Origin of the sequence: Streptomyces sp. NPDC057249 (assembly GCF_042669245.1) — a bacterium.
Classification (GTDB): domain Bacteria; phylum Actinomycetota; class Actinomycetes; order Streptomycetales; family Streptomycetaceae; genus Streptomyces.
This window is the reverse complement of the sequence record NZ_JBHUXS010000002.1, coordinates 281,958-339,628: the sequence shown is the minus strand read 5'-3', so window position 1 is coordinate 339,628 and position 57,671 is coordinate 281,958. Positions and strand designations below refer to the sequence as shown.

Here is a 57,671-nt window from a genome sequence, read left to right as displayed (position 1 = left end):
AGACCACGACGCGGGTGTCGGAGGACGGGCCGACGCCGATGCCCTTCAGCTGCTCCACCAGCCCGCCGAACTTCGCCGAGTCCGCCTCCGTCAGGTCGGCGGTCAGTTCCGCGAGCCGGCGCAGGGCGGCGAGCTCCGCCGCCGTGGCGCGGGGGTCGTCCTTCTTCTCCAGGGTCTTGATGCGGGCGTTCACGGTGGCCTTGAGCGCCGCGTGCGAGGAGAGGAAGGACTTGAGGAGCGTGTAGGGGAAGAGCGGGACCGAGCTCACGGACGGGCTGCCGTCGCGCGGCAGCCAGACGGCCGCCAGCTCCTCGAAGATCCGCTCCTCGGCCGGGGTGGCCGGGCAGTGCACGGCCTGGGACGGGCCGCGATCCGCCCACTGGCCCTTCATCTGCTCGCGGACCTCGGTGCTGACCTTCGTACGGCGGATGAAGAGGTGCTCGATGTCCTCGGCCCGGTAGTTCTCCGGGTCGCGGATCGCTGCCGGGTCCAGCAGGGCGATCAGCTCGGCGAACGACCTCGCGTCGCCGTTGTGCGGCGTGGCGGAAGCGAGGATCAGGGCGTCGGTGCGCGGCGCCAGGGTCTGGGCGAGCTGGTTGCGCAGGGAGCCGCGGTTGATCAGGTTGTGCGACTCGTCGATGACGACCGCGTCCCAGCGGATCTGCTCCAGGTGGTGGCGGTACTGGTCGGTGTTCTTCAGCGTGTCGATCGAGACGATCACGCGCTTGAAGAAGGTGAACGGGTTCCGTCCCGCGGGGATCTCGCGCTGGATCCGCTCGATGCCCACCGAGTCCAGGCGGACCAGTGGAATGGCGAACCGCGTCCACAGCTCGTGCTGGAACTGCTCCAGGACGTGCTGGGGCGTGACGACGAGGATGCGCTCGCCCCGGCCGCGCCGGATGAGCTCGGCGAGCGTCAGACCGATCTCCAGCGTCTTGCCCAGTCCCACCACGTCCGCGATCAGCAGCCGGGGGCGCAGATTGGCGCCGGAGAGCGCGAGCTCGGCAGGGCGGCGCTGGTAGGGGAGCGGGTCCAGGAGGAAGGAGTCCGCGAACGCGAGCCGCCGCTCGGACTGGGGCAGCGCCGTACGGCGCAGCACGGCCTCCAGGAACAGCCGGGAGCGCCGGTAGGTGGGGGAGTCGTCCGCGATCAGCCGGGTGTCGCGCGGATCGATGAGCTCGACGGTGTCCAGGCCCGTGAAGAACACGGCCTCCTGGTCCCGCACGAAGTCGGACACCCCCACCACCTCGATCCGGGTGCCGTCGTCGGCGGTCGGCACCGCGTTCCTGACCAGCCACACCTCGTCGCGTACGAGCACCTGCGCGCCTGCCGGGAACTGCTCCTGCCCCGCCGCGTCCGACGCGTCGCCGTGCTGCTCGGGGCTGGTCTGGACGGCGGTCACCCGTGTCCTCCTGTGGTGTTTCGTGACGGTGGTGGCAGGCCCCTCAGTATCGCGGGTCCGCCGGCATCGGGAGCCCGCCGGTGTCAGAACGGCGCCTGGGCCGCGTACACCTCGCGGAGCCGCTGTGCGGTGATCCGGGCCTGGGCGGAAGGGAGGCGCTGCCCGGAGCGGCCGCGGGGAGTGGCCGGCGGCGTGGACGACGGGCTGTCCGTGTCCGTGGAGGGCCGCGGAGCGGCGGGCGCGGACGAGGGCGCGGCGGTTCCGGACCGCGGTGTGGGACGGTCGACGAGCGTGGGGGTCGGCTCGGGGACGACCTGCTCGTCGGTGTCAGGCGCGGGGACGGCCGGCGGGGTGGCGTCCGAGTGGAGCATGACGGTGTCCGGGTGGAGCACCACGGTGGGCGCTGCCGTCGGCGACGTGCTTGGCCCGGGAGCCGCCGGGACGGTGGGCGGCAGCGGGAGGGCGACCGTCGGCGGCAGGTTGTCCAGCGGATGCGAGGGAGCCGCCGCCGTGTGCGTCGTGAGCCGGCGCCGTGCCTGGGCGACCTTGAAGCCCTGCGCCTCGATGACCGCCCGGCACTGCTGGACGACGTCGCTCAGCGCCGGCCGGTCCTCGGCCCGGTGCGCGAGCATCGCCGTCAGCAGGGGCACCAGCTCGTCGGGGACCCCCGACAGGTCGGGAGCCGTCTCCGGGTCCGTGACCTGGTGGAAGAGGACGTGGATATTCGCGGCCTGGTACGGGAGGTGGCCGGAGACGGCGAACAGCATCACGGCGCCGAGCGCGTGCACGTCGACCGCGGGCGTCAGCGGCCGGTCGCCTCGCGCCTGCTCGGGCGCCATGCAGGCCGGGGTGCCGACCACGGCGTTGGGCGCGGTCAGGGACACGCTCGACTCGGCGAACACCGCGAGACCGAAGTCGATGACCTTCGGCCCGTTGGGGCCGAGCAGCACGTTCGCGGGCTTGAGGTCACGGTGCAGCAGACCCTGCTTGTGCACGGTGGCGAGCGCTTCGGCGAGCGTCGCCCCGAGGGAGGCGGCGAGCAGCGAGGGCAGCGGGCCGTGCAGGGCCACGTGCCGGCTCAGGTCGGGGCCCTCGATGTACTCGGTGGCCAGCCACGGCGGATCGGCCTCCGCGTCGGCGTCGAGCAGCGCCGCGATCCGCGCACCCCAGATCGTCTTGAGGATCTCCACTTCCTGGGCGAAGCGCTGCCGGGTCTCGGAGTCCACGACCGACGGCTTGATCACCTTGACGGCCGCGGGCTCCCCGCCGGGTGACTCGCCCAGGTACACCTGCCCCATGCCACCGTGCCCGATGCGGCCGAGCAGCTCGTAGCCGCCCAGCTCGACGGGGTCATGCGGGCTGAGGGGAGCGATGTGCACGAGGGGCCTTTCTGCTCGTGAGCGTGAGGACGGAGCTGACGTGTCCGGTCGCACCGCACACGGTATCCGGCCGGAGACCGATGCCGTACGGGCGCGGAGACGGCCCGCTATCCGAAGTCGCGCCTGCGCTCCGCGAGGCACCGGACCCAGAGTGCGTGGGCCCGGCGGGCCTCGTGCGCCGATTCCCGGGGGAAGGCCTCGTCGGTGAACCCCACGACCGCGACCTGCTCCACCACGTGGACGAGGTGCGCGGCCACCTCGCGGAGGCGTTCGGCATGCGCATCACGCAGCCGTGGCGCCAGCTCCTCCTCGCGGGCGGCCAAGGCCATTAGGTCGTCGAAACCCGCGTCGTCCGCGTACGCGGAAGGGAGAGCGGGCAGGTCCGCCCCGGTGAGACGGCGCACCGCCGGCAGGGCGCGCTCGGTCGCCTCCTCCCGCCCGAGGACGCGGTGCAGCAGCTCTCGGGCGCGGTCCGTGCCGCGGGCGCGAGCGGAGACCGCGTCCAGGGCGTCCAGCTCCCGACCGACGCCCGGCTCGTCCTCCGCCGCGAGCAGGGCGCTCAGCCGGGCGGCGATCGCCCGGCTCGTGACCGAGGCGTCGTCGATGACCTCGTAGCAGGCGTCGAGCTCCTCGAAGGCGCGCCCGGCTGTGCGGATGGCGGCCGTCACCATGGCCGTTGTGTCGCCGTCGAACCGGCCGATCGCTTGGGCGAGCTGCGCGGGCGTCATGGACAGCGCCGCCGGCAGGTCCTCGGTGTGCCGCTGCCTGGTTGGTCCGCTCGTCATTCCGGTGCCCACCGTTCCCCCTCGCCGTGCCGGTGCTCCGCTCCCGATCATGGGCGTCGGCCGCCCTGCACGGCAACGCGCGGCCGGATCTGTGTCGGCCGAGGCGTCGGAGTTGGCCGGAAATACACGAAGCGACACCGAAGTGGATCACGAGCACTCCACAATGCACCCGGCCCTACCCTCCGATCCAAGGACACCGATGCCCGATTCGTACCCGGAGTTCCAGCTGCGCCTGCCGTATGGCGGGCCCACGGCCAGAGGCCGGCTGCTGACCGAGAGCGGGACCAACGGCAGCCAGAAGATGGTGGTGCTCGCGGGCTCCCCGGCGCGACCCGACGTCGTCCCGTCGTTCCCGGCGAAGACGCCTTCCTCGTACCGCCTGCGCGAACGGCTCATCGCGGACGGGGTGATACGCGAAACGTCCACGTGGCCGGGCTGGCTCGAAGTGGTCGAGGATGTGGAGTGCAACTCGCCCTCCGCTGCGGGGGAGATCCTCCTGGGCCGCAGCAGCAACGGGTGGATGGAGTGGAAGACCGAGGACGGCCGGCCGCTCGCCGACTTCCTCGGCCAGGTGTGGTCGGGTCCGAGCCGCGCCTGGCTGGTGCGGGGGCCGCATTCGGCCGGCCCTGACCTGTTCCGGCGTGCGTGGCTCCCCGAAGGCAGGGTGTCCCTGACCGCCGCCCACCTGCGTCCCGCCGCCACCCAGGGCATCAGCAAGGAACAGCTGCGCACTTTCGTCGACGAGGACTACGGGTCGACGGCGACGTACACCGAGAAGCCGCAGCTCGTCGACGAGCTGCACACCTTCCTCTCCAGGATGCGCCCAGGCGACACGGTGTGCGCACTCGCCGACGGCCGGCTCCACACCGGGAAGATCACCGGCAACGTCGAGCACCTCGTCGCCGACGATGGAAGCCGCGTCCTGTGGCGCCCCGTGGAGTGGGGAGGCGAGAGCTTCCCACTGGACGAACTGCCTCAGGAACTGCGTCAGAAGCTCTCGTCGCGCCACGACGTGGTCGACCTCACCACCGTCAAGGCCGTCGTTGACGGCCTCGGGGTCAGCGACGAGGAACTCGTGAAGGAGGCCCTGGCCGACGGCACTGGGATCAGCGCCGAGCCCCTGGCCGTCGCCGCTCGCCGCGACGTGGAGCTGCCCGAGCCCACCGAGGAACTGCGGAAGAAGCTCCACGTGCACCACCTCGAATGGCTGCAGGAGATCAGACAACTGCTCCACGACGAGAAGCAGCTGATCTTCTACGGCCCTCCCGGGACGGGCAAGACCTTCCTCGCGCAGAAGCTCGCCGTGTTCTTCGGCGGCGGACCGGAACAAGTCGAACTGGTCCAGTTCCACCCGTCGTACTCCTACGAGGACTTCTTTGAGGGCTTCCGCCCCCGAGAGGATTCCAGCACGCACGAGGTCGCCTTCCGGCTCACGGCCGGCCCGCTGCGCGAGTTCGCCGAACTGGCCCGCAAGGAGGGCAACCGGCACATCCCGCACTTCCTGGTCATCGACGAGATCAACCGGGCCAACCTCGCTAAGGTCTTCGGCGAGCTGTACTTCCTCCTCGAATACCGCGACCTGTCGGTGCGGCTGACCTACTCGGACGAGGACTTCTTCCTGCCCCCCAACCTCTTCGTCATCGGCACCATGAACACGGCCGACCGCTCGATCGCCCTCGTCGACGCGGCGATGCGCCGGCGCTTCGCGTTCGTCGAGCTGTCCCCGCGCATCGATCCGACCCGAGGACTGCTGCGTTCCTGGCTGGAGTCCGAGGAGAAGGACCCCGAACCCGCGGACCTGCTCGATGCCCTCAACGCCCGCATCGACGAACCTGACTTCAAGATCGGACCGTCGTACCTGATGAAGCCCGGCGTCTACCGCGAGGGCGGACTGGAACGGACCTGGCGGACGAAGATCCTCCCGCTCCTGGAGGAGCACCATTACGGCGAAGGTGTGGACATCGAGGGCCGCTACGGCCTGCCGGCACTCCGCAGGACGCTCGCGTCACGCACCACCTCGCCCGAACCGAGCGACGGGACCAGCGCGCAGTGACCTTCGACGTCCCGCTCGTCGAACACGGACCCGCGCGCTCAGTCCGGCTCCCCGGCGCCGTGGGCCGCGCACTGGCCGCCTCCAGGATCCTGGAAGAGGCCGGTCCGGATCCCTACGACCCGGGCGCCTGGCGACTGCGCGCCGGCAGCAGGGTAGGCGCCGTCACGCTCGCTGTCCCCGGCGGCGAAGGCGTCACGGTGCGGATCACCCCCAAGGTGCCGATCGCCCGCCTGCTCTTCCTGCTCGGCTACAGTAGCGACCCCCGGGGCTGGCGGGACGGCGCCGTGGACCTGGCCGCGCACGACGACCTCCTCCCGGCGTTCGCGCACGCCGTCGAGCGCCAGATCGACCGCGCACTGCGGCAGGGCCTGCTCCAGGGCTACCGGACGGCCGAGGAGTCGTCCCCCGTCGTACGCGGCCGGCTCCGCGAGTCCGAACAGATCCGCCGCCGGTTCGGCATGCCCGTGCCCGCGGAGGTGACGTACGACGAATTCACCACGGACATCGCCGAGAACCGCATCCTCCGCACGTCCGTCGACCGCCTCCTGCGCCTCCCCGGTATCCCCCGAACCGTACGCACGCGTCTGATGCACCAGCGGTCCCGGCTGGTGGACATCACACCGCTCACCCGGGGGCAGACACCACCCGCTTGGCATCCGACGCGGCTCAACACCCGATATTACCCGGCACTCCACCTATCCGAGGCAGTGCTGAGAGGAGGGTCGGCCGAGCACCTGCCCGGGCAGCTGCGCATGAACGGATTCCTGTTCGACATGAACGGCATCTACGAGGACTTCGTCTGTACGGCGCTGCGGGAGGCCATGCGCCCCTGCGGTGGCAGAAGTGTCCTCCAGGCGCGGAACATCCACATGGACGAAGGGGATGCGATCCGCCTGCGACCCGATTTCGTCTGGTACGGAGAGTCCGGTACCCCACTGATCGTCGCGGACGCCAAGTACAAGGCTCGCAGAAAACGCGGCTTTCCGAATGAGGACCTGTACCAAATGCTGGCCTACTGCACTGCCCTGGGGCTGCCGGAGGGGCACCTGGTGTACGCGAAGGGCAACGCCCCAAACATCAGCCACCGTGTGCGACATGCCGGTACAGTGCTCCACCAGCACGCCATTGACTTGGAACAGCAGCCCGCGGGGTTGCTTGCCGAGATCGACGCGCTGGCTCGGCGCATGCTTCACGGCTCAGCAATGTCGCGTCAGGACAATGTGCCTTCTGGGAGTTTTTCGGATACCTGAGCCGGTGCATGGGGCGCACGGCCGCGCATCCCGAGTTGGAGACAGCTCGTTGTACCGGGTCTTCTCCGATTGGGTGGCTGCTCCGCATGATTCGTATGACGCACCACATGGAGCACCGACCAAGCGTCCCCCAGCCTCCAGGGGCCGGTAGTCTCCCGGTCCCGACCCAAAAGTCCCAGACAAGTCCCACAGGCACCGGCTAATCCCCTCCTGGCTCGCATACATGCAGGTCAGGAGGGGATTAGCGACGTTGCATCTGAGGCTACTCAGATGTCCCGGAAGATCTCGATCTGCGCCCCCACCGAGTTCAGCCGCTCCGCCAGTTCCTCGTAGCCGCGATTGATCACGTACACGTTGCGCAGGACCGACGTGCCCTCTGCCGCCATCATCGCGAGGAGGACGACCACCGCCGGGCGCAGGGCCGGGGGGCACATCATTTCGGCGGCGCGCCAGCGGGTGGGGCCCTCGACCAGGACGCGGTGCGGGTCCAGGAGCTGGAGGCGGCCGCCGAGGCGGTTGAGGTCGGTGAGGTAGATCGCGCGGTTGTCGTAGACCCAGTCGTGGATCAGGGTCTGGCCGTGGGCCGAGGCCGCGATGGCGGCGAAGAACGGGACGTTGTCGATGTTGAGGCCGGGGAACGGCATCGGGTGGATCTTGTCGATCGGCGCCTCCAGTTTGGAGGGGCGGACCGTCAGGTCGACCAGGCGGGTGCGGCCGTTGTCCGCCGCGTACTCCGCGGTGCGGTCGCAGTCGACGCCCATCTCCTCCAGGACCGCCAACTCGATCTCCAGGAACTCGATGGGGACCCGGCGGATCGTCAGCTCGGACTCCGTGACGACGGCGGCGGCGAGCAGGCTCATCGCCTCGACCGGGTCCTCGGAGGGCGAGTAGTCCACGTCCACGTCGATGTCGGGCACACCGTGCACCGTGAGGGTCGTCGTGCCGATGCCGTCCACGCGTACGCCCAGCGCCTCCAGGAAGAAGCAGAGGTCCTGGACCATGTAGTTGGAGGAGGCGTTCCGGATCACCGTGGTGCCGTCGTGGCGGGCGGCGGCCAGAAGGGCGTTCTCGGTCACGGTGTCGCCGCGCTCGGTCAGGACGATGGGGCGGCCGGGGGTGACGGAGTGGTCCACCCGGGCGTGGTAGATCCCCTCGGTGGCGGCGATGTCCAGGCCGAAGCGGCGCAGGGCGATCATGTGCGGCTCGATCGTGCGCGTACCGAGGTCGCAGCCGCCCGCGTACGGCAGCTTGAAGGCGTCCATGCGGTGCAGCAGCGGGCCGAGGAACATGATGATGGAGCGCGTGCGGCGGGCGGCGTCCGCGTCGATGGCGTCCATGTCGAGCCGGGCCGGCGGCACGATCTCCAGGTCGGTGCCGTCGTTGATCCAGCGGGCGCGCACACCGATGGAGTTGAGCACCTCCAGGAGGCGGTAGACCTCCTCGATGCGGGCCACGCGGCGCAGCACCGTACGGCCCTTGTTGAGCAGCGACGCGCACAGCAGCGCCACGCAGGCGTTCTTGCTGGTCTTGACGTCGATGGCGCCGGACAGGCGGCGCCCGCCCACCACGCGCAGATGCATGGGGCCGGCGTAGCCGAGCGAGACGATTTCGCTGTCGAGTGCTTCACCGATGCGGGCGATCATCTCAAGGCTGATGTTTTGATTGCCGCGCTCGATGCGGTTCACCGCGCTCTGGCTGGTGCCGAGCGCCTCGGCGAGCTGGCTCTGCGTCCAGCCCCGGTGCTGACGGGCGTCACGGATGAGCTTGCCGATACGTACGAGGTAGTCATCTGACATGCCGAAAGGCTATCTCAGATATGAGATTGCACTCGCGTGGGGGTGTGCCGTTCGGGTGAGAGTGGTGTGCCGGTGGGGGCGGGGGAGTGAAGGGCGGACCGAAACTCCCTCGCGGCCGCGGCCCGTCGCTCGTAGGGTCCCGCCCCATGGACTCTTCCCGGACGTGCGTGCTCTCCGTCAACATAGGCCGCCCCCGCCCCAATCCCTGGAAGGGGATCAGCGCGACCGGCATCGACAAGCGCCCCGTCGACGGGCCGGTCGCGGTGACCGCCCCCGGGCCCAAGGGCACCGGCGCCGTGGGCCTGGCGGGTGACCGCGTCTACGACGTGAAGCACCACGGCGGCGCCGACCAGGCCGTCTACGCCTACGCGCGCGAGGACCTGGACGGCTGGGAGGCCGAACTGGGCCGGCCGCTCGCCCACGGGGTGTTCGGCGAGAACCTGACGACCCTCGGCGTGGACGTCAACGGGGCCCTGATCGGGGAGCGGTGGCGGATCGGGCCCGACGTCGTCCTGGAGGTGTCGTGTGCCCGCATCCCCTGCGCGACGTTCCAGGGCTGGCTGGAGCGGGACGGCTGGATCAAGCGGTTCACCCGGGCGGCCCTGCCCGGGGCGTACCTCCGGGTGGTCGAGCCCGGCGAGATCCGTTCCGGGGACCGGCTGGAGATCGTGCACCGGCCCGCCCACGAGGTGACCGTCGCGCTGGAGTTCCGGGCCATGACCCTGGAGCCGGAACTGCTGCCGCTCCTCGCGGTGGCGGACGCGCTGCCCGAGGAGGGCAAGGAGCTGATCCGTCGCCGTACGCACGCCACGCCGCCCGCGGGGGGCGCCCGGACATGACCCTTCCACGGTCATGTACTAGAGTTATCTCGACATCGAGATATATGCCGAAGGCGCACAGCGGGCCGCCTCGGGTAAGGGTTACCTAACTAAGCCTTACCTTAGCGGATGGTCCGGTGGTCCGAGGCGGCACCACGCGGCGCCCGCCGTGGTGAGGCGCGGCGCGGAGTTACGCGCACATTGATGAAGGAGACTGTCGTGTCGGCGAACAGCTTCGACGCCCGCAGCACGCTGCGCGTGGGCGACGAGTCGTACGAGATCTTCAAGCTGGACAAGGTCGAGGGCTCCGCGCGCCTCCCCTACAGCCTGAAGGTCCTGCTGGAGAACCTGCTCCGCACGGAGGACGGCGCGAACATCACCGCCGACCACATCCGCGCGCTCGGCGGCTGGGACTCCCAGGCGCAGCCCAGCCAGGAGATCCAGTTCACGCCGGCCCGCGTGATCATGCAGGACTTCACCGGTGTGCCCTGCGTCGTGGACCTCGCGACCATGCGTGAGGCCGTCAAGGAGCTCGGCGGCGACCCGGAGCGGATCAACCCGCTCGCCCCGGCCGAGCTGGTCATCGACCACTCCGTCATCGCCGACAAGTTCGGCACGAAGGACGCCTTCGGCCAGAACGTCGAGCTGGAGTACGGCCGCAACAAGGAGCGCTACCAGTTCCTTCGCTGGGGCCAGACCGCGTTCAGCGAGTTCAAGGTCGTCCCGCCGGGCACCGGCATCGTCCACCAGGTCAACATCGAGCACCTGGCCCGTACGGTCATGGTCCGCAACGGGCAGGCCTACCCCGACACCCTCGTCGGCACCGACTCGCACACCACCATGGTCAACGGCCTCGGCGTGCTGGGCTGGGGCGTCGGCGGCATCGAGGCCGAGGCCGCGATGCTCGGCCAGCCGGTCTCCATGCTCATCCCGCGCGTCGTCGGCTTCAAGCTGACCGGCGAGCTCCCGGCCGGCACCACCGCCACCGACCTCGTGCTGACCATCACCGAGATGCTCCGCAAGCACGGCGTCGTCGGCAAGTTCGTGGAGTTCTACGGTGAGGGCGTCGCCGCCACCTCGCTGGCCAACCGCGCCACCATCGGCAACATGTCGCCGGAGTTCGGCTCCACCGCCGCGATCTTCCCGATCGACGACGAGACCCTCAACTACCTGCGCCTGACCGGCCGCGACGCCCAGCAGGTCGCCCTGGTCGAGGCGTACGCCAAGGAGCAGGGCCTCTGGCTGGACCCGGCCGCCGAGCCCGACTTCTCCGAGAAGCTGGAGCTCGACCTCTCCACGGTCGTCCCGTCCATCGCCGGCCCGAAGCGCCCGCAGGACCGCATCGTCCTCGCGAACGCCAAGGCCCAGTTCGCCCAGGACGTCCGCAACTACGTGGACTGCGTGGACGAGGCGGGCAAGGAGTCCTTCCCGGCCTCCGACTCCCCGGCCATCGGCGCCACCGGCCCGACGAACCCGGTCACGGTCACCGCCCCCGACGGCTCCACGTACGAGCTGGACCACGGCGCCGTCACCGTCGCCGCGATCACCTCCTGCACCAACACCTCGAACCCGTACGTCATGGTCGCCGCGGCGCTCGTGGCGAAGAAGGCGGTCGAGAAGGGCCTGACCCGCAAGCCGTGGGTCAAGACCACCCTCGCCCCGGGCTCGAAGGTCGTCACCGACTACTTCGACAAGGCGGGCCTGACCCCGTACCTCGACAAGGTCGGCTTCAACCTCGTCGGCTACGGCTGCACCACCTGCATCGGCAACTCCGGCCCGCTGCCGGAGGAGGTCTCCAAGGCGGTCAACGAGCACGACCTGGCCGTGACCTCGGTGCTCTCCGGCAACCGCAACTTCGAGGGCCGGATCAACCCGGACGTCAAGATGAACTACCTGGCGTCCCCGCCGCTGGTCGTCGCGTACGCCATCGCCGGTTCGATGAAGGTGGACATCACCAAGGACGCGCTCGGCGTCGACCAGGACGGCAAGCCCGTCCACCTGGCCGACATCTGGCCCTCCGAGGCCGAGGTCAACGACGTCGTGGCGAACGCCATCGGCGAGGACATGTTCAACAAGTCCTACCAGGACGTCTTCGCGGGCGACGCCCAGTGGCAGGCGCTGTCCATCCCGACCGGCAACACCTTCGAGTGGGACTCCGAGTCCACCTATGTGCGCAAGCCTCCGTACTTCGAGGGCATGACCATGGAGACCTCGCCGGTCGAGGACATCACCGGCGCCCGGGTCCTGGCCAAGCTGGGCGACTCGGTCACCACCGACCACATCTCCCCGGCCGGTGCGATCAAGGCCGACACTCCGGCCGGTCAGTACCTCACGGAGCACGGCATCGAGCGCCGTGACTTCAACTCCTACGGCTCGCGCCGTGGCAACCACGAGGTCATGATCCGCGGCACGTTCGCCAACATCCGCCTGCGCAACCAGATCGCGCCGGGCACCGAGGGCGGCTTCACCCGCGACTTCACCCAGGACGGCGGGCCGGTCTCGTACATCTACGACGCCTCGCAGAACTACCAGGCCGCCGGCACCCCGCTGGTCATCCTGGCCGGCAAGGAGTACGGCTCCGGCTCGTCCCGTGACTGGGCGGCCAAGGGCACCGCGCTCCTCGGCGTCAAGGCCGTCATCGCCGAGTCGTACGAGCGCATCCACCGCTCGAACCTCATCGGCATGGGCGTCCTGCCGCTCCAGTTCCCGGAGGGCCAGACCGCCGAGAGCCTCGGCCTCACCGGCGAGGAGACCTTCTCCGTCACCGGCGTCACCGAGCTGAACGACGGCACCACCCCGCGCACGGTCAAGGTCACCACCGACACCGGCGTCGAGTTCGACGGCGTCGTCCGCATCGACACCCCCGGTGAGGCGGACTACTACCGCAACGGCGGCATCCTGCAGTACGTGCTCCGCAGCCTGATCCGCAAGTAGGGACCGGCAGCAGTACGGCGAGAGGGCCGCACCCCCGGCGACGGGGGTGCGGCCCTCTCGCATGTTCCGAGAAGAACTGCCGAGTGCGTCAGAACAGGAACTTGTAGCTGTTCCAGCCGCTCGTGCCGACCAGCTTCTTGGCCTTGTACGGGGCCGCGGCGTTGCCGGTGCCGCTGTACAGGTACAGCTCGCCGCCCTTGCGGGCGATGAGGTCGGTCCTGCCGTCCTCGTTGATGTCGCCCGTGGAGACCAGGCGGTCGTACTGGTTCCAGCCGCTGCCGATCTTGGTGCGCTTGGCGAACGGCGCCTTCTGGTTGCCGGTGCCCTTGTACAGCCACAGGACGCCGGACTTGTCGCGGGCGACGACGTCGTTCTTGCCGTCGCCGTTCAGGTCGCCGTTGCCGGCGATCGCGCTGTAGATGTTCCAGCCGTAACCGGCCTTGATGCGCTTGGTGACCGTTCCGTCGCCGTACCCGAGGTAGACGTACAGGTCGCCCTTGGTGTCGACGGCGAGCATGTCACCGCCGGCGGCCCCGCCGATCTGGCCGGGGGAGACGATCTTGCTGTAGATGTTCCACCCGTAGCCGATCTTCACCGCCGACCCGTCGAACTTTAGGTAGCCCATGTTCCCGTTGTCCTCACGGAACCAGAGGCCGTCGCTGTTGCCGTCGTTCTGGTGGTCGACCTGCATCATCGCGGAGACGCCGGTCCAGCCCTGGCCCTGCCACTCGCGAGCGGTGAGGCCGCCCTTGCCGTTCGGGCCGTACGCGTACGCGGTGCCCGCGGAGTTGACGGCGTAGAGCCAGAAGTGCGGGTTGGCGACGGCAGCGGCGGTGGCCGCCGCCGGCTGGTCGGCCGAGGCGCCGAGCGAAGGCTGCGGGGCGTCGGCGGCCACGGCGGAGGTGCCGGTGGCGACGAGGGCGGCGGTGAGCGCCGCGGCTGCCGCGCGAGCGGCTATACGCATGTGGTGCCGGCCAGTGGTTTTGGCCACAAGTACTCCATGGATCGTGAAGTGGGAGTGGCCCGCCGCACGTTGGCGACGGGCCACCGATTCACGGAAATCGTGTCACGGTTTCGTACGTGAAATCTTCACGTTTCGTCATGACTGTGTAACCACTGTGACCGGGACCGGCTCAGAAGAAGAGGCGGTACGTGTTCCAGCCCGAAGTGCCGATGAGGGCCTTCGGCTTGTACGGGGCGGCGGCGTCGCCGGTGCCCTCGTACAGGTACAGCTCGCCCTCGGCATTGCGGGCGACCAGGTCGGTACGGCCGTCCATGGTCAGGTCACCGGCGGCGAAGAGGGTGTTGTACTGGTTCCAGCCGCTGCCGATCTTGGTGCGCTTCTGGTACGGGGCGTGCTGGTCGCCGGTGCCCTTGTACAGCCACAGGACGCCGGACTTGTCGCGCGCGACGAGGTCGCCCTTGCCGTCGCCGTCCAGGTCGCCGTTGCCCGCGATCTGAGTGTAGATGTCCCAGCCGTAACCGACCTTCAGGCGCTTGGTGACCTTGCCGTCGCCGTAGCCCAGGTAGAGGTAGAGGTCGCCCTTCTTGTCACGGGCGAGCAGGTCGCCGCCCTCGGCGCCGCCGAACTGACCGACAGACACCACGGTGTTGTAGGTGTCCCAGCCGTAACCGACCTTCACGGCGGGGGAGTTGCCCTCGTAGTACCAGATGTTGCCGGAGGTGCCGAGCTGCCAGCGGCCGTCCGCGAGGTTGTCCGCGTCGTGGTCCACCAGGCCGACGAACGCGAGGTCCGTCATACCGGTCTCGAACTGGACGCGCGACGAGATGGTGCCGTCACCCTGCGGCACATAGGTGTACGCGGTGCCGGAGCTGGTGAGGCCGTAGAGGCCGAACATGGGTGCGTCGCCGACTTCGGCGGCGGAGGCGGAGGCGGCGGACGCGCCGGTGACGACCAGGGCCGCGGTTATCGCGGCGGCGGCGAGACGGGCGGCAGCCCGTCCGGGCCGACGGCCAGAGATCTTGGCCACGTGTGTTCTCCATGGATGGTGGGACGAGGCGTGACGCGCCGCGGGATACGGGGACACGCCACGGAATTGAGGGTGATCCTTTCACGACTCCCTCACGTCTCCAAGGGTTTGTCGAAATGAGGCCAACGCATCGCCTTCGCCCCGGTATGCGGACACCGCGAGGGGCCCGGTCGCCCTTCGTCCGCAGCGGTATGCGTACTCCGGGGCGTGCCGGGCAGGCGGAAGTCAGCTTCCCGAAACCAGTCGGACAGCGGTAGAAGAGGAGTTGTCGTGTCATTTCTGTGGGCCATCATCGCGGGACTCATCATCGGTCTGCTGGCCAAGCTGGTCGTGCCCGGCCGTCAGCCCATTCCCCTCTGGCTGACCGTCCTGCTCGGTATCGTCGGCGCCATCGCCGGCAACGCCCTCGCCACCGCCTTCGGTGTGCGTGACACCGGGGGCATCGACTGGATCCGCCACATCTTCCAGATCGGTGTCGCCGCCGTGCTCATCGCCTTCATCAGCCCGATGTGGGCCCGACGACGCGCCTGACCGGCCACCCGTACGGCGAACGCCCTGCCCACCGCGACGTGCGGTGGGCAGGGCGTTCGCCGTGCCGCTCAGGCCCGGTGGGCCCTCAGGCCCGGTGGGCCGCGATCAGCGCCTGATACCAGCGGTAGCTGTCCTTGGGGGTGCGCTCCAGGGTGTCGTAGTCGACCCGGACGATGCCGAACCGCTTCGCGTATCCCAGCGCCCACTCGAAGTTGTCCAGCAGCGACCACACGTAGTAGCCCCGCACATCGACGCCCGCGTCCATCGCGGACCGCAGCGCCGCCAGGTGCGTACGCAGGTACTCCACCCGGTCCGCGTCCCGCACCGCACCGTCCGGCTCCACCGTGTCGAACTCCGCCGAGCCGTTCTCCGTGATGTGCACCGGCGGCAGCGCGTCCCCGTAGGTGTCCTTCAGCGCGGTCAGCAGATCGGTGAAGGACTCCGGGACGACCGGCCAGCCCATCGCCGTCCGCCGCACGTCCGGGTACTGGGCCTCGGCGTACCGGTTGTCCGTGGCGACCCGCAGCGCCGGGTCCGGCTCCCGGTGGGGGGCGTCGGCCACCACGATCGGGCGGTAGTAGTTGATGCCCAGGAAGTCCAGGGGCTGGGAGATCAGCTCCAGGTCGCCGTCGCGCCGGAAGTCCTGCCCGGTGATCAGCTCGCCCCAGGTGTCCTCCTCGGTGGCCGGGTAGCGGCCCGCGAGGATCGGCTCCGTCCACACCAGGTTGTGCTGGGTGTCCGCGCGGACCACCGCGGCCCGGTCGGCGTCCGTCGGAGCGGCCGGGACGTTGCGGTCCAGGTTCAGCGTGATGCCCGCCTCGCGGACCCCCGCCGCCCGCAGCGCCTTCATCGCCAGTCCGTGGCCGACGAGCAGGTGGTGCGCGGCGGCCAGGGCACCGCGCCCCTCCTTCGCACCGGGCGCGTGCCGCCCCACGGAGTAGCCGAGGAAGGCGCTGCACCACGGCTCGTTGAGGGTGATCCAGCGCGGCACCCGGTCGGCCAGGTGCCCGGCCACGATCTCCGTGTACTCGCCGAACCGCTCGGCCGTCTCCCGTACCCGCCAGCCGCCCCGGTCCTCCAGGGCCTGCGGCAGGTCCCAGTGGTAGAGGGTAGCGGCCGGTTCGATGCCCGCCTCCAGGAGCTCGTCCACCAGCCGGGAGTAGAAGTCCAGGCCCTTCGGGTTCACCGCGCCGGAGCCCTCCGGCAGGATGCGCGACCAGGCGATCGAGAAGCGGTACGAACCGACGCCCAGCTCCCGCAGCAGCGCCACGTCCTCGCGGTAGCGGTGGTAGTGGTCGCAGGCCACGTCACCGGTGTCGCCGCCGTCCGTCTTCCCGGGCGTGTGGCTGTACGTGTCCCAGATGGACGGGCCGCGTCCGTCCTCCCGCGCGGCCCCTTCGATCTGGTACGAGGCCGTGGCCGCGCCGAAGACGAAGCCGGGCGGGAAGACCGGGAAGTCACTCATGGATACCCCTACTTGACCGAGCCACCGGTGATCCCGGCGGCGATGTACTTCTGCGACAGGACGAGCAGCACCGCCGCCGGGACCGCGGACAGCACGGAAGCGGCCATCACCGAGCCCCAGTCGCCGACGTGGGCGCCGATGTACTGGTAGATGCCCAGCGTGATGGGCTTCACGTCGTCCGTGGTGTTCAGCGTCAGCGCGAACATGAAGTCGCTCCAGGCGTACAGGAACGAGAACAGCCCGGCCGTGATCAGCGAGTTGCGGCTCATCGGCAGCACGACCTGCACGAACGTCCGGAACCGGCCGGCCCCGTCGACCTCGGCGGCCTCGATGACCTCGCGCGGGATCGCCACCATGAACGACCGCATCAGCACGATCGCGAACGGGATGCCCAGCGAGGCGTCGGCCAGCATCAGACCGGCGTACGAGTTGACCAGGCCGAGATCCACGTACGCGCTGTACAGGGCGTTGGCGATGACGATGCCCGGCACCATCTGGGTGATCAGCGTGCCGAAGACGATCGTCCGGGTGCCGCGCAGCTTGAACTGCGCCAGCCCGTACGCGGCGGGCGCGGAGATCGCCAGGCAGATCACGACCGCGCCCAGCGCCACCGCGAGCGAGGTCAGCAGATTGCCGCCCTGGTCGGTCAGCGCCGAGCGGAAGCCCGAAAGGTCCAGGCCGTGCGGGACGGGGTCGACCTCCAGCAGCCCGGACTCGGGCTGGAGCGCGGTGTTCACCATCCAGTACAGCGGGAACAGCATCACGCACAGCACCAGGACGCCGAAGACCATGGCGCCCCAGCGCCGCTTCGGCCGGCCGCCGGTCCGCGTGGGCGCGGCGGGGGTACGCACGGTGCTCGCCATGCCGGTCACTTCCCCTCGTTGCGGTTGGCCCGCAGATAGAACACCGCGAAGACGGCGGAGATCAGGATCAGGATGTTGCCGACCACGGCACCGGCCCCGAAGTCCAGCTGGACGAAGGAGTTCTGGTACGTGAGGGTGCCGAGGGTCTGCGTGGAGTCGGCGGGTCCGCCGTCGGTGAGCGCCAGGATCAGGTCGAGGATCTTGACCGTCGACATGAAGCCGAGCACCAGGACCACGGTGATCACCGGCCGCAGCATCGGCAGCGTGATCGAGCGGAACGTCCGCCAGGCGGAGGCGCCGTCCAGCGAGGCGGCCTCGTACAGCTCCTTGGGGACCTCCTGCAGGCCGCCGTACAGGATCACCATGTTGAACGGGATGCCGATCCAGATGTTCACCAGGATCACCGAGATCAGCGCCATGCTCGTGCTGGTCAGCCACGGGGTGTCGCCGCCGAGGCCGATCGTGCCGAGGAAGGAGTTGAGGACACCGGTGTCCTGGTCGAGGATGCGCCGCCAGACGACACCCGACACGACCATCGGCACCAGCCACGGCAGCAGGATGAGCGACCGCAGCACACCGTTCAGCGGGAAGCGGCGGTTGAAGAAGACCGCGAGGCCGAGGCCGATGCAGAACTGCCCGATCAGCGAGCCGATCGTGAACAGGATGGTGTGCCACAGGGCCTTGCCGAAGAGCTCGTCGTTGAAGACCTTGCTCCAGTTGTCCGTTCCGTTGAACGGGGACTTCCCCGTGAAGAACGTGGACGGCGAGTAGTCCTGGAAGCTCATCACGATGTTGCGGACGAGCGGGTAGCCGAAGAACAGCGCCATGAAGATCACGGCGGGGGCGATGAAGCCCCACTGGGCGAGGCGCCTGCGGCGCCGGACGCGGGCGGGGTTCGGCGGCTTCGCGGTCTTCTCGGTCGAGAGCGCCGGGGCGGCGGTGGTGGTCGACATGGTTCGGATACCTCAGTTCCCGCTCGTCGCGCGCTTCTGGGCGCGGGTGAGGGCGGCCTCGCTCGACTCGCCGGTCAGGGCGGACTGGAACGCGCTCTGGAGCGCGAGGGAGACGGACGACCACCGCGCGCCGAGCTTGGCGGTGCGCGACCGGGCCGTGGCGACCTGGTCGGCCAGGGCGTCCAGCTCGGGCACCTTCTTGCGCCACTCGGCGGCGGCCTTCTCGTTGGCCGGGACCATCCAGCTGTTCAGCGCGTAGGTGATCTGCTCCTGCTCGCCGGACATGCAGCCGATGATCTTCGCGGACATCTTCTCGCGCTTCTCGTCACCGGTGTTGGGCACGGTCAGCACGCCGCCGCCCAGCGGGCCCACCGAGTCGTCGCCGGCCTTCGGGACCGGGATCTCGGCGATGCCCCAGTGCAGCCCCTTCTTGGAGTTCAGGGTCTCCACCTGCCAGGGGCCGTTGATCATCATGGCCGCGTTGCCCGCCATGAACTGGTCGTTCACGTCGGCCTGGGTCCAGTTGACCGTCGACTTGGACAGCGAGCCGTCCTTGAGGAGGCTCTTCCAGTAGTCCAGCGCCCCGGCCACCTCGGGGCTGTCGAGCTTCGTCTCGTCGCCGCCGTTGGACCACATGAAGGGCGTGAACTGGAAGACGCCGTCCTCCGCGCCGCCCGCGCTGAGCGCCAGTCCGTACCGCTTGCCCTGGGTGAGCTTCTTCGCGGTCTCGCGCATCTCGGCCCAGGTGGTGGGGACCGCCAGGCCGGCCTTGTCGAGGGTGTCCTTGTTGTAGAAGAGCGCCAGCGTGTTCACCGTGCGCGCGGCCCCGTAGTACGTCCCCTCGTACGAGCCGAAGTTCACGATGCCCTCGGGGATGTCCTTCGTGGTCAGCCCGAGGTCCTTCAGCGGGATCAGCCCGCCCGCCTCGGCGAACGTCGGCATCTCGGAGGCGTCCAGCTGGAGCACGTCGGGCAGCGACTTCGAGGACGCCATCCGCAGCGCCTTGGTCATCACCTGTGAGGCCGGGACGCTCTGCTGCTCGATGGTCACCCCCAGCTGCTTGCTGCACCGGGCCAGCGTCTGGGCGTCCCAGCGGTGGTACGACTCGTCGGTCGAGGAGTTCAGAACGGTGTACACGTCCGGGTCCCGCTGCTGGCCGCAGCCCGACAGGACCGCACCGCCGATCAGCGCGGAAACGACGGTGAGCGGGACGGCGACCCGTGGGGTGAAGCGGTTCGACATTCAGCTGCCTCTTGTCGGCAAGGGCCCGGGCGGCTGCGCTGCCGTCCGACCGATTTGTTTGCTGTCAGTACTAATACGGCATGTGGCCGTCCGTTTCTAGACCGTCCTGGTGACGTGCAGGTCACACAGGGGCAACGTGGCAGCTCGCAGGCGGTCTCGCAGCCCTTGTTCCTGCGGGCACTCGGGCGTCGGCGGAGGAATCGAAGCGCTTCGAAAAATATTTGTTTTGTGTACGATCAAAATCAGGAACCACAGGAACGGACCCCCCATGAAGTTCACCGACGGCTTCTGGCAGATGCGAGACGGTGTCCACGCCTCGTACGCCACCGAACTCCGCGACCTCCGCCTCACCCCCGACCGCCTCACCGCCTATGCGGCGGTCCAGCGCGTGACCCGGCGCGGGGACACCCTGAACGCCCCGCTGATCACCGTGGAGGCGTACGCCCCCGCCGAAGGCGTCATCGGGGTCCGCGTCACCCATCTGGCGGGCAGGCGCCACCCGGGCCCCGACTTCGCCCTGCCCGGCGCCACCGGTGACCCTGCCGCCGCCACCCGCGAGGACGGCGGCGCCGCCGAGCTGACCAGCGGGCCGCTCACCCTCCGGCTCCCCGCCGGGGACGGCTTCGCCCTGGAGTTCCGGGACGCGGACGGGCGCCTCCTGACCGCCGCCGGACGCAAGGGGACCGCCTTCGCCACGACCGGCGACGGCGCCCACCACATGTTCGCCCAGCTCGCGCTCGGCGTCGGCGAGAACGTCTACGGGCTCGGCGAGCGGTTCACCCCGTACGTCAAGAACGGCCAGGTGGTCGACATGTGGCAGGCGGACGGCGGCACCAGCAGCGAGCAGGCGTACAAGAACGTCCCGTTCTACCTCTCCTCGCGCGGCTACGGCGTCTTCGTCAACCACCCCGGGAAGGTCTCCTTCGAGGTCGGCTCCGAGGCGGTCGGCCAGGTGCAGTTCAGCGTCGAGGACCAGACGCTGGAGTACTTCGTCGTCGCCGGACCCACCCCCAAGGAGGTGCTGACCCGCTACACCGCGCTGACCGGCCGCCCGGCCCTGCCCCCGGCCTGGTCCTTCGGCCTCTGGCTGACCACCTCGTTCACCACCGCCTACGACGAGGCGACCGTCACCTCGTTCGTGGACGGCATGGCCGAGCGGGGCATCCCGCTCTCCGTGTTCCACTTCGACTGCTTCTGGATGCGCGAGTACCAGTGGTGCGACTTCGAGTGGGACCCGGACGTCTTCCCCGACCCGGAGGGCATGCTCGCCCGGCTCAAGGACAAGGGCCTGAAGATCTGCCTCTGGATCAACCCCTACATCGCGCAGAAGAGCCCCCTCTACGCGGAGGGCGCCGCCAAGGGCTACTTCGTGCGCACCCCCGGGGGCGACGTCTGGCAGTGGGACAAGTGGCAGGCCGGGATGGCCCTGGTCGACTTCACCAACCCCGAGGCCACCGCCTGGTTCCAGGCCAAGCTGCGCACCCTCCTCGGCCAGGGCGTCGACGGCTTCAAGACGGACTTCGGCGAGCGCATCCCCACCGACGTCGTCTGGCACGACGGCTCCGACCCGGAGCGCATGCACAACTACTACACGCACCTGTACAACAAGGCCGTCTTCGAGCTCCTGGAGAAGGAGCGCGGCCCGGGCGAGGCGGTCCTCTTCGCCCGCTCCGCCACGGCCGGCGGCCAGCAGTTCCCCGTGCACTGGGGCGGCGACTGCTGGTCCTCCTTCGAGGCGATGGCCGAGTCCCTGCGCGGCGGCCTCTCGCTGAGCCTGTCCGGCTTCGGCTTCTGGAGCCATGACATCGGCGGCTTCGAGGGCACCCCGGACCCGGCGGTCTTCAAGCGCTGGCTCGCCTTCGGCCTGCTCTCCTCGCACAGCCGGCTGCACGGCTCCTCGTCGTACCGCGTGCCGTGGGAGTTCGGCGACGAGGCGGTCGAGGTCGCCCGGAAGTTCACCGAGCTCAAGCACCGCCTGATGCCCTACCTGTACGGCGCCGCCGTCGAGGCCCACCGCACCGGCGTCCCCGTCATGCGCCCCATGCTCCTGGAGTTCCCGGACGACCCGGCCGCCCGCACGGCGGACCGGCAGTACATGCTGGGCCCGGACCTCCTGGTCGCCCCGGTCTTCAGCGAGGACGGCGAGGCGGAGTACTACGTCCCCGAGGGCACCTGGACCCATCTGCTCACCGGCGAGACCGTCACCGGCCCGGCCTGGCACCGGGACACCTACGGCTTCGACAGCCTCCCGCTGCTGGTCCGCCCCGGCGCGGTCCTCCCGCTCGGCGCGGACACCTCCCGGCCCGACGGCGACTGGACGGACCGCCTCCAGCTGCGCGTGTACGCCCCCGACGGCACCGGCGACCTCCACCGCACGGTGACCGTCCCCGGGCTCACGGGCGAGCCCGCCGCCACGTACGAGGTGACCCGCGAGGGAGGCACGCTCCGGGCCACCGCCGACACGGGCCGGCCGTACGAGGTGGTGGTGGCGGGGCCCTCCGCGTAGCCGTATCAGGTCCTCACGGGCGCGCCCGCCGCTCCCGCCCCGGCCGGAATGGGATCGTGGACCGGCGGGTTAGCGCCTGTACAGAACGTGAACACGAGCGGTGACAGCACTGAGAGCGGATGGCCTTCACATGGGCGAGCTGATCCTGATCCGGCACGGCGAGACCGAGTGGTCCCGCAACGGGCGCCACACGAGCCACACCGATCTGCCCCTGACCCCCCTCGGTGAACGCCAGGCCCGCGCCCTGGCCCCCCTGCTCGCCGACCGGTCCCTCGCACTCACCCTCGTCAGCCCGCTGGTCCGGGCCCGGCGCACCGCCGAACTCGCCGGCCTCGCCGCGCCCCGCATCACCCCGGAGCTGCGCGAGTGGGACTACGGCGGCTACGAGGGCATCACCACGGACGAGATCCGTCGTACCCGGCCCGACTGGAACCTGTGGACCGACGGTGTCGCCGCCGGTCCCGCGGCCCACCCCGGCGAGACCCCGGCGGAGGTGGGGGACCGGGCCGACCGGGTGCTGGCCGAGGTCGCGGACGCGGCCGGACGCGCCGGCGACGGGGACATCGTGCTCGTCGCCCACTCCCACTTCCTGCGCGTCCTCACCGCCCGCTACCTGGGCCTGACCCCGGCCGAGGGCACCCTCTTCCAGCTGGCCACGGGCGCGGTGTCCCGGCTGGGCCGGGAGCACGGCAACCCGGTCATCACCGCGTGGAACGTCACGCTGCCGGAGAGCCTGTTCCCGGCGGCGGTCCCGGAGGCGCCGGAACGGAGCTGAGAACGCGGACGGCCGGCAGCCCACGGGGAGCTGCCGGCCGTCCGCGTACGCGGGGTGGGGTCAGGCGATCAGCTCCACCTCCGCGAGCGACGCCTCACCGTCGAACACCAGCCGGTAGTGCGCGTACGACCCGGGGGTCTTCACGGAGAAGGCCCGCGTCTGCTTGTCCCAGGTGAAGGACTGGCCGGACCGCTTGTCGAGGTCCTTCCAGCTCTTGCCGTCCGACGAGCCCTGGAGCACCCAGCCGGTGGGCGCCGTCGCCCTGGCGGCCGAGGTCAGCGTGTACTGGGCGGCCTCGGTGGCCGACGGGACGGGCAGCTCGACCGTGGCGGCGGTGCCGGTGGTGGCCGAGGTGTCGTCGAACAGCGGGCCCTCGCCCTTCAGCACGTCCTTCCTCGGGGACGGCACCTGGTCGTCCTTGGTGATGGAGACCGGCGCGGCGTCCTTGCCGGTGCCCCAGGCGGACGGCTTCGGGCCCATGTCGAAGGCCAGCGTCCCGCCCTTGGCCAGCAGGTCGTGCGGCAGCGAGGTGGAGGTCCACTTCCTGCCGTTCACCTTCAGGCCCTGGACGTAGATGTTCTTCGCGCTGTTCTTCGGCGCCTTGACGACCAGCGTGCGGCCGTTCTCCAGGTGCACCGTCGCCTTCGTGAAGAGCGGCGAGCCGATCGCGTACTCGCCACTGCCCATCACCAGCGGGTAGAAGCCGAGCGAGGAGAAGAGGAACCAGGCCGACTGCTCGCCGTTGTCCTCGTCGCCGTGGTAACCCTGGCCGATCTCGCTGCCCGTGTACAGACGGCCCAGGACCTCGCGGACCTTCTCCTGCGTCTTGTACGGCTGCGAGGCCGCGTCGTACATGTACGTGACGTGGTGGGCGACCTGGTTGCTGTGCCCGTACTGGCCCATCCGTACGTCACGGGCCTCCGTCATCTCGTGGATGACCCCGCCGTAGCTGCCCGCGAACTCCGGGGTGCCGGTCTCCGGGGTGGCGAAGTAGGTGTCGAGCTTCTTCGCCAGACCGTCCCGGCCGCCGTAGAGGTTGGCCAGGCCCTTGCTGTCCTGCGGAGCGGTGAAGGCGTAGCCCCAGCCGTTGGTCTCCGTGTAGTCGTAGCCCCAGACGCGCGGGTCGTAGAGGCCGGACGGCAGCCGCCAGTCGCCCTTGGCGTCCTTGCCCTGGAAGAAGCCGGCCTTGTCGTCGAACAGCTCCACGTAGTCGCGGGCCCGGTTCATGAAGTACGCGGACTCGTCCTTGTAGCGCTGCTCGTGCGTCTTCTCGTAGAGCGCCTCGCCCATCTTCGCGATGCCGTAGTCGTTGACGTAACCCTCCATCGACCAGGACATGCCCTCGTGGGTCGTGGTGTCGGCGTACCCGGTGAACGGGGACGTCACCATGCCCTTGCGGCCGACGCCCGAGGACGGCGGGACGACCGTGGCGTTCTTCACGGCCGCGTCGTACGCCGCCTTCGCGTCGAACTTCACGCCCTTGACGTACGCGTCGGCGAACGCCACGTCCGAGGAGGTGCCGGTCATCAGGTCCGCGTAGCCCGGCGAGGACCAGCGGGATGTCCAGCCGCCGTCCTTGTACTGCTGCACGAAGCCGTCGACCATCTCGCCGGCCCTCGAAGGTGTCAGCAGCGAGTAGGCCGGCCACGTCGTCCGGTAGGTGTCCCAGAAGCCGTTGTTGACGTACACCTTGCCGTCCACGATCTTCGCGCCGGTGTGCGTCGGGGTGTCCGAGCCGACCTGCGGGGAGAACGGGGAGGCGTACTTGTCCTTGCCGTCGACCTTCTCGGAACCCGAGTTCGGGTAGAGGTAGAGCCGGTACAGGCTGGAGTACAGCGTGGTCAGCTGGTCGGCGGTGGCGCCCTCGACCTCCACCTTGCCCAGCAGGTCGTCCCAGGCGTCCTGCGCCTTGTCCTCGACCCGGGCGAAGGAGCGCGCGGCGGGGATCTCGGCGGCCAGGTTCTTCTTCGCCTGGTCGATGCTGATCAGCGAGGTCGCCAGGCGCAGGTTGACCGTGCGGTCCTTGCCCGCGTCGAAGCGCAGGTAGCCGGAGACATCCTCACCACCGCCGCCCGAGAGCTTGCCGCTCCCGGTGACCGGCGCGTCGAAGACGCCGTACACGAACAGGCGCGTCGCCCCGGTGGAGAGGCCGCTCTTGACGTCGGAGAAGGCGGTGAACGAGCTGGTCGCCGGGTCCAGGGTGAGCCCGCCGTCGTTGGAGACGTTGTCGAAGACGACGCTCGCGTCCTTGCCCGGGTACGTGAACCGCATCCGCGCGGCGTGGTCGGTCGGCGTCATCTCGCCCTTGAGGCCGTTCTCGAACGTCACGCCGTAGTAGTGCGGCCGCGCGGTCTCGTTCTCGTGCCTGAACGGCAGTGCGCGTGCCGTGCGCGAGGCGTCCGGGGTGCCGGAGGCCGCCGACGGCATCAGCTGGAAGGTCTGCCGGTCACCCATCCAGGGGCTCGGCTCGTGGCTCGCGGCGAACGCCTGGAGCGTGGGCAGGTTGTCCGCGTTGTTGCCCCGCGCGTAGTCGTAGAGCCAGCTGGTCGAGCCGGCGTTGGTGACCGGCGTCCAGAAGTTGAACCCGTTGGGGACCGCCGTCGCGGGGAAGTTGTTGCCGCGCGAGAAGGAGCCGCTGGAGTTGGTGCCCCGGATGGTGGAGGCGTAGTCCGAGAGGTGCGCCTTGCGCTTCTCCGGCTTCACGGGCGCGATCTTCAGGTCGTCGATCCAGCCCTGGAACTTCGCCGGCCCCTTCGGGGAGTCGTAGGCGACCAGCACGCGGTCCACCGTCTTGCCCGCGGCGACCGTGCCGATGCCGGCCTCGACCTTGTTCCACTGGTTGACGTAGAGCCGCTTGGCGTCCGCCTGGCCCTGCGGCGTCAGCAGCCCGCCGTTGGTGTCGGTGGCGTGCAGGTCGCTCAGGTAGGTGCCGTCCGTGAAGGCCAGGTCCACCGCGACGTGCGTGGCCGGGTAGGACAGGTCCGTCTCGCCCATCTGCGGGTAGACCAGGTAGGACAGCTCGGTGTCCCGGGTGACCCGGGTGTTCACGTCGAACACCTTGTTGTACGAGTACGCCCGGCCGTCCGCCTTGTGGGTGCCCGCGTACCGCAGCGCCTTCCTGCCGGTGAAGCCCGCGCCGGCCTTGGCGGTGGGGGAGCCGGAGGGGCCGTTGCTGATCTGCGTGCACATGTCGGAGGGCGCGGGGACGGAGGTGTCGCCGTCGGAGAACTGGACGTCGGCGAGCTGGGTGGCGTCGGTGGCGCCGTTGTTCCTGGTGATGTCCAGGCGGAAGTGCTGGTACGCCTTGTCCGACGCGAAGTCGTACGACTTGGTCTGGAAGCGCTCGCTGAAGGTCTGGCCGGTCCGGGTGTCCAGGTCCGTCCAGGTCTTGCCGTCGGCGGAGCCCTGGAGGGTCCAGTCCTTGGGGTCGCGCTCGTCGTGGTCGTCGGCGGAGGTGAGCGCGTACGTCACGACCTTGACCGGTTCGGTGAGGTCGAACTCCAGCCAGGCGGTGGGATCGAACGACAGCCACTTCGTCCTGGATTCGCCGTCGACGAGGTTCTCCTTCACCTCCCCGCCGCCGGTGTTCTCGTCGCTGGCGCGGACTTCGGTGACCCGGTCGGTCACATTGCCCGGTATTCCGGAGGAGAATCCGCCATCGACACCGGATGACCGCTTCTTTCCGTCAGGGCCCTCTTCTACGGAATTGCGCCAGTCCGGCTGACTTTCGTCCTCTTCGAACGACGTGCTGAACGTCCGGTCGGCCGCGTGCCGTTCGCCTCTCTGGCCTGACCCGGCCGATTGAGCGGCGGCCGCCGTGGGGGCTGTCACGACCAGGACCAGAGAGGCCGCGATCAGCGCTGCCGTGCTGCTTCGTCTCGTACGAGAACGGTGTCGGGGGTGCATGCCGAGCCATTCCTCCCGGGGAAGTGTGCGCTTGGACAACGTTGTCAGAAGATGCGCAGGAACAAGTAGGGAGTGAAGTGGCTCATGGTGTCAAGGGAGTTGGATCGCGACCCGTCGCCGAATCGACCGGAATGCGGAAATCGTTACATCCGAAGGAGGGCCCGGAGTGCCGAGGTATCCGCGAGGTCTCAACTCGGGAAAGACTGCCGTGCAACCTTGCTTTCGATCTTGCTCAGTTGGCGGCAAGTGGACTATACCTGTCGGCGTCCGCACAGCTGGTTCACCGGTTGTGCGGCTGGGGGACACGGGGGCAGGACAACGCGACGCCGCAGGTGCGTCGGCTGTTCGGTCCCCCGGCGCCCCCCACGGCAATCGGTAGCCTGAAATCTGTACCACCCAAGCGCAACTGACCGCGGTGGCGGGGCCCTTCGCTGAGGCGAATTACGACGGGGCGACCGGTACACACCGCCTGAGTCCTGGAGAAGGCGAGGACTTGAGCATGGGATCCACCTCCGCCCACAACAATGAGGGCCTTGGCCGTCGCGATGTGATCAAGCGTTCTGCCGCACTCGGTCTGATCACCGTTCCGACCATGAGCTTCCTGTCCGCCTGCGCGAGCGGCGACAGCGGCGGCGACGAGCCCGTCAAGAAGGGCAAGACCAGCGCGAAGAACCCGCTGGGTGTCAACGAGAGCGCCGCGCTCGACGTGGTCATCTTCAACGGCGGCTTCGGCGACCAGTACGCCAAGGACGCCGAGAAGAAGTACAGCGAGGCGTTCCCCAAGGCCAAGGTCAAGCACACCTCGACGCAGAAGATCCAGTCGCAGCTCCAGCCGCGCTTCAACGGCGGCACCCCGCCGGACCTGATCGACAACTCGGGCGCCGAGCAGATGGACATGGGTGTCCTGGTCGGCAAGAAGCAGCTGCTCGACCTCACCCCGCTGATGGACGCCCCGTCCTACGACGACCCGAACAAGAAGGTCCGCGACACGCTGCGTCCGGGCGTGCTGGAGATGGGCCAGTTCGAGGGCGACCCGGTCTGGATCATGTACTACGCGTACACCGTGTACGGCGTGTGGTACTCCCAGACCAACCTGGAGAAGCTGGACGCGGAGTACCCCGAGACCTGGGACGACATGCTCGCCCTCTGCAAGAAGGCGAAGAAGCAGGGCATCGCGGGCTGGACGTACCCGGGCAAGTACCCGTACTACCTGCCGTTCTCGCTCTACCCCTTCATCGCCAAGATCGGCGGCCGCGAGGTTCTCGACAAGATCGACAACCTGGAGCCGAACGCGTGGAAGGACCCCGCCGTCAAGGCGGCCTTCGAGGCGTACTACGAGCTGAAGCAGAAGGGGTACATCCTGGAGGGCACCCCGGGCCTCACCCACATCCAGTCGCAGACCGAGTGGACCAAGGGCAAGGCGCTCTTCATCCCGAACGGTTCGTGGGTGGAGAACGAGGCGGCGCCGACCACGCCCAAGGACTTCAAGATGATGGTCTCGGCCCCGTCCAGCCTGGACTCGTCCGACAAGATGCCGTTCGGCACCATCTGGGCCTCCGGCGGCGAGCCCTTCGTCGTCCCGGCCAAGGCGAACAACCCGCAGGGCGGCATGGAGCAGCTGCGCATCATGCTCTCCGAGGAGTCCTCGAAGAACTTCACCAAGCAGGTGAAGTCGCTGAGCGCCTTCAACGGCGGCACCGACGGCCTGTCCCTCTCCACGGCCATGCAGGCCGGTGTCGACGCGCTGGAGAAGGCCGGCGACAACGTGGTGAACCCGCGCCTGCAGGACTGGTATGTCAAGCTCCAGAAGGAGCAGATCGGCACCGCCGGTCTCGGTGAGATGATGGCCGGCCGCCTGACCCCGGCCGAGGCCATCAAGAAGATCCAGGCCTACGCGGACGCCGCGGCCAAGGACCAGTCCATCAAGCACTACAAGCACCAGTGAGCAACCGTCACCAGCGGCGGCACCCGCGGAAAGATCGGGGTCGGTAAACGATGCAGCACGGCAAGTACCGGTTCATTGTGGGGTTCCTGGTAGTCCCCTTGGTGTTGTATGCGGTCTTCGTCATCTGGCCGTTCATCCAGGCCATCTACTATTCCTTCACGGACTGGACCGGACTGAGCCCCGACTTCAAGATGGTCGGCTTCGGCAACTATTCCAGGATGCTGAAGGACGACATCTTCTGGAAGTCGCTCCAGCACAGCGTGGTTCTCGTGCTGGTGCTGCCGCTGGTGACGCTGGGCCTCGCGCTCTTCTTCGCCTTCATGCTCAACGTCGGAGGCCGTCGGCGCAAGAACGCCGCGGTCTCCGGCGTGCGGGGATCGGCCTTCTACAAGATCGCCTATTTCTTCCCGCAGGTCCTGTCGATCGTCATCGTCGCGCTGCTGTTCCAGTTCGCCTTCAACCCGCGTTCGGGCATGCTGAATTCGGCGCTGAAGGGGATCGGTCTCGACTCCGTGCAGCCGGAGTGGCTGGGCGATCCGGACCTGGCGCTGATCTGCGTCATGGTGGTGCTGGTCTGGTCGACGGTGGGCTTCTTCGTCGTCCTCTTCTCGGCCGGAATGGCGTCCATTCCCAAGGACTTCTACGAGGCGGCGCTGCTCGACGGGGCGAGCCGCATCACGACGTTCTTCAGGATCACCGTCCCGCTGCTCTGGGACACCATCCAGTCGGGCTGGGTCTACATGGGCATCCTGGCGCTCGGCGTCGAGGCGTTCACGGCCGTCCAGGTCATGACGGTCGGCCCCGGCGGCCCCGACTACTCGACCTCGATCCTGCCGCTGTACGTCTACCAGACCGCCTTCCGCGACGGTCAGGCCGGATACGCGACGACGATCGGTGTCGGACTGCTCATCGTCACCATGGCGTTCGCCGCCGTCGTGATGCGGCTGGGCCGGCGCGAGCGGCTGGAGTTCTGATGCCGCGCTTCCCGGGACGCGCTCCCCGGACCCCCAGCAGGCAAGACAGCCCGGCCGCGGCGGCCGGCTCGACAGTAGTACGAGGTGAGCACGCGTGAAGGCCACTGAAACCCCTCCCGCGGTCGCGGCGACGGATCCGGCCCCCGTGTCCAAGTCGCCCGCCCCGGGCGGCAAGCAGAAGAGCAGTGAGGGCCGGACCCTCAACGTCTTCTCGCACGGCGTGCTGATCATCTGGGCGATCCTGGTGGTGCTGCCGCTGCTCTGGGCGATCATGTCGTCGTTCAAGAACGACGACTCGATCCTGTCGACGCCGTGGGCGCTGCCGGACAAGCTCCACTTCGAGAACTGGTCGCGCGCCTGGAGCCAGGCGCACATGAGCGACTACTTCTTCAACACGATCGTCGTCGTGGGCGGTTCGCTCATCGGCACGCTGCTGCTCGGCTCGATGGCGGCCTACGTGCTGGCCCGGTTCGACTTCCCGGGCAACCGCTTCATCTACTACCTGTTCATCGGCGGGATGAGCTTCCCGATCATCCTGGCGCTGGTCCCGCTGTTCTTCGTGATGAACAACATGGGGATGCTGAACACGCGGCACGGACTGATCCTGGTCTACATCGCGTACTCGCTGCCCTTCACCGTCTTCTTCCTCACCTCCTTCTTCCGGACGCTACCGGGGTCGGTGGCGGAGGCGGCGATGATCGACGGGGCCTCGCACACCCGCACGTTCTTCCAGGTCATGCTGCCGATGGCCAAGCCCGGCCTGATCAGCGTCGGCATCTTCAATTTCCTCGGCCAGTGGAACCAGTACATGCTGCCGACGGTGCTGAACACCGACCCGAAGTACCGGGTGCTCTCCCAGGGGCTGGTCGAACTGGCCAGCAGCCAGGGCTACAAGGGCGACTGGTCGGGGCTCTTCGCCGGTCTGGTGATGGCGATGCTGCCGGTCCTCGCGGCCTACATCATCTTCCAGCGCCAGGTCGTGGCGGGGCTGACCGCGGGAGCGGTGAAGTAACGCCCCGGACACCACACCCTGAACGCACCTTACGAACGGAGCGAACCGCCCGCCGGCATCCCAGCCGGCGGGCGGTTCGTCTGCGTACGGGGGAGTTCGCCCCGGCCGCCGGGCCGGGGAGCGGCGCTCATCGGTGGCTCCGACTGCTCAAGGTCTTGACGGGGCCCGCCCGAAAACGGTCAGCTTAGAGTTCACATGTTGGAGAATATGGCAGGAGTGAGTGAGTCGATGGAGACTCCGGGGTCGCAGACGTCTCTGCATCGCGCCAACCTTGAGCGGGTCGTGCGCGCCGTACGCATGGCGGGTTCGCTCACCCAGGCCGAGATCGCCAGGAGCACGGGCCTCTCCGCGGCCACCGTCTCCAATATCGTTCGTGAACTGAAGGACAGCGGCACGGTCGAGGTGACCCCCACCTCGGCCGGCGGCCGCCGGGCCCGCAGCGTCTCGCTCAGCGGGGACGCGGGCATCGTGATCGGCGTCGACTTCGGCCACACCCACCTGCGCGTGGCCGTCGGCAACCTGGCCCACCAGGTGCTCGCCGAGGAGTCCGAGCCGCTGGACGTCGACGCCTCCTCCGCCGAGGGCTTCGGACGGGCGGAACAGCTGGTCAACCGGCTGATCGAGACCACCGGGATCAGCCCCGGCAAGGTCATCGGGGTGGGACTCGGTGTACCCGGCCCGATCGACGTCGAGTCCGGCACGCTGGGCTCCACGTCGATCCTGCCGGGCTGGACGGGCATCAACCCCAGCGAGGAGCTGTCCTCGCGCCTCGGCGTACCGGTGTACGTGGACAACGACGCCAACCTCGGCGCGCTCGGCGAACTGGTGTGGGGGAGCGGCCGCGGGGTCAGGGACCTCGCGTACATCAAGGTCGCCAGCGGGGTCGGCGCCGGCCTGGTCATCGACGGCCACATCTACCGGGGCCCCGGGGGCACGGCCGGCGAGATCGGCCACATCACCCTCGACGAATCGGGCCCGGTCTGCCGCTGCGGCAACCGCGGCTGCCTGGAGACCTTCACCGCCGCGCGCTACGTCCTCCCCCTGCTCCAGCCCAGCCACGGCCCCGATCTCACCATGGAGCGGGTGGTCCAGCTGGCCCGCGAGGGCGATCCGGGGTGCCGGCGGGTGATCGGCGACGTCGGGCGCCACATCGGCAGCGGGGTGGCCAACCTGTGCAACCTGCTGAACCCGAGCCGGGTGGTGCTGGGCGGCTCGCTCGCGGAGGCCGGGGAGCTGGTCCTGGGGCCCATCAGGGACTCCGTTTCGCGTTACGCCATCCCCAGTGCGGCCCGGCAGCTGTCCGTGCTTCCGGGGGCCCTGGGGGGCCGTGCGGAGGTGCTGGGCGCACTGGCGCTCGTGCTCAGCGAGATGGGGGATTCAACCCTTTTGGAGAGCACCCTCCCCGCGGCCACTCCTGCCTTCACTTAGATAACGAATGGCACCGTTGTCATCTCGTTAAGGATTTACTCCTTGACGCCGCCCTCGCGGCCGAGTTGACTTCCAGCCACCTCGGCCGCGACGTTGCGGCCTCGTCAGGGAGGCAAACCCCCAATGAACGCAATGACGCGACGCATCGTCATAGGCACGGCCGCCGTTTCGATGGCCGTCTCCCTCGCCGCATGCGGCAAGGCCGGCGACGACAAGAAGGACTCGGCGGACTCCGGCAGCAAGACCAAGATCGGTCTGCTCCTCCCGGAGAATAAGACCGCCCGCTACGAGACGCTGGACAAGCCGCTGTTCATCGACGCGGTCAAGAAGGACTGCGCCGACTGCGAGGTCGTCTACAACAACGCGGGCGGGGACGTCGGCCAGCAGAAGCAGCAGTTCGAGCAGCAGATCGCCGACGGCATCAAGGTCATCGCGATCTCCTCGGTCGACGCCGAGAAGTCCGCCGCGTGGGTCGCCGACGCCCACAAGAAGGGCGTCAAGGTCGTCGCCTACGACCGCGCCATCGCCGGTGCCGACGCCTACGTCAGCCACGACAACGAGAAGATCGGCCGGCTCCAGGGCCAGGCCGTCCTCGACGCCCTCGGCTCCAAGGCCGCGAAGGCCAACCTCGTCATGATCAACGGCGACGAGAAGGACCCGAACGCCGGTCTGTTCAAGAAGGGCGCCCACGCGTCCCTCGACGGCAAGATCAAGATCGCCTACGAGGCGTCCGGCGAGTGGGACCCGAAGATCGCCGGCGAGAAGATGACCGCCGCCATCTCCTCGGTCGGCAAGGGCAAGATCGACGCCGTCTACTCCGCCAACGACGGCATGGCGGGCGGCATCATCACCTCCCTGACCAACGCCGGCATCAAGGACATCCCGGTGGGCGGCCAGGACGCCGAGCTCCCCGGCATCCAGCGGATCATCGCCGGTACGCAGACCTTCACGATCTACAAGTCGCCGAAGCAGCTGGCCCCCGAGGCCGCCAAGTTCGCCGTCAACCTGCTCCAGGGCAAGGACATCGGCGCCCAGGGCGAGACGGACGGCGTTCCGTCCACGCTGCTGGAGCCGACCGTGGTGAACAAGGACAACATCCAGTCCACCGTGATCAAGGACGGCATCTACAAGGTCGCCGACGTCTGCGTCGAGGACATCGCCGCCAAGTGCACCGCGCTGGGCATCAAGTAGTTCCTCCGCGCGCCGGGGCCGGCCGGCCCCGGCGCGCGCGGGTCCGGTCCGCCCCGCACGGCGGATTCCGCCCGCCCCCCTGACTGTCCGGCCCCGGCCGGCTCACACCCCGCTTCCGGCCGGGTGCCGGACACTCACCCCCCAGTGCTTCCCGTATGTCGACGCTGCCCTCGCGGCGCGGCGTCTCCGCCGGTCAGGCGGCACATCCCCGCCGGTCAGGCGGCGAAGGAGATGGTTCACGTGTCACAGACGCCCGTGCTGGCGTTGCGTGGAGTCTTCAAGCGATTCGGAGCGGTCCAGGTCCTCTCCGGTGTCGATCTCGAAGTCCACGCCGGAGAAGTGGTCGCCCTCGTCGGCGACAACGGTGCCGGAAAGTCCACGCTGGTCAAGACGATCGCCGGCGTGCACCCCATCGATGAGGGCGTCATCGAGTGGGAAGGCGCGAAGGTGGACATCAGCCGTCCGCACGACGCCCAGAACCTCGGCGTCGCCACCGTCTACCAGGACCTGGCGCTCTGCGACAACCTCGACGTCGTCGCCAACCTGTTCCTCGGACGCGAGATCAAGAAGGGCGGCGTCCTCGACGAGGTCGCCATGGAGAAGCGGGCCCAGGACCTGCTGTCCACCCTCTCCATCCGCATCCCCAGCGTCCGCATCCCGGTCGCCGCGCTCTCCGGTGGCCAGCGCCAGGTCGTGGCCATCGCCCGCGCCCTGGTCGGCAACCCCAAGATCGTGATCCTGGACGAGCCCACCGCGGCCCTCGGCGTCGAGCAGACCGCACAGGTCCTCGACCTGGTGGAGCGGCTGCGCGAGCAGAACCTCGGCGTCATCCTCATCAGCCACAACATGGCCGATGTGAAGGCCGTGGCCGACAAGGTCGCCGTCCTGCGACTCGGCCACAACAACGGCGTCTTCCCCGTGGCGACGACCAGCCACGAAGAAATCATCGCCGCGATCACGGGCGCCACGGACAACGCCGTGACCCGCCGCAAGTCCCGCAGCGCGGAGGCATCCAAGTGAGCAACACCAACGAGACTTCGGCCAAGGTCCCGGCCCAGGCGGAGACCACCGAGGCTCCCGCGCCGGCGGCCGACGCGGTCCGCGTCGTCGACCCCCGGCTGCTCGTCCGCGAGCAGGGCTTCAAGGGCTACTGGACCGAGTTCAAGCGCAAGGTGCGCTCGGGCGAGATCGGCTCGCTGCCCGTCGTGGTGGGCCTGATCATCATCGGCATCGTCTTCCAGGCCGAGACCGGCAACTTCCTCACCTCGTACAACCTCGACCAGATCACGCTGTACGCGGCGGGCCCCGGCATCATGGCCGTGGGCATCGTCTTCGTCCTGCTGCTCGGCGAGATCGACCTCGCGGTCGGCTCCGTCGCCGGTCTCGCGGGCGCGGTGTGGGCCGTCCTCGGCACGGACATGCCCGACGGCCTCGCGATCCTGCTCGGCATCCTCTCCGGCACGGTCATCGGTGCCTTCCACGGCATCGTCTTCGCCAAGATCGGCGTGCCCGCGTTCGTCGTGACCCTGGCGGGCTTCCTGGGCTGGGCCGGCATGCAGACCTGGGTGATGGGCGAGAAGTCCACCATCACCACCCCGCTCGGCAGCTTCGTCCGCGATCTGACCAGCTACTACTTCGAGGACATCGCCGCCGCCTACGGGCTCGCCGTGGTCGTGATCGTCGCCTTCTACCTCACGCAGCTGCGCGACGCCAGGCGCCGCAAGGCCGCCGAGCTGCCGCACCGCCCGCAGAGCGAGATCATCCTGCGCACCGTGCTGCTCGCCGTCCTGGCCCTCCTCGCCGCGTACGCCTTCAACCAGGAGCAGGGCCTCCCGCTCTCCCTGGTGATCTTCCTCGCCATCCTGGTCATCACCGACTTCGTGCTGCGCCGCACCACGTACGGCCGTCAGGTCTTCGCGGTCGGCGGCGGCGTCGAGGCCGCGCGCCGCGCCGGTATCAACGTGTCGTGGATCCGCATCTCGGTGTTCATGATCTCCGGCACGCTCGGTGCGGTCGGCGGTCTCTTCCTGGCCTCCGCGACCGGCGGCGCCGACCGTTCGCTCGGTGGCGGCAACCAGCTCATGATGTGCATCGCCGCGGCCGTCATCGGCGGTACGTCCCTGTTCGGCGGACGCGGCAAGGTCTGGTCCGCGCTCCTTGGCATCCTGGTCATCCAGTCGATCGTCCAGGGCCTCAACCAGATGAACCTGTCGTCCAACGCGATCCAGTACATGATCACCGGCGCGGTGCTCCTCATCGCCGTGATCATCGACTCGGTCTCCCGCAAGACCCAGAAGACGGCGGGCCGCGGCTAGCCGCGACACGCGAGACCGCAGGCCGCGCGCCGCACGCACCACCCGCCGGAGCCCGGCGCCCCCACGGAGGGCGCCGGGCTCCGGCACGTACCGGCCGAGGAGGGCGGCGCACGCCCCGACTCCCGCTCCGGGGGGAGGCCGTTAGACTCATCGGATCGGCAATGCTCGACCAGCACAATCGCAAGGAGGCACGGTGACACAGCCGCGCGAAGCGCGTCACGCACGGGCGGTGGTGGGCGACGGATGGGATCTGCTGACCCGCATCGGCGGACCGCGTGACCTCGACCGGCTCACTTCCGAGCAGCTGGAGCAGCTCGCCGAAGAGATCCGGACCTTCCTGGTCGACGCGGTCTCCAAGACCGGCGGCCACCTCGGTCCCAACCTCGGCGTGGTCGAGCTCACGATCGCCCTCCACCGGGTCTTCGACTCGCCGAAGGACAAGGTCCTCTTCGACACCGGCCACCAGAGCTACGTGCACAAGCTCCTCACCGGCCGCCAGGACTTCAGCAGGCTCAAGAGCAAGGGCGGCCTCTCCGGCTACCCCTCGCGCGCCGAGTCCGAGCACGACGTCATCGAGAACTCGCACGCCTCCACCGTCCTCGGCTGGGCCGACGGCCTCGCCAAGGCCAACGAGGTCCGCGGCAAGGACGACCACGTCGTCGCGGTCATCGGCGACGGCGCGCTCACCGGCGGCATGGCCTGGGAGGCGCTGAACAACATCGCCGCCGCCAAGGACCGCCCCCTCGTCATCGTCGTCAACGACAACGAGCGCTCCTACGCACCCACCATCGGCGGCCTCGCGAACCATCTGGCCACCCTGCGCACCACCGACGGCTACGAGCGCTTCCTGGCCCGCGGCAAGGACCTCCTGGAGCGCACCCCCGTCGTCGGCAAGCCGCTCTACGAGACGCTGCACGGCGCGAAGAAGGGCCTGAAGGACTTCATCGCCCCGCAGGGCATGTTCGAGGACCTCGGCCTCAAGTACGTCGGCCCCATCGACGGCCACGACATCGAGGCCCTGGAGTCCGCCCTCCAGCGGGCCAAGCGCTTCGGCGGCCCGGTCATCGTGCACTGCCTCACCGAGAAGGGCCGCGGCTACACCCCCGCCCTCCAGGACGAGGCCGACCGCTTCCACGCCGTCGGCAAGATCCACCCCGACACGGGCCTGCCCGTCGCCACCTCCGGCCTCGACTGGACGTCGGTGTTCGGCGAGGAGATGGTCAAGCTCGGCCACGAGCGCGAGGACATCGTCGCCATCACCGCGGCCATGCTCCAGCCGGTCGGCCTGACCGGGTTCGAGAAGGAGTTCCCGGACCGGATCTACGACGTCGGCATCGCCGAGCAGCACGGCGCGGTCTCCGCGGCGGGCCTCGCCACCGGCGGTCTCCACCCGGTCTTCGCGGTGTACGCCACCTTCCTCAACCGGGCCTTCGACCAGGTCCTGATGGACGTCGCCCTGCACAAGTGCGGGGTCACCTTCGTCCTGGACCGGGCCGGCATCACCGGTACGGACGGCGCCTCGCACAACGGCATGTGGGACATGTCCATCCTCCAGGTCGTGCCCGGCCTGCGGATCGCCGCCCCGCGCGACGCCGACCAGGTCCGCGCCCAGCTGCGCGAGGCCGTCGAGGTGGACGACGCACCCACGGTCGTCCGCTTCTCCAAGGGCGCGGTCGGCCCCTCGGTCAAGGCCGTCTCCACGGTCGGCGGCATGGACGTGCTGCGCGAGCCCGGCGCCGCCCGGCCCGACGTGCTGCTGGTGTCCGTCGGCGCGCTGGCCCCGATGTGCCTGGAAATCGCCGACCTGCTCGACGCCCAGGGCATCTCCACGACCGTGGTGGACCCCCGCTGGGTGAAGCCGGTGGACGAGGCCCTGGCCCCGCTCGCCGCGCGGCACCGCGTCGTCGTCACCGTCGAGGACAACAGCAGGGCCGGCGGCGTCGGCTCCGCGGTCTCCCAGGCGCTGCGCGACGCGGACGTCGACGTACCCCTGCGCGACTTCGGCATCCCGGCGGTCTTCCTCGACCACGCCTCCCGCAAGGAGGTCATGGCCGAGATCGGGCTGACCGCCCCGGACATCGCCCGCCAGGTCACCGGCCTGGTCGCCAAGCTGGACGGGCGCTACGAGCCGGGCGCGGAGGACCGCACGGTCGCGGAGCGCGTCCGGGACTGATCCGTACCCCGCCTCGGCCGAACGGGCCGGTCGGACTGCCCGTGACGGGTGGTCCGACCGGCCCGTTCGCGTGAAATCCGGCCGTGGCAGGCGTGCCGCGAACGGGTGACGGGCCCGGGTCCGGAACATGGCGTGCACGACGAGTGCGTGGAGGTACGCCGGTGAGCACGCAGCAGGACCTGCCCCCGAGCGGGAACGGGCTGTTCAGGACCAAGACGGTCGAGCAGTCCATCCGCGACACCGAGGAGCCGGAGCACGCCCTCAAGAAGTCGCTCTCTGCGCTCGACCTGACGGTCTTCGGGGTCGGCGTCGTCATCGGCACCGGCATCTTCGTCCTCACCGGCAAGGTCGCCAAGGAGACGGCGGGACCGGCCACCGCCCTCGCCTTCGTTGTCGCGGGCGTCGTCTGCGCGCTGGCCGCGCTCTGTTACGCGGAGTTCGCGTCCACCCTGCCGGTCGCGGGGTCCGCGTACACCTTCTCGTACGCCTCGCTCGGCGAACTCGTCGCCTGGATCATCGGCTGGGACCTGGTACTGGAGTTCGCGCTGGGCACGGCGGTGGTCGCGGTCGGCTGGTCCGGCTACGTCCGCTCGCTGCTCGACAACGCGGGCTGGCACCTGCCCGACGTGCTGGCCGGGCCGGACGTGGCGGACGGCTTCGGCTTCGACATCCTCGCCTTCGCCCTGGTGCTGGTCCTGACCGTCATCCTGGTCCTGGGCATGAAGCTCTCCGCCCGGGTCACCACGGTGGTGGTCGCGATCAAGATCGCCGTCGTCCTGATCGTCATCATCGCGGGCCTGTTCTTCATCGACACCGGCAACTACTCGCCGTTCGTCCCGGACGCCGAGCCGCAGCCCTCCGGGTCCGGGTTCGACGCCCCGCTGGTCCAGCTGATCTTCGGCTACGCTCCGACGAACTTCGGCGTCATGGGCATCTTCACCGCCGCCTCCATCGTCTTCTTCGCCTTCATCGGCTTCGACGTCGTCGCCACGGCCGCGGAGGAGACGAAGCTGCCGCAGCGCGACATGCCGCGCGGCATCCTGGCCTCCCTGTTCATCTGCACCGTGCTCTACGTCGCCGTGTCGATCGTCGTCACCGGCATGCAGCACTACACCGAGCTGTCCGTCAGCGCCCCGCTCGCCGACGCCTTCAAGGCCGTCGGCCACCCCTTCTACGCGGGCGTCATCAGCTTCGGCGCCGCCGTCGGCCTCACCACGGTCTGCATGATCCTGCTGCTCGGCCAGACCCGGGTGTTCTTCGCGATGAGCCGCGACGGCCTGCTCCCCAGGTTCTTCTCCAAGACGCACCCGCGCTTCCGCACCCCGTACCGCCCGACCATCCTGCTCGGCGTGGTCATCGCCGTCGTCGCCGGGGTGACCAGCATCAACGAGCTCGCCACGCTGGTGAACATCGGCACCCTCTTCGCCTTCGTGGTCGTCGCCCTCGGCGTCATCGTGCTGCGCCGCACCCGCCCGGACCTGCACCGCGCCTTCCGCACGCCGTGGGTGCCGCTGGTCCCGATCGTGTCGGTGGCCGCCTCGGTCTGGCTGATGCTCAACCTGCCGGCCGAGACTTGGCTGCGGTTCGCGGTCTGGATGGTGATCGGCGTGGTCATCTACTTCGCGTACGGCCGCTCGCACAGCCGGGTCGACCGGGAACGGGCGTGAGCGTCAGGCCCCCGGCCGCACCGTACGCGGCCCCGTGCACCGCGCCCCGTGCGCCTCGACCCGCCGGCGCAGTTCCCGGTCCGCGGTGACCACCACGCAGGGGCGGGCCGCGGCCCCCGCCGCCAGCTCGGCGATCAGGTCGTCACCGCTGCCCGGGGCCGCCTCCACCCGCACCCCGGGCACGGACGCGACGTCCCGGGCCCGCCCCTCCACCACCAGCACCAGGTCGACGGGGCCGGGCACCCCGGGCAGGCCGTCGGAGGCGTAGGGCACCAGTGAGTCGCGCAGGCGCTCGGCCGCGCCCCGCCGGTCGCGCCACCAGCCGTCCGGGACGGACCCGACGACATTGGCGGCGTCGACGATCACCAGGGGCAGCGGATTCGGCATGGGACCAGCCTGTCATGCCGGCCCGCCCTGTCGGGCGTTCCGTCGGGCATCCTGCCCGGGTGTCCCGACGCGGTGTCCGGCGCCTCGCGCAAGCAGTGCGGACGCGCTGATTCCAAGGGTTCGAACGGTGATTCTATGATGGGTGCTCCCCGCCTTCCGGATGCCGGTCGAGACACAAAGCCGCAGATCGGGGGCGGACCATCACGGAAGGAAGACGCCACGACATGCGAGTCAGGTCGAGACGTGCCCAGGGGAGCGCCTCGGGCAAGGGCGACGACGCCCTGCGAGACGTCGAAAGCGCCCGTGGGACCGACGAGACCCCGGTCGACGGACGCTGGCTCGTGCGTGGCAAGGACGGCAGGCTCACCGCCTACGCCCGCAACGAGGACGGCCTCCTGCGCTGGACCGAGGAGCGCCCCGGCGGCCCCGGCTGGCAGGGCCCCGAGTTCTTCCCGGTCCCGGACCTGACCCATCTCGGCGCCGCCCAGGGCCCGGACGGCTACGTCCACTTCATCGGCCGCCGCACGGTGCACGGCGACGAGGAGCAGCCGCAGGTCGACCTCGTGCACGCCATCCAGTACCAGACGGGCCGCCCGGTCACCGCATGGCGGACCGTGGGCAATCCGTACAAGGACGGCGACGAGCGCGCCGCCCGCATCGGCCCGCCGGCCGTCGCCGTCGCCCCGACCGGCATGGTCCACGTCTTCGTCCGCAACGCCAACGGCGGCATGATGCTGCGCCGCGAGGCGAAGAACGGCAAGTGGGAGGGGTGGAAGGACCTCAGGGGCACCCTGGGCAAGGAGACGATGGCCGTGTCGGTCGCCGAGTCGGGCCGCATCGAGCTCCTGGTCCCCGGCACCAACAAGGCCATGCGGTGGGCCCAGGCCGAGCCCGGCGGCGCCTTCCAGAAGGGCGACAACCTCAACGTCAAGATCGCCGGCGGCGCGGTGAGCGTGCTGGAGACCGCACCCGACCGCAACACCTTCTACTGGACCGACGCCACCACCGGGACCCTGGTCGCCAACCGGCTCGACGCCCCGCCCATCACGATCGGGGACACCGCGGCCGAGGGCCGGGTCGCCGTGCTCCGCGCCGAGTTGGACGACTACGACTGCACGGTGCTCGCCCACCGCACCCGCGACGGCCGCGTGCTGCTCGCGGCCTGCGGTACGGAGAACGAGGCGGGCGGCCTCTGGTGGGCGGCGACGGGCGAACGCACCTCGGCGCCGCCGGCGTTGGCGCTCGACGGCCGGGGACGCGTGGTGCTGGCGATGATCGGCGAGCGCGGCGGGCTCTACGTGGCCCGGCAGAACGACGAGCCGGGGCTCGCGCTGGGACCGGCGCAGCGGGTCTGAGCCGGTACGGCCCCGGAAGCGTCTCCGGGGCCGTGGCGCCGGCGTCCGGGTCAGCCCTGGCCCAGCGCCGGGGACTTCTTGGCGGACTCCGGGATGGGGGTGTCCTCGCGGATCGCCTTCCACAGGGCGTCCGTCCGCGACTTCACGGCCACGACGCGGTTGCGGTCGATCTTGTCGTACTCGACGGGGAGCATGATCGTCTCCATCGTGTCCGGGTCGACGCCGTTCATGGACCGGGCGAACTTCGCCAGCGAGGTGAGCGAGGCCAGCTCCTCGTCGGTGGTCAGGGCCGCGGTGGCCGAGTTGGCGATCTTGTAGGCGCTCGTCGGGCTGCCCAGCAGGTCCTGGCTCTTGACCTCCTTGAGCAGTGCCATGAGGAACTGCTGCTGGAGGCCGATGCGGCTCAGGTCGGTGCCGTCGCTGAGGCTGTAGCGGGTGCGGACGAACTTCAGGGACTCGGTGCCGTCGAACTTGTGCGGCCCGGCGTCCACGTCCAGCCCGGTCTTCTTGTCGTGGATCGGTTCCTTGACGTCGATGTTCACGCCGCCGATGGCGTCGACGAGGCCCTTGAACCCGGCGAAGTTGATCTCCAGGTAGTGGTCGATGCGCACCCCGGACATCTTCTCGACGGTCTTGACCACGCACGCCGGACCGACCAGTGAGTACACGGAGTTGAACATCACACGGTCCTTGGCCGGCATCGTCGAACCGTCGCCCTTGGTGCACTCGGGCCGGGTCACCAGGGTGTCGCGCGGTATGGACACGGCGACGGCCTTCTTGCGGCCCTCCGGGATGTGCACGACGAGCGCCGTGTCGGACCGGGCCCCGCTGACCCCGGCCCCGCCGCCCAGCTCCTTGTTCTCCGAACCGGCCCGCGAGTCGGACCCCAGGACCAGCAGGTTCTGCCCGCTGGTGGGCAGCTTCTCGGGCCGGTCCTCACCGAGCGCCTTGTTGATGTCGACGCCCTTGATGTTGTTGTTGAGGTGGCTCCAGAACCACCACCCGGTACCGCCCGCGGCGAGCACCAGTACGAGAATGACGCTGAGGGTGATCTTGAGACCCTTGTGCTTACGGGCCTTGCGCGGCGCTTTACGCGAGCGGGTGGGCGCGGTGGTGGCCTGAGTCATGCCGTATTTGTCCTCTGATCCCGAGAATCGGCGGTTGTGAGATATTGACGACCGCACTGAGGAGGGGACTGGCGGTCAGCCGCGTGCGACAGCGCAATTGGGGGGCGTCGTTGCCGCCGGTTTCGATTGACATCAGAGCATATAGGCAAATGTGTTTGGCGAACGAGTGTACGTCTATCGTGCTCGGGAGCGCGGGGCGGGGCCGCGACTTCAGCGGTGAGAGGGGTCGAACGGATCATGGTGGCATCAACCGGACGTCGTGGCGGCGCGCCCAGGGGCGGCCGCTCCCGCGAGGCGGGGCCCGCCGACTCCGCCCGGTCACTGGTCCTGGTCGTCGCACCCTCACCCGCGGAAGCCGCCCTGCTCCTGGCCGAGGCGCGGGGCGCCGTCCACGTCACCGCCCTGTGCCTCACCGGCGGTGACGCCGAGGGGCGGTCGGCCTTCGCCCGGGCCGCGTCCGCGGTGGGGCACCGGGGCGGCCGGGCCGACGACGAGGCTCGCGTGCTCCCGTCCGGGGCCGACGCCGCCTCGGCGGTGCTGGCCGAGATGCGCGTCCTGGGCCCGGGGCGGGTCCTGACCACCGGCGCGGACCAGGGCCCCGGAGACCCGGACGGGTCGCACGAGGCCGCCGCGCTGGCCGTGTTCCACGCGGTCGAGGCGTACCACCGCGAGACGGGCCGGCCGGTCTTCGTCGACTGCCGGACCCTGGACCCGCACGCACCGGCGGGATTCGGCGCCCGGCCCCGCTACCGGCTGCCGGTGAACTGGCTGGTCCGCGGGAACGACGGCCGGCTGTCCGCCTACCTGCCGACGGCCGGGGCGGTGCTGCGCTGGACCGAGCGGGCGGACGGCGGCTGGGCGGGCCCCGAACTGCTCGACGCGCCCGGCCTGTTGCCCGGGCTCACCGTGGCCCAGGGGCCGGACGGTTATGTGCGGCTCGTCGGGCTGCGCCGCACCGAGCGGGCCGACGGCACGGTGGCCACGGAGGTCGTCTGCGCCACCCAGTACCAGACCGGGCGGCCGCTCAGCCCCTGGCACGAGCTGGGCAATCCGCACCGTGCCGAGCCCGAGCGGGGCCGATTCGTCGGCCTGCCGGTGGCGGCGTTCGACGACGACGGCACCGTGCACGTCTTCGTCCGCAACGACGAGCACACGGTGAACACCCGCCATCAGGGCGGCGACGGCGTCTGGTCGCCGTGGCGGCACCTGAGGGGCACCAAGACCGCCGACGAGATGGTGGCCATGCGGGCCCCGGACGGTACGGCGGAGCTCTTCGCCCGGCTCCGGGACACCTCCGGAGTCGCCCGCTGGAGCCGCACCGCCAAGAACGTCTGGGCGGAGGACCTGAGCCCGAACGTGCACGCCTACCCGGGAACGCTGGCCGCCGCGCCCGAGGCCGGCGCGCTGCGCTACACGTACGCGGAGACGGGTGAGCTGTGCCAGTGGCAGTGGGGTGCCTACGGCCCGACGGCCCTGCACGGCCCCGACGTCGCCGCGCGGGTCGCGGGCATCACGGGCGTGGACCTGGACGGCTGGCTCTGCACGGTGCTCGCGTCGACGGACCGGCGGGGGTGCTGCCTGGTCGGCTTCCACGTGGAGGGCCGTCACGACTCGGGCGTGTGGTGGACGGCCACGGACCAGTGGTGCCTGGTGCCGCCGGCCGTGGCCCCGGACCGGCACGGCCGGGTCACGGTCGCCGCCCTCGACGCGTCGGCCCGGCTGACCACCACGCGCCGTGCCGAGGACGAACGCGGTCTCGCGCTCGGGCCGTGGCGCCAGGGTGCGCGGGCCTGACCGGGCGACACCGACCGTGACGGCAAGCATTCATGCGTGAAGTACGCATGGTGTGATCTCACTGTGTCTCGCCTGTGACATGCGCGCGGGTAGTATGACTACTTCAGGTAAAGCTCAGGTGAAGGTTTTGAGGGGATCCTGAACGCTTGACCGTCACTGTGGCGCCGTGCCCCACTTCGTGTGGGCGCGGCTTCTTCCTGTCAGGGGGCGTGGCCCGAACGGGTCCGTACGCGCGATGTCCGGGGGGACCTCGCTGCCACTCCGCCACCGTGCTCCGGCTCAAGTCGAGGCTGTTTGAGCTGTGCAGGGCTGGGGAGAGGCGTACGCACGGGGGACGGGGTTCCTTCGTCAGCGGTGCGCTCACGAAGAAAGAGGACGAGTTTGATCGCCGCACTGATCCGCCATGCGGAGATCAGCAAGAGTAAGAACGTCCTCGTTCTCTTCCTGCTGATGGTCAGTTACCTCGGGATGCTGGTCGCCGGCGTCTTCGACGTCTTCTGGGCGTTCGTCGGCTCGTTGGTCCTGAGCTACGCGACCGACCTCTACCTGCACCGTACCGAGCCGGACCTCATCCGCTTCCTGGGCAAGCTCAAGTGGGGGCTGAGCATCCGCGTGCTGACGCGGGAACTGGCCGTCCTGGTGCTCATGCGCGACATCGCGGGCGGCGACCGGGACATGTTCACGGTGGTCTTCCTCGGTTTCGTCGCCGTGCACGCCCTGCGCCTCCTGTACACGTTCCTCTGCATGTTCATCAAGCGGCGCCGCGCGCTCCCCGTGCGCGTCCGCAACCTCGACCTGAGCGCTCTGCGGATGCCCGAGCCGCCCCCGCCCATCGCCTTCCGGGCCCACGAGCGCAAGCTCCTGTACCTCGACACGGCGATCATCGTCGGCGCGCTGGCCTCCGACTACACCGGGCTTGTCGGCTTCAGCGTCCTGGGCGGCGCGGTGGCGATCACCCTGGCGCTCCTCGGCATGCTCATCCTGCTGCCGACCATCAACCAGTGCCGCCGGGTGCCCAGTCACGAGCGCACCTTCCGCATCCTGAACAAGCAGGTCGCCGAGTACCGCCCCGAGGTCGTCCTCTACTTCAGCTACGCGGCCGGGGCACGCGACTCCGCGTACCAGGTCAACATGTGGCTGGACACGCTCTCCAGGCTGGGCCGCCGGCCCCTGATCGTGCTCCGCGAAGTCACCACCCTGCGCTTCCTGGCGTACACCCCGCTGCCCGTGGTGTGCCTCCCCAAGGCGGACGACCTGAGCCTGCTGGACCTGCCCGAGGTCCGCGTCATCCTGTATCCGGCGAATGCCGGCAAGAACGTGCACATGCTGCGCGTCGCCGAGGCCAAGCACGTCTTCATCGGCCACGGCGACAGCGACAAGCTGGCCAGCAGCAACCGGGTCAGCAAGGTGTTCGACGAGATATGGACGGCGGGCAAGGGCGGCGAGGACCGCTACCAGCGGCTGCGCGGCACCATCCCGGGCTCCGCGCTCGTGCCCGTGGGCCGGCCCCAGCTCAGCGCCGTCGAGTCGGTGGGCGTCCGGCCGCCCGACCGGATGCCCACGGTGCTGTACGCGCCCACCTGGGAGGGCTGGACCGCGGACCCGTACCACACCTCGCTCATCCTCATGGGCGAGAAGATCATGCGGATGCTGCTCAACCAGTCGGAGCCCGTCCGCATCCTCTACAAGCCGCACCCGCTGACCGGCAAGCGGTCCGCGGAGGCCACCCGGGTGCACCGGCGCATCGTCGCCATGCTGGAGGCGGACAACGCCAAGCGCGACCGCCAGGACAGCCGCACCGTCCGCTCGGCGCTCGCCCAGGGCGACAAGCGGCTCGCCGACCTGGAGTCCCGGATGGGCCGGCTCAAGGCGTGGACCGTGGTCGGCGTCTACGGCGTCTGGGACAAGGACCGGGCGGCGCTCGCCCGGCCGCCGAAGGAGTCCTGGGAAGACCTCCAGGCCCAGTGGCACGAGACGTTCTGGGAGTCCAGGGGCGGCGAGCGCCACCAGGTGGTCACCGGCCAGCTCCCCTCCCTGTACAGCTGCTTCAACGAGGCGGACCTGCTGATCAGCGACATCTCCAGTGTGGTGTCGGACTTCGTCGCCAGCGAGAAGCCGTACGCGGTCTCCAACCCGTCGGACATGGACCCGGAGCTGTTCAAGCAGCTCAACCCGGCGGCCTCCGCCGCGTACATCCTCGGTCCGTCGTGCGACGAGCTCCCGCTCTGCGTGGACGCGGCCCGGTCGGGAGGCCGGGACCGCCTGGCGCAGCACCGGGAGATCCTCAAGCGCTACCTGCTCGGCGACGGGGACTCCATGGCCCGGTTCAACGACGCGGTGAACGCCCTGTTCGCCAAGGGCATGGAGGAGTTCCCGCCCGGGGACACCGCGGAGCCGATCCTGGCGAACCCCTTCACCCAGGCCGCCGCCCCCGGCCAGGAGATGGACGCGACCATGCAGATCCGTCACCTGGGCTGGATGAGACAGCAGCTCGGCCCGCAGCAGTCGATGAACCAGTACTTCTGATCCGCCCGGCGACCGCACCCCGCACTTCGCGTCACGCCTTTTCCCTGGAGGAACCGACTTGTCCCGCAGCCCCCGCACCGTCGCTGTCGTTCTCGCAGGCGGAACTGGTCAGAGGGTCGGCCTGCCGATTCCCAAGCAGTTGGTGAAGATCGCCGGCCGGACGATCCTGGAGCACACGCTGGAGGTCTTCGAGGCGACGGCCTCCGTCGACGAGATCCTGATCGTCATGCACCCGGACCACATCGACGAAGTGCGCAGAATCGTTTCCGTGGCGGGTCTGGCGAAGGTGACCGACGTCATCGCGGGCGGCGCCACCCGCAACGAGACGACCTGCCGGGCCATCGAGGCCATCTCCGCCGGCCTCGCCGAGGGGGAGGCGGACCCCAAGGTCCTCTTCCACGACGCCGTCCGTCCGCTGCTCTCGCAGCGCGTCATCGACGACTGCGTGCACGCGCTGGACAAGTTCGAGGCCGTCGACGTCGCGATCCCGTCCGCCGACACCATCATCGTCACCCGGACCCACGGCGACGACGGCGAGTTCATCACCGACATCCCCGACCGCTCCCGGCTGCGCCGTGGCCAGACGCCCCAGGCGTTCCTGCTGTCCACGATCCGCCGGGCCTACGCGGTCGCCGCCGGCGACCCGAACTTCGAGGCCACGGACGACTGCTCGGTGGTCCTGCGCTACCTGCCGGACGTGCCGGTGTACGTCGTGCACGGCGAGGAGCACAACATGAAGGTGACGCACCCCGTCGACATCTTCATCGCCGACAAGCTCTTCCAGCTCGCCCACCACACCGCCCCGGCCGCCGCGGACGAGGCCGGCTACCGAGCCGCGCTGGAGGGCAGGTCGGTCGTCGTCTTCGGGGCGAGCTACGGCATCGGCGCCGACATCGCGGACCTGGCCGAGTCCTACGGGGCGCGGGTCTTCCGCTACAGCAGGTCCGGCACCGGTACGCACGTCGAGGTGCCGGAGCACATCGAGAAGGCGCTGACCGAGGCGTACGCCGCCGCCGGGCGCATCGACTACGTGGTCAACACGGCCGGCGTCCTGCACACCGGCAAGCTGGCCGAGACGGACAGCGCGACCATCGAGAACGCCACCCTGGTCAACTACCTCGCCCCGGTCCACATGGCCCGCGCCGCCCACCGCTACCTCGCCGAGTCCCGGGGCCAGCTGCTCCTCTACACCTCCAGCAGCTACACCCGCGGCCGGTCCGGCTACAGCCTCTACTCCTCGGCCAAGGCCGCCACGGTCAACCTCACCCAGGCGCTCGCCGACGAATGGGCGGCCGACGACATCCGGGTGAACTGCATCAACCCCGAGCGCACCGCCACGCCGATGCGCACCAAGGCGTTCGGTGTGGAGCCCGCCGGGACCCTGCTCACCTCGGAAGCGGTGGCCCGCACCTCGGTGGACGTGCTCATCTCGCGGCTGACCGGACACGTCATCGACGTCCGCCGGCAGGACCCGTTCAAGTCGGTGTCCGACCCGGCGGCCATCGCGGCCGTGCTGCCCGCCGAAGACGAGATCTGACGGAGGCGACGGATTTGTACGGGGACGGCCTGCCGCGCAGGCGGATGTTCGTGACGGGTGACTCCACCGTCGTCACGCGCTCGGTGGACTACCTGCCCATGGCCGGATGGGGACAGGTGCTCGCCCTGTTCCTCGGCCCGGAGGTCGAGATCGTCAACTGCGCGCGGGCCAGGGCCAGCTCGAAGAGCTTCTACGACCGCGGCCGCTTCCAGTGGATCATGGACAACGTCCGGCCCGGCGACTACGTGCTCATCAGCTTCGGACAGGTCGACTGGGAGCCGGAGAAGGGGCTGTTCACCGAGCCCTTCGGCGAATACCAGGCCTACCTGCGGCAGATGGTGGGCCTGACCCGGGAGGCCCAGGCCCACCCCGTCCTCGTGCTCACCCACGAGCGCCGCAAGTACGACGCGTACGACAATGTGCAGCGCTTCCTGCACATCTATCCCATGGCCATGCGGGAGATCGCGGAGGAGACCTGCGCCCCGCTGGTCGACCTGTACGCGCAGAGCGTGGAGTGGTGGGCCGGCCTCGGACCCGCGGCCACCCGGGAGCTCTTCGCCTACCTGAAGCCGGACGAGAACCCGGTCGCGAACCTCAAGGGCTGGGACGACACGCACTGCAGGGCCGAGGCCGCGATCGAGTTCGCCCGCTTCATCGTCCGCGCGCTCAGGGACCAGCAGATCGTGCCTCCGCACTGGGTGCACAGCCTGGACCGCACCGAGTTCACCACCGACGAGATCGGCTGGCTGGACACCGACACCTTCAACCGGCTGACCAAGGAACGGGTCGCCCCGGTGCCCGAGTCGGCACGGATCGGAGCGGACACGTGACGTACCTGCTGACCGTCGTCAGGGTCCAGGAGCCCGGCGCCCCCGACAACGCGGCCCGCGCCGCCGTCCACTGCGAGGCCCACCCCCGGAGCTTCGTCATGCCCGGCCGGCACGTGCGGATCGCGCTGACCGTGCAGGCCGATCAGGGCGCCCAGCACGCGTACGGCTACCTCGACGAGGACTCCGTCGTGGCCGCCGCCGACATCGTGGCGGCCGAGGGGGCCGAGTACTCCGCCACCCGCCGCCGCTACCGGGTCCGTGCCGACGCGGGCGGCGCCACCACGGCCGTGCTGACCCTGCTGGTCCGCCCCGGCACCACCGAGCCCGCGCTCCGCCCGGCGATCGGCGCGGCGATTCCGGGCCGGGACCCGCGCAAGCTGCTGCGCGCCGAGCCGCAGGCCCAGGAAGGCGTCCGCATCCGCGGCTTCTTCGCGCCCGGACGGGCCCTGGCCATCGCGCCCCACTCCGCCCACACCCCCGCACTGGTCGACGTGTGCGCCGGGCTGCCGGCGGGCACCACCCTCATCGGGCACGGCCAGCCCCGCGACGGCCGGGTCTCGGTGACCGCGGAGGGCGCCCTGCTGTTCGAGGCGGCCCCCGGAGCCATGGGTTACGACGGCTTCGGATACACGGTCCAGTCACCCATCGGCGAACGGGCCGAAGGCCGGGTCGTCGTCCACATCGGCGATCTGTCCGCAGCCCCGGGGCTGCTGACCCCGCCCCGGCCCGACGGGGCGGGAACCACCGTCCACGCCCCCTGGACCCGGACGCACGTCACCGGTCCGCTGCCCTGGCCGGCGGCCTCCCTCTCCGGCTGACGCCCGCACCGCCCCCCGTACGCAACGAAGTCTGGTGACCAGCGCCGTGAACCCCTCCGCCCGCCACCCCAAGGAACAGCCCGATGTCAGCGTGATCGTCGACGCGCTGAACTCGGCGGAATCCGTCGGGGCGTGCCTCGAATCGGTGCTGTCCCAGAACGAGGACGGCTTCCGGGTCGAGGTGCTCGCCTTCGACCGGGGATCGAACGACGGCACCCGCGAGACCCTGGAGCAGTGGGCCGCCGGCCGCCCCGCCGAACTGCGCTGCCACGTGGCCGCCCCGTCCGACACACCCGCCGAAGCGCGGAACGCGGGCATCGAGCAGTCCTCGGGCCGCTTCCTGCTGTTCCTGAACGGGACGGACCGGCTCGCCCCCGGCGCGCTGCGGCGGATGACCGAGACGGCCGAGACCGAGGAGGCGGACGTCGTGCTCGGCAAGGTGGCGGGACTCGACGGGCAGAAGGTCGGCACGTCGATGTTCGCCCGCAACGCGGCCGACGCCGACGTCTACACCTCGCGGGTGTACTGGTCGCTCAGCCCCGACAAGCTGTTCCGGCGCTCTCTCGTCGAGCGCTGCCTCCTGCGCTTCCCCACGGACTGGAGGGTCGGCGAGGACCAGGTCTTCACCGCGCTGGCCTACCTCTACGCGGACCGGATCGCCGTCGTCGCCGACCAGGAGTGCGTGCGGCAGGCGCGCAGGATCGCGGGCGTGAACCACTCCCGGTACGCGGGGTCGGCCGTGGAACGCATGCTGCTGACCCGGCAGATGACCGCCATGGTCGCCGAGCGGGTCCGGCCGGGTGCCGCACGCGACCACCTGATGGCCCGGCACGTCGAGCTGGAACTCGGCAAGGCCACCGGAGCCGCCTACCTCAAGTGCGAGGACCCGGAGCAGCGCCACCGCCTCCTGACCGAGGCCCGCGAGGTGCTGGACGCCTACGCGACCCCCGCTGTGATCGCGAAACTGCCCCGGCCGCTCTCCGTGCGCATGGAGCTGATCCGGCTGGGCCGGTTCGCCGAGGCGGAGCGCCTGATCTCGTTCGAGGTGGACAAGGAGAAGGCGGAGATGCTCATCGAAGGGGGACGCGTCTACCGGCGCTACCCCTTCTTCCGGGACCCGGAGGTGGGCCTCGCCGACGGGGCCTACGAGATCACGCACACCCTCCGGGCCAAGCACCGGCTGAACAAGGCCAGTTGGAGCGGCACGCTGTTGCAGCTGGGCGGGCACGGATACTTCGAACAGCTCAGCACCAAGGCGCCGGGCGTCAAGGTCGTCCTCCGCGAGCGCCGCACGGGTGCCGAGCACCGCTTCCGGGTGTTCTCCACCCCGTCCCCGAAGCTGAACGCCGCCACCCGCATCGACCGGTCGCAGGCGGGTTTCGAAGCGAAGCTGGAACTCTCGGCAGCCGACGGCCACCGGCCGATCGGGCCCGGCCTGTGGGACCTGTACCTCTACATCTGCTACCAGGGCGTGGGCAAGGAGGTCCGCCTGGGCGGCAGCCGGGCCCAGACCCTCCAGGACCGCACGAAGCAGGGCGTCGTCGTGGCCCCCGTCGACGCGTCCGGCCTGGAGCGGGTCTGCCACCTCTACGCCACGAAGGCCGGCAACCTGACGCTCGAGGTGTCCGAGCGGCGTCCGCTGCCCGGGGCCTGACGGTCCGCCGACGGGTCGCCCGCGCAGGGCGTCATCGCCGCACCGAGGCGAACGCGTGGATCGCCAGCTCCCGGTCGCCCGCCGGTCCGGTGGCGAAGCCCGCGCACAGCTGAGGACCGTCGGCCAGCCGGACGGCCAGGCCCTCGGGCTCCCGGTACGCCAGGCCGGCGGCGATGGTGATCCGCTCGTCCCCGGTGGTCCGGCCGTCGGTGAGGCGGACGGCCCGCACGCGGACGTTGCCGCCCGAGGACGGCGGATTGTCGCCGGACGCGCCCGTGTAGGGGTCGCCGGTCAGCTGGTAGACGTGGTCGCCGTGGAGCGCGCAGCCCTGGTAGGTCTCGTCAGGGTCCAGCCGGGCCGGCCGTACGACGTGCAGCGGTTCGTAGCGGCCCCGGACGAAGTCGTCCAGACCGTAGACGGCGTACCGCTGCTCGCGTCCCTCGCCGGTCGCCGCCCAGTGGCCGACCAGCACACGGCGCCGGACGAGGTCGAGCGACGGCTGGTTCGCCAGGGAGCCGGGCAGCGGGCGGTGGTGGCGGAGCCGGGAGTCGGTGGTGTCGAGCAACGCGCCGTCGCGAAAGGGGAAACGGGCGACGGCCCGCCCGTAGCCGGTCCTCGGATGTGCCTGGGACTCGGTCCACAACAGGACGCCGGAGCCGTGGGGTTCGACACCGATCGAGACGCCGTGGCCGAAGCCGCGCAGGTACATGTGGCCCGTACGGCGACCGTCGGACGACAGCTTCGTCACACACAGATCACCGTTCGCGCTGCGCGCCGCGCTCGGGGCGGCCCGCGTCTCGTCGGGCAGCCGCACGCCCCCCTGGACGACCTGCACGGCATAGACGTCGCCCCGCTCGTCGTCGAAGGCGAACGACTGGGCGACCGTCCTGTGGTACAGGGGGCTGGGAGCGAGGATCTCGGCCGCCTCCGCGAGATCGAAGTCACCGGCCCGGCGCAGGGCCGGACGGCGCGTACACGCCCTGCCCGTCGCGGCCGCCAGGGCCACGCCCGCGGACCCCGCGCCGGCGGCCCACAGCACTCTCCTGCGCGAGTACTCCCGCAGCCGTTCCATGGGCCTTCCGCTCCCCGCGTCCGCCACATGGCACGTCCGGATGTTCCCGCCTCGGGCGGAGAAGGCGATTTTGTCATACCGCCCCACCGGACAGCACGGCGGGCCGTACCGGAGCGATCCGGTACGGCCCGCCGCCCCTCGGACGGATGCCCGGTTACGCCGGAACGCTCGCCACGCCCGCCGCCAGGAACTTCTTCCCGTTCACGCGCTCCGAGACGCCCTCGCGGTCCAGGTACGGCGTGATGCCGCCCAGGTGGAAGGGCCAGCCGGCGCCCGTGATCAGGCAGAGGTCGATGTCCTGGGCCTCGGCCACGACGCCCTCGTCCAACATCAGGCCGATCTCCTGGGCCACCGCGTCCAGGACGCGGTCGCGGACCTGCTGCTCGGTCAGGACGGTGTCGCCCTGCTTGAGGAGGGCGGCGACCTCGGGGTCGAGGACCGGCGCACCCGAGTCGTAGACGTAGAAGCCGCGCTTGCCCGCCTTGACGACCGCGGCCAGGTTCTCGGAGACGGTGAAGCGCTCCGGGAAGGCGCGGTTCAGGGTCTCGGAGACGTGCAGGCCGATCGCCGGGCCGACCAGCTCCAGGAGCACCAGCGGGGACATCGGCAGGCCGAGCGGCTCGATGGCCTTCTCCGCCGTCTCGACCGGGGTGCCCTCGTCGATGACGTTCTGGATCTCGCCCATGAAGCGGGTGAGGATGCGGTTGACGACGAACGCCGGGGCGTCCTTCACCAGCACCGCGGTCTTCTTCAGCTTGCGGGCCACACCGAAGGCGGTGGCCAGCGAGGCGTCGTCGGTCTTCTCGCCGCGCACGATCTCCAGGAGCGGGAGGATCGCGACCGGGTTGAAGAAGTGGAAGCCGACGACCCGCTCGGGGTTCTTCAGCTTCGACGCCATCTCGGTGACCGAGAGCGACGAGGTGTTGGTGGCGAGGATCGCGTGCGCCGGGGCGACCGCCTCGACCTCCGCGAACACCTGCTGCTTGACGCCGATCTCCTCGAAGACCGCCTCGATGATGAAGTCGGCGTCGGAGAAGCCCTCCGCCTTGTCCAGCACACCGGAGACCAGGGCCTTCAGGCGGTTGGCCTTGTCCTGGTTGATGCGGCCCTTGCCGAGCAGCTTCTCGATCTCGGCGTGGACGTAGCCCACACCCTTGTCGACGCGCTCCTGGTCGATGTCGGTCAGCACGACCGGCACCTCCAGGCGACGCAGGAAGAGCAGGGCGAGCTGGCTGGCCATCAGGCCCGCGCCCACCACGCCGACCTTGGTGACCGGGCGCGCCAGGTTCTTGTCCGGGGCCCCGGCCGGGCGCTTGGCGCGCTTCTGGACCAGGTTGAACGAGTAGATCCCGGACCGCAGCTCGCCGCCCATGATCAGGTCCGCCAGGGCCTGGTCCTCGCGGTCGAAGCCGGCGGAGAGGTCGCCGTCCTTGGCCGCGGCGACGATCTCCAGCGCGCGGTACGCGGCCGGGGCCGCGCCGTGCACCTTGGAGTCGGCGATGGCCCGGCCGCGCGCGACGGCCTGGTCCCAGGCGTCCCCGCGGTCGACCTCGGGGCGCTCGACGGTGACCGTGCCGTTCAGGACGTCCGCGGTCCAGACGAGGGAACGCTCCAGGAAGTCCGCGCCCTCGAAGAGCGCGTCCGCGATGCCGAGCTCGAAGACCTGCTTGCCCTTGAGCTGGCGGTTCTGGTTCAGCGAGTTCTCGATGATCACCGAGACCGCGCGGTCGGCGCCGATCAGGTTCGGCAGCAGCACGCAGCCGCCCCAGCCGGGGACCAGCCCGAGGAAGACCTCGGGCAGCGAGAAGGCCGGCAGCGCCTTGGAGACGGTGCGGTACGAGCAGTGCAGCCCGACCTCGACACCGCCGCCCATCGCCGCGCCGTTGTAGTACGCGAACGTGGGCACCGCGAGGGTGGAGAGCCGGCGGAAGACGTCGTGGCCGCCCTTGCCGATGGCCAGCGCGTCCTTGTGCTCCTTGAGCAGCTCGACGCCCTTGAGGTCGGCCCCGACCGCGAAGATGAACGGCTTGCCGGTGACGCCGACGCCGGTGATCGCGCCCTCGGCGGCCTCCTTCTCGACCTGGTCGATCGCGGCGTTCAGGTTCGCCAGCGACTGCGGTCCGAAGGTGGTCGGCTTGGTGTGGTCCAGGCCGTTGTCCAGCGTGATGAGGGCGAAGCGCCCCGCGCCGGCCGGCAGGTCCAGGTGGCGTACGTGCGCCTGGGTGACGACCTCGCCCGGGAACAGCTCGGCCGCACCCTTCAGAAGCTCGGTGGTGGTGCTCACTTGTCGCCTCCGGCGTTCTCGAAGTGCGGGTTCTCCCAGACGACCGTGGCGCCCATGCCGAAGCCGACGCACATGGTCGTGAGGCCGTAACGGACCTCGGGGTGCTCCTCGAACTGGCGGGCCAGCTGGGTCATCAGCCGGACGCCGGAGGAGGCCAGCGGGTGACCGTAGGCGATCGCGCCGCCGTACTGGTTGACCCGGGCGTCGTCGTCGGCGATGCCGTAGTGCTCCAGGAATGCCAGCACCTGTACGGCGAACGCCTCGTTGATCTCGAAGAGACCGATGTCCGAGATGGACAGGCCGGCCTGGGCGAGGGCCTTCTCGGTGGCCGGGATCGGACCGTAGCCCATGACCTCCGGCTCGACGCCCGCGAAGGCGTAGGAGACCAGGCGCATCTTGACCGGGAGGCCCAGCTCGCGGGCGACGTCCTCGGCGGCGAGCAGCGAGGCGGTGGCGCCGTCGTTGAGCCCCGCGGCGTTGCCGGCCGTGACGCGGCCGTGGGCGCGGAACGGGGTCTTCAGGTTGGCCAGGGACTCCATCGTGGTGCCCGGGCGCATCGGCTCGTCGGCGGTGACCAGGCCCCAGCCGGTCTCGCCGGCCTCGGCGTTGGTGCGGCGCACCGACACCGGCACCAGGTCCTGCTGGATCTTGCCGTTGGCGTACGCCTTGGCGGCCTTCTCCTGCGACCGCACCGCGTAGGCGTCGGCGCGCTCCTTGGTGATCGTGGGGTACCGGTCGTGCAGGTTCTCCGCGGTCATGCCCATGAACAGGGCGGACTCGTCGACCAGCTTCTCCGACACGAACCGGGGGTTCGGGTCCACGCCCTCGCCCATCGGGTGGCGGCCCATGTGCTCGACACCGCCGGCGACGACGACGTCGTACGCGCCGAAGGCGATGGAGCCGGCCGTCGAGGTGACGGCGGTCAGGGCGCCCGCGCACATGCGGTCGATGGAGTAGCCCGGGACGGACTGCGGCAGACCCGCCAGGATGCCGGCGGTGCGGCCCAGGGTCAGGCCCTGGTCGCCGATCTGCGTGGTCGCGGCGATGGCGACCTCGTCGATCTTCTTGGGGTCCAGGTCCGGGTTGCGGCGCAGCAGCTCCCGGATGGCCTTCACGACGAGATCGTCGGCGCGGGTCTCGTGGTAGATGCCCTTCGGGCCCGCCTTGCCGAACGGGGTGCGGACGCCGTCTACGAAGACGACGTCCCGGATGGTACGAGGCACGATGGCTCTCCTCCAGGGTGCGGGATGGCACTGCTGCGGGGCGCGCCCGGAGGCACGCCGCTCCGGTCATGCTACTTGCGGGTAACCAGACTGCCCACCCCCTGGTGCCGGAGCGGCGAAGGTCACACGCGGAAACTGCCCGGAGCGCGCCCCTCCGCACACGGCGAATGGCCCGGACGGACTCGTTTTCGAGTCCGTCCGGGCCATTCGCGCCCTGCGCGGGGCCGCGCGGAACCTGGCGTGATTACGCCCCTGTCCTATGCCGTCACGAGGGCCGGCTGCCGTTACGAGGGCCGCGTCAGCGCGCGGTACAGCAGCGGGGCCACCTGCTCGATCTGCCAGTGCCGCGCGCCGTAACCGGCGAGCGCGGACTCCACCGTCTCCGGCGTCGGGTTCTTCGGCGGCTCCCAGCAGACCCGGCGCACCGTGTCCGGCGTGATCAGGTTCTCCTGCGGCAGGTGCAGCCGCTCCGCGAGCGCGGACACCGCGGCGCGGGCCGCCGAGAGCCGGGCGGCGGCGGCCGGGTCCTTGTCGGCCCAGGCGCGCGGCGGCGGCGGGCCGGCGAGGGTCTGTCCGGGCTGCGGCAGCTCGGTGTCGGGCAGCGCCTTGGCCCGGTCCACGGCGGCCTGCCACTGTTCCAGCTGGCGCCGGCCCATGCGCGGTCCGAAGCCGGTGAGCGCGGTCAGCGCGTGCGTGTTGGCCGGAAGCGCGAGCGCCGCCTCGATGATCGCCGCGTCCCCGAGCACCTTGCCGGGCGAGATGTCGCGCCGCCGGGCGATCTGGTCCCGGGTGTTCCACAGCTCCCGGACGACCGCCATCTGCCGGCGGCGGCGGACCTTGTGCATCCCTGAGGTGCGGCGCCACGGGTCCTGGCGCGGGGGAGCGGGCGGCGCCGAGGCGATGGCGGAGAACTCCTCCCGGGCCCACTCCAGCTTGCCCTGCCGGTCGAGCTCGTCCTCCAGGGCGTCGCGCAGGTCGATGAGGAGCTCGACGTCCAGCGCGGCGTAGCGCAGCCAGGGTTCGGGCAGCGGGCGGGTGGACCAGTCGACGGCGGAGTGCCCCTTCTCCAGCGAGTAGCCGAGGACGTTCTCGACCATGGCGCCGAGGCCGACGCGCGGGAAGCCGGCCAGCCGTCCGGCGAGCTCGGTGTCGAAGAGCCCGGTCGGCGTCATCCCTATCTCGCGGAGACAGGGCAGGTCCTGCGTCGCCGCGTGCAGAATCCACTCGGTGCCGTGCAGGGCCTCGCCGAGCCCGGACAGGTCGGGACAGCCGACGGGGTCGACGAGCGCGCTGCCGGCCCCCGCGCGGCGCAGCTGTACGAGGTAGGCACGCTGTCCGTAGCGGTAGCCGGACGCCCGCTCGGCGTCCACGGCCACCGGGCCCGAGCCCGCGGCGAATGCCGCGATCACTCCGGCCAGGGCATCGTCGGAGGCCACCACCGGGGGGATGCCCTCGCGTGGTTCGAGCAAGGGGATCGGCGCCGGGGCGACGTCGTCCGGGGGAGCGCCCCCGGTGGTTCGCAGTGATGTGTCTGCTGCGGTCTCTTGGGCGTCGGTCACGTGTCAAGGGTATCTGTGTGTGCGCGGCGTCTGCCGACGGAACGTTCCGTCGGCAGACGCCGATTGACCTAATCCCCCCCGGTACGTACCTCCTGCACCGGCCGGGGCCGGGTCACAGAGGATGATGACCCTCCGCAGGGCCACCGCGACC

Annotated in this window: 40 protein-coding genes (1 of these 40 only partly in view); 23 read left to right on the top strand and 17 right to left on the bottom strand. The window is 70.0% G+C overall.

The annotated features are described in order from the left end of the window. The 3 genes from ACFUJY_RS05160 to ACFUJY_RS05150 all read right to left on the bottom strand — a co-directional run. A protein-coding gene (locus tag ACFUJY_RS05160) for a DEAD/DEAH box helicase (protein ID WP_383294728.1) crosses the window boundary here: on the bottom strand, positions 1-1,402 show its beginning. Its footprint begins 1,562 nt before the window's first position; only the first 1,402 of its 2,964 coding nucleotides appear in the window; the start codon lies at positions 1,400-1,402; its stop codon lies beyond the left edge, outside the window. Positions 1,403-1,485: 83 nt separating this feature from the next. Next, positions 1,486-2,781, bottom strand: a complete 1,296-nt coding sequence (locus tag ACFUJY_RS05155; protein WP_383294724.1) for a protein kinase — start codon at positions 2,779-2,781, stop codon at positions 1,486-1,488. Positions 2,782-2,888: 107 nt separating this feature from the next. Beyond that, positions 2,889-3,566, bottom strand: coding sequence for a hypothetical protein (locus tag ACFUJY_RS05150; RefSeq protein ID WP_383294721.1), 678 nt, complete (start codon positions 3,564-3,566; stop codon positions 2,889-2,891). Positions 3,567-3,765: 199 nt separating this feature from the next. Here ACFUJY_RS05150 and ACFUJY_RS05145 point away from each other — a divergent pair, with 199 nt between their 5' ends. Together ACFUJY_RS05145 and ACFUJY_RS05140 are read left to right on the top strand one after the other, a co-directional pair. Further along, positions 3,766-5,619, top strand: a complete 1,854-nt coding sequence (locus ACFUJY_RS05145; RefSeq protein ID WP_383294718.1) for a DUF4357 domain-containing protein — start codon at positions 3,766-3,768, stop codon at positions 5,617-5,619. Next, positions 5,616-6,869 (top strand): McrC family protein, encoded by a 1,254-nt coding sequence (locus ACFUJY_RS05140; protein WP_383294715.1) that lies wholly within the window; start codon positions 5,616-5,618, stop codon positions 6,867-6,869. The genes ACFUJY_RS05145 and ACFUJY_RS05140 overlap by 4 nt, the downstream gene beginning before the upstream one ends. Before the next feature lie 266 nt (positions 6,870-7,135). Here the strand turns inward: ACFUJY_RS05140 and ACFUJY_RS05135 are convergent, their stop codons facing one another. Continuing rightward, positions 7,136-8,665: a helix-turn-helix domain-containing protein gene (locus ACFUJY_RS05135; protein ID WP_383294712.1), complete on the bottom strand. Its 1,530-nt coding sequence runs from the start codon at positions 8,663-8,665 to the stop codon at positions 7,136-7,138. 146 nt (positions 8,666-8,811) lie between these two features. Between ACFUJY_RS05135 and ACFUJY_RS05130 the strand changes: the two genes are divergently transcribed. Together ACFUJY_RS05130 and acnA are read left to right on the top strand one after the other, a co-directional pair. After that, positions 8,812-9,504 (top strand): MOSC domain-containing protein, encoded by a 693-nt coding sequence (locus ACFUJY_RS05130; protein ID WP_383294710.1) that lies wholly within the window; start codon positions 8,812-8,814, stop codon positions 9,502-9,504. Between the two features lie 198 nt (positions 9,505-9,702). After that, positions 9,703-12,417 carry an aconitate hydratase AcnA gene (acnA, locus tag ACFUJY_RS05125; protein ID WP_383294707.1) on the top strand — a complete coding sequence of 905 codons (2,715 nt, stop codon included), beginning with the start codon at positions 9,703-9,705 and terminating at the stop codon, positions 12,415-12,417. An 88-nt stretch (positions 12,418-12,505) separates the two neighbouring features. On the opposite strand, the gene ACFUJY_RS05120 is transcribed toward acnA, so the two are convergent. Both ACFUJY_RS05120 and ACFUJY_RS05115 read right to left on the bottom strand, forming a co-directional pair. Then, complete coding sequence (locus ACFUJY_RS05120; RefSeq protein WP_383294704.1) at positions 12,506-13,408, bottom strand: FG-GAP repeat domain-containing protein; 903 nt, start codon at positions 13,406-13,408, stop codon at positions 12,506-12,508. Positions 13,409-13,550: 142 nt separating this feature from the next. Then, positions 13,551-14,408 (bottom strand): FG-GAP-like repeat-containing protein, encoded by an 858-nt coding sequence (locus ACFUJY_RS05115; RefSeq protein ID WP_383294701.1) that lies wholly within the window; start codon positions 14,406-14,408, stop codon positions 13,551-13,553. 270 nt (positions 14,409-14,678) lie between these two features. Here ACFUJY_RS05115 and ACFUJY_RS05110 point away from each other — a divergent pair, with 270 nt between their 5' ends. Then, on the top strand, positions 14,679-14,939 hold the full coding sequence (locus ACFUJY_RS05110) for a GlsB/YeaQ/YmgE family stress response membrane protein (RefSeq protein WP_073966161.1): 261 nt from the start codon (positions 14,679-14,681) through the stop codon (positions 14,937-14,939). 85 nt (positions 14,940-15,024) lie between these two features. Here ACFUJY_RS05110 and ACFUJY_RS05105 read toward each other — a convergent pair whose 3' ends face one another. Genes ACFUJY_RS05105 through ACFUJY_RS05090 form a run of 4 tightly spaced genes read right to left on the bottom strand, consistent with a single transcriptional unit; the run spans position 15,025 to position 19,462 of the window. Further along, a complete protein-coding gene (locus tag ACFUJY_RS05105; protein ID WP_383294697.1) occupies positions 15,025-16,404 on the bottom strand; it encodes a GH1 family beta-glucosidase in 1,380 nt (459 codons plus the stop codon). Between the two features lie 8 nt (positions 16,405-16,412). Then, positions 16,413-17,267: a carbohydrate ABC transporter permease gene (locus tag ACFUJY_RS05100; protein ID WP_383294694.1), complete on the bottom strand. Its 855-nt coding sequence runs from the start codon at positions 17,265-17,267 to the stop codon at positions 16,413-16,415. A 5-nt stretch (positions 17,268-17,272) separates the two neighbouring features. Beyond that, a complete protein-coding gene (locus ACFUJY_RS05095) occupies positions 17,273-18,220 on the bottom strand; it encodes a carbohydrate ABC transporter permease (protein WP_383294692.1) in 948 nt (315 codons plus the stop codon). Positions 18,221-18,232: 12 nt separating this feature from the next. Continuing rightward, positions 18,233-19,462 carry an ABC transporter substrate-binding protein gene (locus tag ACFUJY_RS05090; protein WP_383294689.1) on the bottom strand — a complete coding sequence of 410 codons (1,230 nt, stop codon included), beginning with the start codon at positions 19,460-19,462 and terminating at the stop codon, positions 18,233-18,235. 268 nt (positions 19,463-19,730) lie between these two features. Here ACFUJY_RS05090 and yicI point away from each other — a divergent pair, with 268 nt between their 5' ends. Together yicI and ACFUJY_RS05080 are read left to right on the top strand one after the other, a co-directional pair. Beyond that, positions 19,731-21,968, top strand: coding sequence for an alpha-xylosidase (yicI, locus tag ACFUJY_RS05085; protein WP_383294686.1), 2,238 nt, complete (start codon positions 19,731-19,733; stop codon positions 21,966-21,968). A 130-nt stretch (positions 21,969-22,098) separates the two neighbouring features. Beyond that, positions 22,099-22,743 carry a histidine phosphatase family protein gene (locus ACFUJY_RS05080; protein ID WP_383294683.1) on the top strand — a complete coding sequence of 215 codons (645 nt, stop codon included), beginning with the start codon at positions 22,099-22,101 and terminating at the stop codon, positions 22,741-22,743. Between the two features lie 60 nt (positions 22,744-22,803). Here the strand turns inward: ACFUJY_RS05080 and ACFUJY_RS05075 are convergent, their stop codons facing one another. Then, the gene (locus ACFUJY_RS05075) at positions 22,804-26,370 is read right to left on the bottom strand and encodes a GH92 family glycosyl hydrolase (protein WP_383294680.1); all 3,567 of its coding nucleotides are present in this window, start codon (positions 26,368-26,370) and stop codon (positions 22,804-22,806) included. A 778-nt stretch (positions 26,371-27,148) separates the two neighbouring features. Between ACFUJY_RS05075 and ngcE the strand changes: the two genes are divergently transcribed. The 9 genes from ngcE to ACFUJY_RS05030 all read left to right on the top strand — a co-directional run bounded on the left by ngcE (position 27,149) and on the right by ACFUJY_RS05030 (position 39,354). Beyond that, entirely contained in the window at positions 27,149-28,594 is a 1,446-nt protein-coding gene (gene ngcE / locus ACFUJY_RS05070; RefSeq protein WP_383294677.1) for an N-acetylglucosamine/diacetylchitobiose ABC transporter substrate-binding protein, read from the top strand. A 50-nt stretch (positions 28,595-28,644) separates the two neighbouring features. Next, entirely contained in the window at positions 28,645-29,568 is a 924-nt protein-coding gene (locus ACFUJY_RS05065) for a carbohydrate ABC transporter permease (RefSeq protein ID WP_383294674.1), read from the top strand. A gap of 94 nt (positions 29,569-29,662) precedes the next feature. Beyond that, positions 29,663-30,580 carry a carbohydrate ABC transporter permease gene (locus ACFUJY_RS05060; protein WP_383294671.1) on the top strand — a complete coding sequence of 306 codons (918 nt, stop codon included), beginning with the start codon at positions 29,663-29,665 and terminating at the stop codon, positions 30,578-30,580. A gap of 228 nt (positions 30,581-30,808) precedes the next feature. After that, positions 30,809-32,008 carry an ROK family transcriptional regulator gene (locus ACFUJY_RS05055; protein WP_164399655.1) on the top strand — a complete coding sequence of 400 codons (1,200 nt, stop codon included), beginning with the start codon at positions 30,809-30,811 and terminating at the stop codon, positions 32,006-32,008. Positions 32,009-32,131: 123 nt separating this feature from the next. Then, positions 32,132-33,199: a sugar ABC transporter substrate-binding protein gene (locus ACFUJY_RS05050; RefSeq protein WP_383294667.1), complete on the top strand. Its 1,068-nt coding sequence runs from the start codon at positions 32,132-32,134 to the stop codon at positions 33,197-33,199. Positions 33,200-33,430: 231 nt separating this feature from the next. Further along, on the top strand, positions 33,431-34,219 hold the full coding sequence (locus ACFUJY_RS05045) for an ATP-binding cassette domain-containing protein (protein WP_063822575.1): 789 nt from the start codon (positions 33,431-33,433) through the stop codon (positions 34,217-34,219). Beyond that, positions 34,216-35,514 carry a sugar ABC transporter permease gene (locus tag ACFUJY_RS05040; protein ID WP_383294664.1) on the top strand — a complete coding sequence of 433 codons (1,299 nt, stop codon included), beginning with the start codon at positions 34,216-34,218 and terminating at the stop codon, positions 35,512-35,514. Before ACFUJY_RS05045 ends, ACFUJY_RS05040 begins: the two co-directional genes overlap by 4 nt. 250 nt (positions 35,515-35,764) lie before the next feature. Next, positions 35,765-37,687 (top strand): 1-deoxy-D-xylulose-5-phosphate synthase, encoded by a 1,923-nt coding sequence (dxs, locus tag ACFUJY_RS05035; protein WP_383295399.1) that lies wholly within the window; start codon positions 35,765-35,767, stop codon positions 37,685-37,687. A gap of 161 nt (positions 37,688-37,848) precedes the next feature. After that, entirely contained in the window at positions 37,849-39,354 is a 1,506-nt protein-coding gene (locus ACFUJY_RS05030) for an amino acid permease (RefSeq protein ID WP_383294661.1), read from the top strand. Between the two features lie 3 nt (positions 39,355-39,357). Here ACFUJY_RS05030 and ACFUJY_RS05025 read toward each other — a convergent pair whose 3' ends face one another. After that, on the bottom strand, positions 39,358-39,741 hold the full coding sequence (locus ACFUJY_RS05025; RefSeq protein WP_383294658.1) for an NTP pyrophosphohydrolase: 384 nt from the start codon (positions 39,739-39,741) through the stop codon (positions 39,358-39,360). 224 nt (positions 39,742-39,965) lie between these two features. Here ACFUJY_RS05025 and ACFUJY_RS05020 point away from each other — a divergent pair, with 224 nt between their 5' ends. Next, a complete protein-coding gene (locus ACFUJY_RS05020; protein WP_383294655.1) occupies positions 39,966-41,096 on the top strand; it encodes a hypothetical protein in 1,131 nt (376 codons plus the stop codon). A gap of 50 nt (positions 41,097-41,146) precedes the next feature. Here ACFUJY_RS05020 and ACFUJY_RS05015 read toward each other — a convergent pair whose 3' ends face one another. After that, positions 41,147-42,223 carry an LCP family protein gene (locus ACFUJY_RS05015; protein WP_383294652.1) on the bottom strand — a complete coding sequence of 359 codons (1,077 nt, stop codon included), beginning with the start codon at positions 42,221-42,223 and terminating at the stop codon, positions 41,147-41,149. A gap of 237 nt (positions 42,224-42,460) precedes the next feature. Between ACFUJY_RS05015 and ACFUJY_RS05010 the strand changes: the two genes are divergently transcribed. From ACFUJY_RS05010 to ACFUJY_RS04985, 6 genes are all read left to right on the top strand, one after another. Continuing rightward, positions 42,461-44,017, top strand: a complete 1,557-nt coding sequence (locus tag ACFUJY_RS05010) for a hypothetical protein (RefSeq protein WP_383294649.1) — start codon at positions 42,461-42,463, stop codon at positions 44,015-44,017. Positions 44,018-44,398: 381 nt separating this feature from the next. Further along, positions 44,399-46,543 (top strand): hypothetical protein, encoded by a 2,145-nt coding sequence (locus tag ACFUJY_RS05005; RefSeq protein WP_383294647.1) that lies wholly within the window; start codon positions 44,399-44,401, stop codon positions 46,541-46,543. A 58-nt stretch (positions 46,544-46,601) separates the two neighbouring features. Beyond that, the gene (locus tag ACFUJY_RS05000) at positions 46,602-48,080 is read left to right on the top strand and encodes an SDR family NAD(P)-dependent oxidoreductase (RefSeq protein WP_383294644.1); all 1,479 of its coding nucleotides are present in this window, start codon (positions 46,602-46,604) and stop codon (positions 48,078-48,080) included. Positions 48,081-48,094: 14 nt separating this feature from the next. Continuing rightward, positions 48,095-48,910 carry a rhamnogalacturonan acetylesterase gene (locus ACFUJY_RS04995; RefSeq protein ID WP_383294641.1) on the top strand — a complete coding sequence of 272 codons (816 nt, stop codon included), beginning with the start codon at positions 48,095-48,097 and terminating at the stop codon, positions 48,908-48,910. After that, on the top strand, positions 48,907-49,728 hold the full coding sequence (locus tag ACFUJY_RS04990) for a hypothetical protein (protein ID WP_383294638.1): 822 nt from the start codon (positions 48,907-48,909) through the stop codon (positions 49,726-49,728). The genes ACFUJY_RS04995 and ACFUJY_RS04990 overlap by 4 nt, the downstream gene beginning before the upstream one ends. A gap of 34 nt (positions 49,729-49,762) precedes the next feature. Further along, positions 49,763-51,382, top strand: a complete 1,620-nt coding sequence (locus ACFUJY_RS04985) for a glycosyltransferase family 2 protein (protein WP_383294636.1) — start codon at positions 49,763-49,765, stop codon at positions 51,380-51,382. 31 nt (positions 51,383-51,413) lie between these two features. Here the strand turns inward: ACFUJY_RS04985 and ACFUJY_RS04980 are convergent, their stop codons facing one another. The 4 genes from ACFUJY_RS04980 to ACFUJY_RS04965 all read right to left on the bottom strand — a co-directional run bounded on the left by ACFUJY_RS04980 (position 51,414) and on the right by ACFUJY_RS04965 (position 57,520). Beyond that, complete coding sequence (locus ACFUJY_RS04980; protein WP_383294633.1) at positions 51,414-52,454, bottom strand: signaling protein; 1,041 nt, start codon at positions 52,452-52,454, stop codon at positions 51,414-51,416. 154 nt (positions 52,455-52,608) lie between these two features. After that, on the bottom strand, positions 52,609-54,738 hold the full coding sequence (locus ACFUJY_RS04975) for a 3-hydroxyacyl-CoA dehydrogenase NAD-binding domain-containing protein (RefSeq protein ID WP_383294630.1): 2,130 nt from the start codon (positions 54,736-54,738) through the stop codon (positions 52,609-52,611). Beyond that, the gene (locus ACFUJY_RS04970) at positions 54,735-55,961 is read right to left on the bottom strand and encodes an acetyl-CoA C-acyltransferase (protein WP_073966137.1); all 1,227 of its coding nucleotides are present in this window, start codon (positions 55,959-55,961) and stop codon (positions 54,735-54,737) included. Before ACFUJY_RS04970 ends, ACFUJY_RS04975 begins: the two co-directional genes overlap by 4 nt. Positions 55,962-56,245: 284 nt before the next feature. After that, on the bottom strand, positions 56,246-57,520 hold the full coding sequence (locus tag ACFUJY_RS04965; RefSeq protein WP_383294627.1) for an HRDC domain-containing protein: 1,275 nt from the start codon (positions 57,518-57,520) through the stop codon (positions 56,246-56,248). Positions 57,521-57,671: the final 151 nt, after the last annotated feature.

What these genes read in the sequence shown, in the direction of transcription:
- ACFUJY_RS05015 (WP_383294652.1), bottom strand. Translation starts at nt 42,223, where the DNA reads ATGACTCAGGCCACCACCGCGCCCACCCGCTCGCGTAAAGCGCCGCGC.
- ACFUJY_RS05050 (WP_383294667.1), top strand. Translation starts at nt 32,132, where the DNA reads ATGAACGCAATGACGCGACGCATCGTCATAGGCACGGCCGCCGTTTCG.
- ACFUJY_RS05105 (WP_383294697.1), bottom strand. Translation starts at nt 16,404, where the DNA reads ATGAGTGACTTCCCGGTCTTCCCGCCCGGCTTCGTCTTCGGCGCGGCC.
- ACFUJY_RS05080 (WP_383294683.1), top strand. Translation starts at nt 22,099, where the DNA reads ATGGGCGAGCTGATCCTGATCCGGCACGGCGAGACCGAGTGGTCCCGC.
- ACFUJY_RS05135 (WP_383294712.1), bottom strand. Translation starts at nt 8,665, where the DNA reads ATGTCAGATGACTACCTCGTACGTATCGGCAAGCTCATCCGTGACGCC.
- ACFUJY_RS05065 (WP_383294674.1), top strand. Translation starts at nt 28,645, where the DNA reads ATGCAGCACGGCAAGTACCGGTTCATTGTGGGGTTCCTGGTAGTCCCC.
- ACFUJY_RS05145 (WP_383294718.1), top strand. Translation starts at nt 3,766, where the DNA reads ATGCCCGATTCGTACCCGGAGTTCCAGCTGCGCCTGCCGTATGGCGGG.
- ACFUJY_RS05150 (WP_383294721.1), bottom strand. Translation starts at nt 3,566, where the DNA reads ATGACGAGCGGACCAACCAGGCAGCGGCACACCGAGGACCTGCCGGCG.
- ACFUJY_RS05130 (WP_383294710.1), top strand. Translation starts at nt 8,812, where the DNA reads ATGGACTCTTCCCGGACGTGCGTGCTCTCCGTCAACATAGGCCGCCCC.
- ACFUJY_RS05025 (WP_383294658.1), bottom strand. Translation starts at nt 39,741, where the DNA reads ATGCCGAATCCGCTGCCCCTGGTGATCGTCGACGCCGCCAATGTCGTC.
- ACFUJY_RS05100 (WP_383294694.1), bottom strand. Translation starts at nt 17,267, where the DNA reads ATGGCGAGCACCGTGCGTACCCCCGCCGCGCCCACGCGGACCGGCGGC.
- ACFUJY_RS05090 (WP_383294689.1), bottom strand. Translation starts at nt 19,462, where the DNA reads ATGTCGAACCGCTTCACCCCACGGGTCGCCGTCCCGCTCACCGTCGTT.
- ACFUJY_RS05095 (WP_383294692.1), bottom strand. Translation starts at nt 18,220, where the DNA reads ATGTCGACCACCACCGCCGCCCCGGCGCTCTCGACCGAGAAGACCGCG.
- ACFUJY_RS05010 (WP_383294649.1), top strand. Translation starts at nt 42,461, where the DNA reads ATGGTGGCATCAACCGGACGTCGTGGCGGCGCGCCCAGGGGCGGCCGC.
- ngcE (WP_383294677.1), top strand. Translation starts at nt 27,149, where the DNA reads ATGGGATCCACCTCCGCCCACAACAATGAGGGCCTTGGCCGTCGCGAT.
- ACFUJY_RS05045 (WP_063822575.1), top strand. Translation starts at nt 33,431, where the DNA reads ATGGTTCACGTGTCACAGACGCCCGTGCTGGCGTTGCGTGGAGTCTTC.
- yicI (WP_383294686.1), top strand. Translation starts at nt 19,731, where the DNA reads ATGAAGTTCACCGACGGCTTCTGGCAGATGCGAGACGGTGTCCACGCC.
- ACFUJY_RS05055 (WP_164399655.1), top strand. Translation starts at nt 30,809, where the DNA reads ATGGAGACTCCGGGGTCGCAGACGTCTCTGCATCGCGCCAACCTTGAG.
- ACFUJY_RS04980 (WP_383294633.1), bottom strand. Translation starts at nt 52,454, where the DNA reads ATGGAACGGCTGCGGGAGTACTCGCGCAGGAGAGTGCTGTGGGCCGCC.
- ACFUJY_RS05020 (WP_383294655.1), top strand. Translation starts at nt 39,966, where the DNA reads ATGCGAGTCAGGTCGAGACGTGCCCAGGGGAGCGCCTCGGGCAAGGGC.